We start from the raw sequence: 57671 nt of genomic DNA on the forward strand, positions 1-57671 counted from the left end.
AACAATAATGCGCAATAAAGGTATTGCTGATAAAACCATTATGAGCATCAGTGGTCATAAAGATTTTAAAAGTTTTAACATGTATCATCAGGTCAATAATAATGCTAAAATATTGGCCATTAATTCAGTTTTTGGTGATATTTAATTAAAGAATAACTCGAAGTTGAAAAGTACAAAGTAAGAGTAAATAATTTAGCTTATAAACTTTTTTAGTATGAGGAAAATTTGAATTAATTGTAGTAGTCATTACTTAATCTTTCTAATTCTAGTACTATTCTTTTAATGGAAGAATATCTGACAGGAAAAGATTCGATAATTTGCTGAATTCTTAAAGAAGAATAACACTTATAACTTATTAAATTTTTGAAGCAGGATAAATGTTTATTAATTTATTGGAAGTTTTACGGATGATTTTATTGGGAGCTTTATAACTAGTCAAAAATAATTAATCATATAAAATTTAAAAATTAATTATTTTTAACTATCCATAAATCTTGCTGAGGCCTTCCATTAACAACTTTTCCAGGATCATGTTCAAGAATGGTAAAATTGTAGGTCGCTAATAATTCTTTAATAAACTCTGATGGATGATATGCGACAAAAAGTCTATTTCCTTCTTTTTTAAAATAATGAGTTATGAGTTCACCTTTTTCAAAAATTCTTTTCTCATTTTTCAATAATTTCTCTTGAAAAGCATCGCCATGTGTAGTAAATAAAAAAACTCCGTCTTTTTTTAAAACTCTACTTAATTCCTTCATCCATTCTGAGTGCATTTTTTTGGATAAGTGTGTGAAAATTGAAATTCCGTAAGCAATATCAAAGAAATTACTTTCGAAATCTAAAGGCGGGTTTAGCTCATTTTGTTTTACTTCTATCTTTTTTAAATTGTTATTACACCATAAGACATAATTTTTATTATAGTCTGTGCCAAACACTTCATTCGAATCTGATAAAATTTCTGGCAAATGCCTTAAAATTCTTCCCGGACCACAGCCCCAATCGAGAATTCTCTTATCATTTATGTCTACATATTTTATAAAGTGTTCATATAACCAATTAGCAGTTTTTTTCCCTCCAAAATGGAATTTATGATAGTTTATGTTAAAAGTTTCGTACAAAAAAAAATCTGGAGGAAGAATTATATGTGAATTGTTCTTTTTAAACTCATAATTTTTTTTCTTATTTTTACGACGTTGATGAATAAAATTCAAATGTTCGAAAAATGGAAGAATTCCAATTTTTGAAACAACTCTTTTTAGATTTTTTTTTATCATAAATAATAAATTGCATTTCTTAACAAACTTATAAAATCAATCATGAAAAAAGCTTTACTTTTTATTTTTTTGTTGTGTAACTACATTGCTTACTCTCAAAATTATTTTAGTGTAACAACCAATTCTTCTAATTCTAATAAAAATTTATCACATTTAGGTACCTTCACTTTAGGTTCTACATTTGAAAGCATCAATGACCCTTGGCGTTCAGGAGAAGGTAGGGCTTTGGAAATCTACAAACCTACTGGGAATAGTTCCATGAGAATCGGAACAAATTATGGTAAGTTTTCTATAGCTATCTCAGGCACAGATGGTGCCTTTCATCCATTGGCGAAAAGAGGTGATATTATAGTCAGAAAACAAGGTGCAAATAATGTATATTTCTCTCTAAATAATACCGATAATAATGGAGGAAGCGCATTTTACTTCGGTGATAATTTGAATCATCGTACTCTTAATATTTTTAACAATGGAAGAGTAGGAATCGGTAATACCAACCCACAAGAAACTTTACATATTAACGGTAATATTAGAGGTCATATTGGTAACGGTGCCTTGAGAATTAAATCTAGCTCTGGCCATATAGATGTTGGGGCTTTAAACTCTGGATTTGCCCATATATCAACCGATCGTCCAAAATTTTATTTCAACCGAGATATTTGGAGTGGCACAAATAAGTTTTCTTCATATTCTGGAGATTTAATTTTACAAGCGGCAGGAATTGAAAAGTTAAGAATCTTAAAAGACAATGGCAATGTGGGTATTGGCACATCAGCTCCAGATGAGAAACTAACTGTCAAAGGTAAAATACATACTCAAGAAATTATTGTTGACCTTCAAGGTGCTGTAGCTCCTGACTATGTTTTTGATGAAAATTATGATTTAAAATCTTTAGAGGAAATAGAAAAATTTATTAACAAGAATAAACACTTACCCGAAGTTCCTTCAGCAAAAAAAATGGAAAAAGAGGGGGTTTATTTAAAAAAAATGAACTTACTCTTACTAAAAAAAATTGAAGAACTTACATTATACACGTTAGACCAAGAAAAACGCTTAAAAGAACTGGAGTCAAAACTGGATAAATTAAAAAGTTAAATCTATGAGATTTATTGTAACTTTTGCATTGATATTGGTAATAAATATCTGTCATTCTCAGGTAATTAAAGAAAAGCAGAATTTTTTAAAGAGTAATATTTTAAAGACAAATTCTAAGTTAGATAACATTTTCAAAGATAATGTTAGTACATTATATTCCTATTTAGAAATTGAAAGTAATAATTATGAAACCAATAGTATAGATAGATCATTTTTCATAAGAAATGAGAATGGTAAAAGTATTCAATTAAAGAAAAATGAATACCCATTGGAATTAGTTAAGGAAAGACTGTTCACATTTATTGAAAATGTTGGCAGTCATACCCGAAATTATATATCTTACAATTTAAAAGACAATGAACTGATTCAGAAGTCGAATTTTAAAATGTCATTATCTTCATCCATTGAAATACTAAAATCAGGGGATATAATTCTAAGAGAAGGTGGACATAGTGGATCTGATTGGATAGGTATATATTCTAGTAATTTCGAAGAAATCCACAAGTTTAGGCCATTTAATACTGAGTCTTGGATTTCTTCTAGTTCAAATGATGATTATATTTTTTTCGCTGCTCAAATCGATAGGGATCCAAAAATTAGGGTGGCCTTATACAATGCCTTTGGAAGTAAAAATTTCTTAGGTTCTAAAGAAATTGATATTGAGCCAGAACATATTCTTTCAAATGTGAAAGTTTTCAGCAATAAAGTAGCCTTGCTATTTTCTAGCATGAATAATAGTTCGACTTATATACTAATTCTGGATTCCAACTTAAACATTAAAAATAAAATTTCTCTCAAAGAAAGGGTGGCATATAATAAGATATTAAATATTGATGACGATATTTTTATAAATACTACATCGGCAATTCATGCCTTCAATGGAAATGACGGAACTAAACATTGGCAAATTAATAAGGAAAAAGGTCAGTTAACTAAAGTTGATAATGGTTATCGATTCAAAGGAACTAATTTATACGTATTGGATAACAAAAACCTACTATTGACTGAAGGAATATATGAAGATGGTAAAAATGAAATCAATGACCTTATTATAAAGGTTATTGACATTAAAACTAAAGACATTGTACAAACAGTTGACACCAAATCTTCGTTTAAGGGTAATATAGCTTACAAAGAATTCGAGAACTACCTTGTTTTTTATTCCAATAACAACATTTTGAGCTATGAAAAACTATAAGTTATTTTTATTATTGTTTTTCTTGGGCTTCTTCCTTGTAAAAGCTCAAGTACAATGGCCTTTGCAAAATCCTAATAATCAAGCAAGGGTAATTGGTAAAGTTGGTGAAGTAAGGAACTCGATTAGATTGCATCGAGGAACCGACATAAATAATGGGACTAATTGTGCAAATGGTAATTGCGATATATATGCCGTTAATAATGGTGTTGTAGGCTGGAGAAACGGAGGAGGTAATTGGTCTCAAGGTTCTAGTCGAATTGAAGTTGGAGGAGTTTTTTATTACCATTGTCGACCTAGTGCCTCTATAGTGTCGGCGGGTACTGGTAATACTCAAGTTGAAATAGGAGATAAAATTGGGGGTATGATTCAAAGTGGAGCTATTCATGTGCATCTTCAGGCTGCCTCAGTTAATTATATAAACCAAAATTTAAACCCTTACGTAGATAATCAAGCTCCTACTATAACGAGAAATAGTGGAAGGTTTCCTAATGGTTATAAAATTTACAAAAATGGTATTAGAAGAACTTCAACCAATACAGCTCAAAATAATTTAGAGTTATCAAATGAAGTAAACTACCTAAACACCGATTATAAAGTTATATATTCTAAAATAGATATTGCTGTCGAAGCTGAAGATCGAGGCGTTTCTCAAAACGGTGGTGTAACTGGAGGTAATTCAGCAGTTTTCGCTTATGAATATCAAATTCAGAATTATAAAAATCCAAATGTAAATAATGCTTTATACGAATATACTTTAGCTTTCGATGCCGCTCCTACTACTGCAGCAAATAATATTGTTTTGCACCCTAATGCTTATGGTTATGGTGTTAGGGATGTACATATAATTACATCTCATGCAAATGCAACTCCACATGACCGTTTTTTAAATACTGCGATAAGAGAAAATACTTCTGAAAATTGGGCAAATAATAATAATTTAAATGCGAATTATACAGGAAATGCCAAATTTCCAGATAATAGATACAGACTATACATTGATGCTTATGATGTAGATTATAATGACAACCCTAACAATAGGCTTGCTAACCGAATAGATGTCCCTATAGTCATAGATAATTTTTTACCTTTTATCGAAAATGTTGAAATTTATAACAAGTTTAATCCAAGCACCAATCTGTATAAAAGAGAATGGAAATTCTTAGACGATAGGTTGATTTTAGGAGATAATACAAATTCTAATAACATAACCACTTCTCAGAGTAGAGATTTAAGAATTAACATTTATCCAAGTGAACCACTTTCTGAGCTTAAACTTAAGCTTGGTAATATTGAGATAAATTTACAAGAAGATCATAATAACGAAAAGTTATGGTATGGAACAATAACTAATGGAAGTGCTTTAACCTCTGGCACACATATCTTAGAGTTTGAGGGTAAAGATTTAGCCGGTAATGATATTTTGTCAAATCCTTCCTCTTTACCGATTAAGCTAGCCAATGGGAATTGGCCAACAGGTACAATTACAGGCACTGACACTTATCATAGAATAAATGTTCAAACTGAATCCAATCCATTTGGAGCTGATTTTTTTACTGGGGGTTCGTGCAGTAGTAATAAGCAATCTGCTTCAAATTGTTTAGAAGTTTGTTTTAGTGATTCTTCGGAACCAAGTAATGCAATAGTTTCTTGGTTTTGGGAATTTGGAGACTTAAACTCTTCTACTTCCACAAGTAGAAATCCAACTTTCACTTATAATTCACCTGGCACATACGAAGTTACTTTAACAGTTACAAATACTGGAGGAGAATCGAGTACTTTAACTAAAACTATAACGGTTGATGATTGCGATACCAATAATGAAGTAGCAATAACTTCAAATATAACTGAAGGAGAATCTCCTCAAGCAATTGAATTTGAAGATATCTCCTTTTTAGATGTATATTCAAGACAGTGGAGAATACTAGACTCTTCTGGAAATGACGTTACCTCTTCAATTCATTTTTTAGTAGGTACTGAAAATGACTCTCATATAGAGGTAATATTTGAAAATTCAGGAGTTTATAGAGTTAATATGGATATTGAGGATTATTACGGTAACATTTCTACTTCAAATACTATTACTATCAATATTTCTGATCCACCTAATACAGATATTTTTGTTGACTTTAATTGGGATACACCTTATTACACAGGAATATTAACTCAATTTAATAGTCAAGTAACAGGAGGATGTGGTAATTTATCTTATAGATGGACTTTCAATGATTACAATGGTCCAACACTGTCTTTTTTTGAAAATCCTCAACATCTTTTCTCTGTTCCTGGTAGTTACACAGTAGATTTATGTGTTACCGATAATTGTGGCACTGAAGTTTGTGTTACAAAAGAAATCTATGTATCAAATTCAGATTCGGGAATTGTGGCTAAAATGTTTTCTCCAATTCAAAATCTTGACTGGATTGTATATAAAGGTGAAGAAGTATCTTTCTATGACTATTCAGAACCTACATCAAATATAAGATCTCAATCTTGGTATTTCGATTTCAAATATGGTGAATCTAGTGACCCTGATGTTTACAGAGACTATCCAATTGATATAAATACCCCAGTAAAACACACTTTCGATGAAGTTGGCACATATAAAGTCAGACTTTATGTAGGAGATGATAATTATCAATGGCAAAGTTTTGATGAAAGAACTATTACAGTGGTTGACGAGACTGATTATTTAGAGATTCAAAATATAAATCATTCTCACGCCCAGTTAATTACAGATCGCGGATTCCGTAATATACAAACTAGAAATTTCGATGGAAATTTAATTACACAGACAGTATCTAGTCGCAATAACTACAATATTGAGGTTTATAATAAGGGTAGTGATGGAAATTATAATAGAACAGCCATTTTACATTCTTGGCAGCAATATAATAATGTTTACAATGATCAATCTGCAAGTTATTCTGCATATAAAGATAAAGTAGTTTTAGTTCATAGAGAACCAAATCAAGAAAAAATATTTGTAAAGGTGTTAAAGAAGAACACTTCTGATTGGTCTTCCTATGAAGTAATTCAAAATATGGAATATGATTACGAGCTTGATTCCCATTATAACAGACCTGATTTAAATATTAGTGCCAGTTTATTTGAAAATAATTTAGTTCTATCATTTGTTAGATACAATGCCCTGCTTTATAAGTATTTTAGAGAAATTAAAGTCTTTGAGTTAAACCCTAGTAACAATTTATTTGAATCTAAAGCAAATTTGTTAAATAGTGACCATTTAGATGGCGAAGTGTCTGTAAATCATCAACAAAGCATACGAATGAATGTTTCAAATAATAATGTATTTATTACGTCGCATACGCATGGAGGGGCAAATACACCAGGCCTAATTAATAAGAGTGATTTTTCTGTATACAGTAAATCGGAAAATGGTTGGCAAAGTTCTATTGAATCTGCAAGATTACATGATGATACTTACGATGCTGCTGGAATAGGGTTAATTTTTAATGCAAACGACAACGTTGTAAACTCTCTTTCAGCTTATGGCCCTAATTGGTCAAGAGCAATAAGTATATGGGAGAAACCAACAACTGGTTGGACTGATAATATACAAACTGCTCATTTAAAAACTTATATTGATAATTACGATGATTTAGCAGCAAATTATTCGAATAAGTCAGTTGAAGAAGTTGTTGATGAAATGGAACTTGATAGTTTGAATTCAGCGCTTTTGAAACAGGAGTTGAAATCGGATAATAGATTTATCTTACTACCAAAAGATATTAGCAAGCTGAGCAGCGACGGCAAATTTATATTTACTTATGGTGGAAGAGTAAGAGATTTTCCAGATAATAATGTATTATGTTTGTTCTTTAGAAATGGAAATTTTTGGAAGAGTAAAGATAAAGAAGACGCAAGGTTATTCCCAAGTGTTAATACAAGTAATCAAACAAATTTTTTAAGAGATGTTGACGAAGAAAATGGTATTATTACCCAAGTATTTCATGAGGTATATTACGGCTATACTTACTTATATACTTATGATTTAAATAATATTAATATTGGAGAAGCTGGTGTTTGTTATCAAAGCATTGTTATTGATAGTCAAAATATAGCTACAGAAGCTCAAGGTGTTGAGGGAAAAGATATTACAATAAGTAATACAAATTTTTCTAATAATGCCAATACAGTTTATAAGGCAACTAATAGAATAGTTATAAAACCTAACACTAATATCAAAGGCACTAGTATAAAGGCAAAGATTGTAGACTGCAATACAATAGATCAATAATATGAGAAATTTAATTCTATATTTATCATTTTTTTTGTTTTTCGGCTATTTAAACGCTCAGAACTCATTTATTCAATTAGGAGCAAGTGGTCATGACGGTATAAATGATTTAGCAATTGATGAAAATGAAAATATTTATATAACAGGGTATTTCCAAGGAACTTTTAACAAAGAGGAAGCTAAAGGGGATTCTGACGCTTTTATTGCCAAACTTAATCGTTCTAAAGAAATTGTATGGCTTAAAACTATTGGTAGTAAATACAAAAACAGACAGGAAATTACTGAGTTTGGCAAATATATTAAAGTAGATAGTTATGGAAACAGCTATACAACGGGGCTTTTTTATGCTAATTTAATTGGAAACAAATCTTACATTACTTCCCAAGGAAAGCAGGACATATTTCTAATTAAGCATGATGTTAATGGTAATGAAGTTTGGATTAAGTCTTTTGGAACCATAAACAATGAAAATCTAAAGGGTATGTTCTTAGTTAAAGATCATATCTACCTAGTTGCTGAATATGGAAAGGATGAAAAATCTCAAGCCAATAGAAGTATAATTATTAAACTTGATTATAATGGAAATTTAGTATGGGAAAAATTTATTAGTTTTCCATCTCAAAGGATTTTAGAAACTAGACAAAGTTCCAATTATATATACTTTTTAGGCTCTTTTAATAAAAATAAAACCATTCATCGTTTTGGAATTGAAGAATCTAAATTCGATAGAGACTTTCAAATATCGGACAATAGAATTATTTCATTTGACATTGACCAAGAGGGAGTCATAGTACTACAGAAAAAGAGTAAAGAAAATTATGAAGTATTCAAAGAAAGTTTTGAAAATAATTTAATTTGGTCAAGAAGTTTCGATAGTGATAAAGAATTAAGACAAGTAATATCACAACCTAAAAAAACTGTGTTAATTGGTAATTATCAAAATTATAAAGGCGTTAATTCTATCGCTTATGAATTAAATGAAATGGGTGTTATTTCTGATTCTCGAGAATTTCTTAGTCCTTACCAAAACAAATTAATAAAGTATCTTTTTCATAATGATAATCTTTACTTAGTTGGTCAATTCTACAATACAGTTAGTTTTGGAGATATAGAACTGTTGTCAAGTGGAAGGACAGATAGTTATATTGATATTAAAAAATCTATTTTTACTGAAGAGCAGGAAAGAAATGATAAATTAATCATTTATCCCAATCCAAACAATGGAGAGTTTTTTATAACAAATAATGCTAATAATTTAGAGAGTTTTAAAATTTATGATTTAAGTGGAAAATTAGTCCTTAATCGTAAGATTTTAGAAAAATCACTTAAGAGACTAAAAATAAATAATCTCAATTCTGGTATATATTTAATAGAAATTTTTACTTCAGATGGGATAAAAAAGATTGAGAAAGTTATCGTAAATAGGTGATTTAGCTATATATAAATAAATTTTAAGTCCCATTTAAGCTTTTTTCCAAGTATCTATCATCCATTTCTTTTTCTTAAAATCATCTGCAATTTTTACTGATCATCCAAAAAAAATCAGGACGGTCAGTTAAGTTCAAAAAATGGCACTTCCAATATACCAATATTCATTGGATTTATAGGTCTATCAGGCATTTTATTAGTAAAGTTAATTAAGAGAATTCAATAATCTAATAGAGCTCCTTTTGCGATAATACTCTGGAAATTCATAACATATTCTACCCCAAACTATTGCAGGATGTATTTTGTTATTATGAGCAAATTCTAGGATAACATCGTCATGGTACTCATCATTAAGTAAGATAAAGTCATCAAATATCTCAGGGTCTATTAAATTATTGGTCGCGTAATTATTTGCCTCAAACTCAACAATTTCTGTATTTTTATTATTATTAATAAAAAATTCTTCTTCTCTAAATTCTGGACGTTTAGGATTGGTAAGGTGTTCAAACACGTGTCCTATTTCATGAAACAGAGTGAACGCAAAGTTGTCTAGTCTTTTATACTTAAGAGATAAAACAATTGTTGGGTTTTTTCCAGACATAAAGGACTTACCATCTACTGGAGTTTGTGAAGGTCTATCTAAAGGAAAAAATTTAATTCCAAATTTCTTAAGAATGTCCTTAGTTCGTAATATAACATCATCTCCATCGTAAAAACATTTCTTCAACTCAACTAAAAGGTGCTTTTCATTTGATCTATGAAAATGTTCAGCCTCCTCATGCAAAGCCTTATATTTAGCTAATAAAGACCAAGCAACAATATTGTTCTTATTTTCAGCAAACTTAGAGGATTTTCTAAAGTAGGTAGGGTTAAAATCTTTAATCCTATTTTTTAAACTTTCGTAATCTTTAACACCATAGATTGTATAAACCTTATCAATGTCTTCGGAAGAGTTAATCCCAACATCTTGTTTTTGAAAGTAATTTAAAGGAACTAATTCTTTAATTTCAGACCAAGCCTTTATTGCATCTTTTTTCTTCTTTAGCTCTTCATTCTTAAGCGCATCTTTTAATGAATATTCCATTTGTTTTGTAAGCCAAAAACTTGCCGTTTCAAAGCCAGCTGCTTCCAAAGAAATTGCAAAATTAACATTAATGTTCCTACTACCTTTTAAGATATTATTCACTATAGGGTATGCGACATCTACCATTGAGGCAAAATCTCGTTGAGTTATACCCCGTTCATTTAATAAACTAGATAGAATTACACCTGGATGCACCCCTTTTTTTAACATAAAATAGCTGTTGATGTGCACAAATATAGTTCTCCTTGAATTAATTAACAAAATTTGTGGAAAACTTTTAGTAATTGTTTTATTTAAAATTCACTTCTTAACTTATATTTGAATCGAAATTAAAAACTGATGTAATTTAATTTTTTAAATTATCATTTTTGATAACTAAAAAATTAGCATATTAGTTTTTTAACTATATTTGTTTCTATGAATAACATAAAATATTACGCCGATAATTAAATAAAAAAATCCAATCTACTGCGGCAACAATAAATTGGATTATAGTTTTAGGAATTTAAAGTTTTGGACAACTCTTCGATTAAGGCTTATCACCTTAACCATTCCTTTGTTTTGTTATACAAATGTAATGATTTTTTTGATCAAGACAAGTGTTTTAACATAATACTTTGCCTGAATAGCACTTGACTTAGGCTGTTTTAAAGAATGATAAGTCAAGGTGAACTCCAACCAAGAATGGAGTATTAAATTAAAAAATTTTACAAATGTATTTTTTTAAAATTAATAACAGAAGATTCGAGTCTAGCGAATCAAAAATATCTGGGCGTGAACTATTAACTATTGCAAACTTAACTCCTCCAGAAGATTATGAGTTGCTCTACAAAATCAATGAGAAAGGCTTTGAGCCCATACAACTTGATGAAGTAGTAGATTTAAAGACAGCCGGTATTGAAGGATTTAAGGCAAGGCCCTATAAGAAACTGAAAATAAAGGTCGATAATAATCAATTCGAAACCGAAGAGTGTTTTATGACTCCCATAGAAATTATGGAGGTGGCAGGTATTAATCCTGATCGATTCTATTTGAAGGAGATTCGTAACGGAAATGTTGAGGTTTCTTATAAAGATGATGTAGAGCATAAGATAGCTATAACTAAAACATCACGTTTTGTAAGCTGTCAACGAGAAGAGATTAAGTGTGTTATTGTAAACGCAAGAGAAAAGGCATGGAGCAGCGAGAAAATCTCTTATGAAGATGTTGTTAAATTGGCTTATGGGAATGTTCCTAACGATACTAAGGTTATTTATACAATAGTTTACAAAAATGGGGTGCCTAGCAAACCCGAAGGCAGTCTTGCGAAAGGAGCTGTGATTTATGTTAAAAACAAGATGATATTCAATGTCGTTCCAAGTAATAAATCATAGTCCAGACATCAAAAACCTTCGTGACGATGGTTATGAAGTAGAAGTAATTGGAAATTATTTGTTGATGCATAGTGTTCCTTATTTGAACGCTAAAAAAGAATTAGTAAAAGGCACGTTGGTGAGCAACGTGTCTATTGCTAACAATCAAGTTACAAAACCAAATACACATGTAATTCATTTTGAAGGTGAATTTCCTTGTAACATTGATGGAACTATAATTCGTCAGTTACAGCACTCAAGCCGAACTGCGAACTTGACTGATAGGATTGTTGTAAATCATTCTTTTTCAAATAAACCTGCAAATGGCTATCAGAATTACTATGATAAAATGGTGCGATACGCTGAAATAATTTCAGCTCCTGCCAGACATATAGATCCAAGTGTTACTGCTCAAACTTATAAAGTTATTGAGTCTTTAAACGAGAAATCTGTGTTAAATTATAGTGATACAAATTCTTCAAAAGCAGAAATTGATGCCGTAAATCAGAAATTATCAGGGCTTAAAATAGGCATTATAGGTCTAGGAGGGACGGGTTCATACATATTAGATTTTATTGCAAAAACTTATGTAGGCGGAATACACTTGTATGATGGTGATAAGTTTTTACAGCATAATGCTTTTAGAGCGCCCGGTGCACCTTCATTGGAACAACTCAATGAATCCATTTTAAAGGTCGATTATCTTCATGGTATTTATTCTAGAATGCATAAGCATATAGTAACTCATGGTTTGTTTATAAATGAATCTAATGTTGGTTTGCTTAAAGATTTGGATTTTGTATTTGTTTGTATTGACAAAAGTGAAATCAAAGAGTTAATATTTAAAAAACTTGAAGATGAAGGGGTTGAATTTATTGATACAGGAATTGGAGTGGAACGAGTTGATGATTCCTTAATTGGAGTAATTAGGACTACTACAAGTACTAAAAATAAAAGAGACCACATCTGGAGTGGTTGTGTTTCATTTGCCGATGAAGAAAATGAAGAGTATCCTTCCAATATCCAAATCGCTCCCTTGAACTGCTTGAATGCAACATTTGCTGTAATTAAGTTTTACAAGCGTTTTGGTGTTTTAAATGACCTTGAGAATGAGCATCACAGTACTTATTCTATTAATGTTAATCAATTAGTCAGTGATTAGGTTTCAGCATAAATTCGTTGGCTTTATACCAGACAAAATCGAAGAGGGTATTCTGTACATTTCTTTAGATTATGGAGCTGTGATTCATAAATGTGTCTGTGGTTGTGGAAATGAAGTAAATACTCCTTTGACTCCTACAGGATGGAAAATGATTTATAATGGAGAGGCAATTAGTTTAAAACCGTCAATTGGTAATTGGAGTTTTGACTGTAAATCCCATTATTGGATTGTTAACAACGAGGTTGAATGGTCTATGAAATGGTCTGACAAAAAAATACGTGAGATCAGGGCAGTTGAAGATTCTGAAAGAGAAGAATACTATATGAGAAAAAACTCAGAAAATTTAGAAGAAGGTTTAAGTGATTCTGTTGAATTGCCTAAACCTAAACCTAAAAAGAAGAGTTGGTTTCAGAAGCTCATCTTTTGGAAGGATTGATTTTAGAACCCTAATTGCACTAATTAGGGTTCTACTTTTTACTATCATTTTTCCATTTATTATAGGTTTTTTCAAACTTTGGGTTGCTATCGAAAAAAGAATTAATGTGAGCCTCATAATCCAATAAACCTTGATTGTAAGCACTCCTTTCAATTTCTTTAACATTTTTATATCTGTTGTAAGAATAGAAAATTGAACCAAAAGCTAAAATTAAAGAGCAAACAAAAACTATTACTGCCCAATTAGGATAGACTTTTGCTCTCTTAATTGTACTTTCGAATCTGTTATTAAACCTTTCTTGTATTTGTTTATTTGAATTTAACTCATTGCTAATTTCATTCTTCAAACCCTGAAATTCTTTTAGATTTAAGTTTACAGTTAAATTGCTTAAATTCTTATCTAACTCTTCTAATTTAGCAACTCCTTTTTCAAAACTGTTTATTTCGTTAACTAATAGTTTTGTTATTTCTTCTAATCTTGCCATAATATTTTATTTTAAAATCCTATGCTTTGTTCTATGGTTTTCTTAATAATTTTCTTCGTAAGTTTTAAAGCAATGTTTTGGGAAAGTTCTAATACCTTCCCCAATAAGTTTACTTGATTAGTTTTGGACTTCAATAGTAAAGAATGAGGGTTCTTATTGATCTGTTTCCCAATATTGATGATGGACATATTACGGTGTACTTCACTACCTTTTAAGTTATATCTGTCAAATTCAAATCGAAAACCTCGCAGTTGATTTGATTTGTTAATGCTGGGTATTACCTTAACCCCATTAGTTTGCATTGCTTTTAAGTACTCATCAAATGATTTTGGTTTAAATTGTTGCATGCTTAAATCATGTCTTCGCTTTATTTCAGTTCTAATTGCTTTTAAGTCTTGTTGCTTTTCAAACTGTACTTGTTTAACTGTTGTTAGTTTTAATTGCTCAGCAACTTTTTCAGCCATATATTGACTCTTTTTGCTTATAAAATTGTCCTTATATGCAACCCCATTAAAGTCTATACGATTTACATATAAATGGATATGCTTATGCCTCTTATCTTGATGTATAAAAGCAATGGCTTGTCTATCTTTAAGATTTAGTTCTTTTATGAACTGTTTACATATTTTTCTAAAATCATTTTGCCTTAATCGTTCACCGTCTTTAACAGTTGGGCTTATGATAAATGATAACGTATTACGTTTGCACCTATAGTTTAAGTCTTGAATCATTTTAAACTCATTACTGACTTCAGTCGGTGTTTCTCCTATTACATGTTGCTTAAAAACTATTTCGGCTTCCTTGTCTTGATTCCATCCATAAGCAATAGCCATTTTAGTATGTGATATCGATTTACCTTTTGCAATCATTTTTTGAATTTGGCTAAATGTGATTTTATTTCATCTGCTAATTCATAAACCATAGCTGTAAGTTTTGGGTTCTTTTTACTATACATATTGCCTATAGATTTAAAATTATTACTGTATTTAATTAGCATTTTGTAGATGTCAATTTCTTCATCAGATAATCGTTCTACTATTTCTTTATCAAAGACAACACGTCTACAATATTCACTAATGGTCAATCCGCTTCTTTTAGATTTTGCTTGTAAAACTTTTCGTTCAAAAAGTGTACATCTAAATTTTAATATTTCTGTTTTTGCCTTAAAAGACTTTTTTTTACCCCTGCGACCAACCGGAGAAGGCAAGATTTGTTTTTGTGCGTGGCACAAAGACACCTCTTGCACCTCATCCGAAACATCATTTTTTTCCTCACCTAGCATTTCGATAAAATCTAACTCTATGGAATCATCTTTTAAATCCAAATCAAGCTTTAAAATGATTTTGGATTCATTCTCATTTTTGCCTTCAAACTTCATACGAACTATTTATTAGGGATTTAGTTTTTAAATAATGAAATAGATATACCGTCAATAAAGCCTATTGTAATGGTCTGTTTATAATTCACGCTTATACTTAAATTCTTTTATAGAGTTATCTTCATTGAAAATTTGATAATGATGGATTAGCTGTTTTCTAGGGCCTACGTCCTCCTTTTTGATCCATCCCTTTTCTATGTAGCTCTTTATGGTTTGTGTAGTAGTGCGAAGCAATAACGCAGCTTCCTTTCTAGTGTAGTATTTAAGAGAAAAATCTTCTTTAGGTTTATTCTTTATCTCTATAAGAAGTTTCTTAAGTTCTGAAACTTCATTTAGTAAAAATTCATAGGGATTATGTATAGCTCTCATAATGAAACATTTTAGTGTTTAATGCTCCAAAACTATATCAAGATCAACTCAAGAATAGTCAATATTCTATCATTGAGTGAAAAATTTATGGCCTATTTTAATTCATCTAGGTAAGAAAAGCTCGCAAAAACTTCTTCTTGTATTTGGGTAAAACTATGATCTTTAAAATCGTTCAAAGCTCTACTTAGATTTGATTCCGAAAACTTAGGAATATTAAAAAAACTACTCAATGCTAAGCATAGTTTATTTTGTTTTCTATGAATATTTTTTAAAATCCCTAAATCATTAAGCTTACAAACCAAAATCATCAATTCTTTTACTTCTGGAGTTTTGCTTTTTGAAAAAAAGTTGTGTTCTTCAAGTAGTTCAATTGTTTCATTGTATTTTGATTTGTGTATAAAGAAATCTTTGAATTGATAGGCTTTATTGTTAGGTTTTTCAAGTTGATTTGACCAAATTATTTTTTGACTAAAATAAATGAATAAAACGTTGATTGTTGTTATAAGAGCTAAAGCTATATAGGTAATTACATCAGATTCTATTTCTAGTTGACGTAGACCTCTGAATAATAAAATGGGGACAATAAATATTGCAGCAACCGCTAATAGTCTTAATCTGTCATAAGATGTATTCCATATAGATTTTCCATTGATATAACTAGATATATATGGAATGTACTTTTTACAAATAAATGCAAAATGAATTGCTACTGAAATATAAAATAGTATAATTAAGACATAATAAATTGTCATGCTTTTTCAACTTTTTACCATGATTAAACATAAAAATACTAAATTAGTAGTCGATAATCAACTTGTACTGATATCTAAAGAATTATCAACGTAATTATCAACGCAAAAAAGAAACCCTTATAAATAAAGGGTTTGCGAGTTGTAAAAGTGGAGACGGAGGGACTCGAACCCTCGTCCAAACAAGCAACCAAAGTGCTTTCTACATGCTTATTTTTTGTTTGATTTTCGACTAAAAGCTGACCAAAAACAGCCCACTTTTAGCTTAGCTTCTTAAATTTCGAATCGCTATCAAAGCATTAACAATTCTAGGTTTACTTTTACGATGCCTCTAAAAAGAACGCCATAAACCAAGGCTTTCAAGAGACATTTAGCTTGCACACCTTGTGTGCCGAGGCTTTTATCTTACTATAATTCAGATAATTAAGCAGCTAAAGCGTAGTTATTCTCGCCGTTTAAAGTTTGAAATAGATTTTTACGAGTGCTTTTTCATTGCTCGACATGCTTACAGTTCAATTGATCTTGCAGTCAAAACCAGTCGTCCCCAAATTTTCAAAGAGCAGGATGGCAAATGTATATATTTTTTCTAAAATAGCTACTTGCGAAATTCTTTAATTCATAATACCTTGCGGCAAATTTTATACCAAAGGTTTTTCTCTGCCATTAGGTGTTGAGTTTTACCTTAAAAAAAGAATATTTAAATGAAGTTTGCTCTTGTAAAAGAACGTAAAAATCCGCCAGATCGTCGGGTTGTTTTTTCTCCTGAAGGTTTAGCAAAAGTACGTGAAAAATTTCCGAATGCCGAATTTGCTGTAGAAAGTTCAGACATACGAATTTTTCCAGACAATGCTTATAAAGAATTAGATTTTCCTGTTATTAATGATCTTAGTAATTGCGATGTTCTCTTGGGCGTTAAAGAAGTTCCTATTGATGCGTTAATCCCAGATAAAAAGTATTTCTTCTTTAGCCATACTATTAAAAAACAACCGTATAACCGCAAATTATTGCGAGCGGTTTTAGATAAAAATATTGAGCTATATGATCACGAAACCATTATCAAAGAAAATGGTGCTAGACTTATAGGTTTTGGTCGTTATGCTGGTTTGGTTGGCACTTATAACGGTTTTAGGGCTTTAGGATTAAGAGATAAACTATTTAAGCTTCCAAAGGTTGAAACACTTGCTGATCTTGACGTAGTAAAAGCAGAATTAGATAAAATAACCTTACCAAATATTAAAATTTTACTCTCTGGCACTGGTAAAGTGGCTTATGGCGCTAAAGAAATATTAGACCATTTAAATATAAAAGAAGTAAGTGACGCACTGTATCTAACTTCAAAATTCACAGAGCCTGTTTATTGTATGGTAGATGTGATGGAATATGCAAAGCGTAGCGATGGTAAAGTAGGCAATACTTCAGAGTTTTATAAAGATCCTTCTGGGTATGAAAGCAATTTTATGCCGTATGCGAAAGAAACCGACATGTTTATTGCAGGTCATTTTTATGGTGATGGCGCTCCATATTTATTTACCAGAGAAGATGCGAAACATCCTGATTTTAATATCAATCTAGTAGCAGATATTAGTTGTGATATTGATGGACCCGTTGCCAGCACGTTACGATCGTCTACTATTGCTGATCCTTTTTATGGATATAATCCTGTTTCTGAAAAAGAAGTTGCATTTGATGATAAGGATGCCATCACAGTTATGGCTGTAGATAATTTACCCTGTGAACTTCCTAAGGATGCTAGTGAAGGTTTTGGAGATATGTTTTTAAAACATGTAATTCCTGCTTTTTTTAATGGAGACAAAGATGGAATTTTAGAACGCGCTTGTATGACCAGAAATGGTAAATTAACCAAACGCTATAGTTATCTACAAGATTACGTTAACGGTAAAGAATAATGGAGCAAGACAAACAATTTCTGCTCGATCTTGCAAATACCAAAATGCCCTACGGAAAATATAAAGGTCACTACCTCATCGATCTTCCTGAACATTATATTGTATGGTATCATCGAAAAGGATTCCCAAAAGGAAAAATTGGTACCATGCTAGGTTTAGTGTATGAGTTAAAATTGAATGGTCTTGAGGATTTGGTTCGGAAACTTCGTACTAAAGATTGAATTTAATTTTTTGTTAAATCAATTTTCGAAGTAAGAATATATCGTCCTATTTTTTTAACTTAGAAGGATTAATTCTAAACCTTAAAAAATGAATACACAACAAGTAGCTAACAAATTAGTAGAAATGTGCCGCCAAGGAAATTTTGCTGGCGCCATGGAAGAATTATATGCCGATACTATCGTAAGTAGAGAAATGCCCGGTATGCCAAATGAGGTGACTACAGGTATTAAAGAGGTATTTGCCAAAAGTGAGGCATGGATGGATAATGTACAAGAATTTCATAAAGCTGAGGTTTCTGACCCGCAGGTAGCAGAAAATCATTTCACGTGTACTATGGATATGGATGTTACTTTTAAAGACAGAGGACGTCAAAAAATGAGTGAGGTTTGTGTTTACGGTGTTGAAAACGGAAAAATTACCAGTGAGCAATTTTTCTATTCGATGTAAATAAGTCTCATAAAAAATGAAGCAGTGACTCATCACTGCTTTTTCTATTTTTTTGATATGAACCCTGCTGAGGAATATATTTTAAATCAACAAGAGCCTTATAAATCGATTCTATTACACGTGCAGGTACTTATTGAAGCTACCGTAAAAGACGTTGAGTTGTTGTATAAATATAGAATTCCGTTTTATTATTTAGCAGGAAAGCCTTTCTGCTATTTAAATGTACCCAAGAAAAAGAATTTTGTAGAAGTAGGCTTTTGGGCATCTGCACATCTTAAAAAATATGATGCATATTTGGTACGTGACGGTAGAAAAGTAATAAAATCCTTTCGTTTTAAAACTCTAGATACTATAAACGATGAAATTGTTATGAATGTTTTGCAAGAGGCTGCTGCTATTAATCATAAAGGCTTCTGGAGATAAGCGTTACTCGAGAATCAATTTATACTGCAAAGCTGTTTCACGATTTACAATAATAAACAAATCAGTATTACCAGAGACTGTTACCAGAACTTCAAATGTACACCCATCATCGGCGCATACGGGTGTTAGCGGTTTTGGCTTCATATCGGCACGTGTTGCGTAATGCAATTTCACCTCTTTCTTGGGTTTTTCTATCGTAAAAGTGATCGTTTCTCCACTTTTTGCTTTTATTTCTCCTCCCAAAGGTGAATTAATAGAAAGTTTATTTTTAAAATATCCTAAAGCATAGGTAGGTGCATCAAAAAATTGCTTTTTAGTAGGTTCTTTAGTCGAAAAAGACAAACCTTTTACACTCGGTAAATGACTTTTTACAAATTCATCAGGATCTGTGAAGAAAAAATAATCACTAAATTTTTTGCTCCATGTCTTCCCAGAAGCTCTTCCTGCTCCCCAGGTTACATCTAAAACATACCACTTATTATCAATCTTCACGGCATTCCAGGCATGATCACCACGAGGTGGATCTTTACCAATATCATGCACGCTGGTTTTCGAATACCCATCAATAAACAAACACGGAATATTCATCAGATCACACACTTTTTTAAAGGTCTGCGCATAGCCTTCACAAATAGCATTGTTTGTCTTTAACGTTGATTCAACAGAATATTCTCTAAGAGCTTTTTGTTTTTCCATGAGATCTTGTTGATTTGCATAGCTAAATTTCACAAACCGATCTCCATTTAAAAATTCATTCATATCGTAGTTAACATTTAATGCTAACCAGGTATAAATCGCACGCACTCTTTCTTTATCACTCTTAAAATCTTGTTGTATTTGCGTTGCCAATCCTTCAGCAGAAGCAATGCGTTTAGGGTATTGTTTTACACGTGCATCTACAGCCGCATAATCTTGCGCTTGTAGTATCGAAAAAGATAAAAAAAGAAAAATAAGGATATATTTCATGTACAATTTACAACATAAATAATACCATATTATTGCAAGTCGTTTACAACTTTTCGAATCGCTACTAAATTTGATAGTAAGCCTTCCAAATGATCTAAGTGTAGCATATTGGCTCCGTCAGATTTTGCATTTGCTGGATCAAAATGTGTTTCTATAAACAAACCATCGACACCCGTAGCAATACCCGCTCTTGCAATGGTTTCGATCATATCGGGTCTGCCACCTGTTACTCCAGAAGTTTGATTGGGTTGTTGCAGTGAATGTGTTACATCAATCACCGTTGTTCCATATTGTTTCATGGTAGGTATTCCTCTAAAATCAACAATCATATCTTGATAGCCAAACATCGTACCTCTGTCTGTGATCATTACATTTTCATTGCCAGAATCTGTCACTTTTTTCACTGCGTGCTGCATACTTTCAGCACTCATAAATTGTCCCTTTTTAAGATTCACTACTTTTCCTGTTTTAGCCGCGGCAACTACAAGATCGGTCTGACGCACCAAAAATGCTGGAATTTGTAAAACATCGACATAGTTAGCCGCTTTGTAAGCATCAGAAACCTCGTGAATATCAGTAACGGTTGGTACCTTGAATCGCTCACCCACTTTTTGAAGAATTTCAAGTGCTTTTTCATCACCTATACCCGTAAAGGAATCGACACGTGAGCGATTTGCTTTTCTAAAACTACCTTTAAACACATAGGGTATTTTCAATTCATCAGTTATACCTATTACTTTTTCGGCAATTCGCATTGCCATATCTTCGCCTTCAATAGCGCAGGGACCCGCCAATAAAAAGAAATTACCACTAGCGCTATGTTTTATATTCGGAATGGAAGCAATATTCATTTACGTTAAAATTTGTGGCAAAAGTACAACTTTTTGAATTCAGCATTCTCTAAATTTGTGTGCACAATAGTAAGGTTAATTGTTTCTTAAAGTTTTCTTGAGAATAAAAAGATACTTTTACTTTGTGTTAAATTTTGTTATTGAATATGAAGCGAATTTTTAAAATAGTAGCCATCACAACTGGTACACTCCTAATTCTTTTACTAAGCCTACCTCTTTTATTTGAAGGTAAAATAATCGATTTAGTAAAAAAGACAGCGAATAACAATATAAATGCAACCTTAGATTTTGAAAAGGCTGATGTAAGTTTGCTAAGTAGTTTCCCTAATGTATCATTGCATGTACAAGATTTGCATATTCTAAACCAAGGTTTTTTTCAAGGTGATACGTTGGTTTCAATCAAAGATGTCTCTGTTACCTTGCCATTTAAAAGTTTATTTAATGACGCTTCTGAAGCGATCGCTGTAAAAAGCTTTTCTATAGATGGTGCTCAACTCTCTATTAAGGTAGATTCATTAGGAAAAACGAATTATGATATTCTAAAAAAAGATACCAATTCAAAAAATCTAGACTCTACTGCTTCAGAACCTTTTACTTTTAATTTGCAGGATTATAGCATTACCAATAGTAGTATTACTTACACCGATCAAAAAAGTGAGTTAGATTTTAGCTTTTCTAATCTAAATCATACAGGTCGTGGAAATCTTTCATCAGATAAATCGATTTTAAAAACCACTTCTGAGGCACTTGTCTCTCTAGGCATCGATGGTATTGAATATCTAAAAAATAATGCATTGAATTTAACCGCAGATTTTGACCTAAATTTTAAAGAGAATACCTACTCCTTTTTAGAGAACAAAGCAAAAATCAATGCGCTCGATTTAGTGTTTGATGGTTTTGTAAAAGTTAATGAAGAGAATCAAGAAGTCTCACTTAGCTTCGAAACGCCTTCCTCAGATTTCAAGAATTTTCTCGCTTTAATTCCGAAAGTATATTCTAAAAATATTGAAGGGGTGACCACGACAGGAAATTTTGATGTAAAAGGTGTTGTTACCGGGATTGTTGACGAAACCCATATTCCAACTTTTGACATTACAATTACCTCAGATAATGCCTCGTTTAAGTATCCTGAACTACCCAAATCACTTAAAAATATTCAAATAGATACGAAAATTGCGAATACCACAGGACTTACAAAAGACACTTATGTAGCTATTGATAAATTCAATTTTCAAATTGATGATGAAACATTTACCGCGAATGCACTGTTAAAAGACCTTACCGATAATATGAAGGTAACCGCAGGTCTAAAAGGCATGTTAGATGTATCAAAGCTTGAGCAAATTTATCCAGCAGAACAGGTAAAAGACTTGCAAGGTTTGCTAAATGCTAACCTCAATATGGCTTTTGATATGTATTCTATTGAAAAGAAAAAATATGAGAATACAAAAGTATCTGGTACGGCTAGTATTGCCGACTTCAAATATGCGTCGAATGAGTTAAAAAACCCTTTAATTATTAAAAATACAGTATTATTGTTTAATCCAAAAACAGTAAAAGTTAACGAGTTTGATGCGACGATCGGTGAAACAGATATGAACATTAGTGGGAGTCTCAATAATTTTTTGGGATTCATCTTTAACAACGAAAATATTGAGGGTGATTTTATTATGCAATCAGACAAATTTGTAGTGAATGATTTTATGACTTCTAATGAAGCAGCCGAGGAAAACACAGATGACACCGCAACAAATGCTAAAGAGCAGCTTAGCATACCTTCATTTTTAGATGCTGATCTTAAAGCAACTGCCAAAACAGTGGTGTATGATAATATTACGCTTTCAAACGTATCGGGTGATTTACGAGTGAAAGATCAAACAGCTTCCCTAAAAAATATGCGATCAGACGTGTTTGGCGGAAAATTAGGTTTCGACGGATTGGTTTCTACAAAAACTAAAACCCCAACCTTTACTATGAAATTAGATGTTGCAAATTTTGATATTGGTCAATCGTTTACTTCTTTAGAATTGTTTAAAGCTTTGGCACCTATTGCCAACACAATTAGAGGAAAACTCAATACAACTATAAGTCTTTCTGGCGATTTAAACACTGACTTTACACCGAATCTAACAACATTAAGTGGTGACGTATTAGGGCAGTTAACATCTTCTGTGCTAAATAACGAAGCATCGCCATTATTACAAAAACTAATGAGTAAGCTCAACTTTTTTGATGCTAAAAAACTAAATCTAGATGGCCTTAAGGCTTCACTACGCTTTAAAGATGGTAAAGTAACTGTAAAGCCATTTTCTGTAAACTATGATGATATAGAGATCGCCGTAGGTGGTGGTCATGGCTTTGATAGAACTATGGATTATGATGCGGTGTTTAATATACCCGCTAAGTATTTAGGTAAAGAAGCTGAAAAGTTACTCGCACAATTAACACCTGAAGAACAAAATATGATTAAAGTACCTGTAACAGCATTTATAGACGGTAGTTTTACAGATCCAACTATCTCAACCGATCTAAAAGGTGCGATTACCAGTTTAACAAAGCAAGTAGCTTCGAACCAAAAAGATAAGTTGGTAGATAAAGGTAAAGAACAATTAAATACTGCTTTAGATAAATTGTTGCATAAAAATAAAGACACCGCAAAAGTAGATTCTACTTCGGTTAAAAAACCTGATGCTGTCAAAGAAACCGCAAAAGACTTGCTAAAAGGTATTTTTGGTAGCAAAAAGAAGAAAAAAGATAGTACAACGGTTAAGAAGGATACGGTAGATTGATTTGCCATCTCCCTGTCTTTCTTATAGTTAACAACACTTTCTTCTAAATTTATTAAAACTAGTTTCTTTTTATTTTTTACTACCATGCGATACAATTGTGTCAAAAAGAGGATCTTTATATCTTCTAGACAAAACAATTCACAACTCAAAAAATTAAACTTTTAGTATAAAGTCTCTAAAATTTATGTTAATTTTATATTAAAACCTATATTATGAGGTTAAAGCTACGTTTAATTTATCTGTTTACTATACTTTTATTTATTAATTGTACTAATGATGATAATGCTTCAGATGAAGAAGTATTTCAGGGTACTGATGCTCAAATTTCCGAATTATTCAGCCCTGGAGTATTGGAAGCTATGAAAGAATTAGGTCTGACTGTATATCTTGGTGCCAATCCCCCAAATATAGAAGGTTCTTATCTTTTTAATGAGCGTACCCTAACAGCTACTAACGTGCCTCAAGATGATGGTCAACTAGGAACTGAAATTATTGACTTATTACAAACTTTCTCAAATCAAAACTCAGAAGATAATACCATTGATGTTTTAGGAAAAGAATTCTTTTCTATGATTGTCGTTACTGAGCTAAAGGGTCCTGGATTTTTCATATCAGGAGAAGGAAATAATTTTAGTGTATACTTTAAAGTAACTATTGATAATCTAGCCAACGGAACATCTGCTGAGTTGGCATATGTAGTATCAGGCACTATTAATGAACAGGGCATTATCAATGCTGAAGAAGCCGCGATTATGTTAGATAACTTTGGTAATCCTAGCGGCACATGGATTCCTAACAATACGGGAAGAGTATTTTTAGAAGCTGATAACTTGGCGGAAAAGGTAACCGAAGATTTTCTTGGCCAAAATAAGCAAGGCGCGGTTAATTCAGATGCTAAAAATTTTATGTCAATATGGTGATTAAAAACAATATTTTAGTATTGTACTGATTATAAAATTTTTAGATAGTAGCTTCCAACACTTCTATTAAAACTGATAAAAAAATACTTTAAACGTTAGTTCAGAATCTAACACTACCAAAAACCAAATGCCCTTGAAGAAACTGCTAAAAGGTATTTTTGGAAAGAAAAAAAGAAAGAAGAAACTAAAAAGGATACGATGGATTAGTGCGTTAATATACCCTTATAGACCCCTCAAAGATACGATAAATTCCCTTCTTGAGAAGGGGGTTTACTTTGGAACAGGAGGTGTTTATTAGAGATTAATCTTAACCATTTAAATCTAACGTCATTACGAGGAGCTGTGATATAGCGACGTGGTAATCTCAACAATTAGAACTCCAATTGAACAGATTGCTTCGCAATGCTCGCAATGACGAGATAATAAAAGCATTACAATCGCTTTCTTAAAATATGTAATAAACCAAAGACCCAAATAATTAACGGATTAATCGAGCGCTAATGAGAGTTAATAACCACGCATTACAATCGCGCGGCAGCGGGGAATTAACTGTATGCTTCAAGCCTAAAGCTTTTTAGCTTATTAGATTTCTTATCCAGAGATTTTGTCATTTCGAAATGAGTCTACCAAAGGTGGACGATTGAGAAATCTCAACAATTAGAACTCCAATTGAACAGATTACTTCGCAATGCTCGCAATGACGAGATAATAAAAGCATTACAAACACTTTCTTAAAATAGGTAATAAACCAAACCCAAATAATTAACGGATTAGTCGAGCGCTAATGAGAGTTAATAACCACGCGTTACAATCGCGCGGCAGCGGGGAATTAACTGTATGCTTCAAGCCTAAAGCTTTTTAGCTTATTAGATTTCTTATCCAGAGATTTTGTCATTTCGAAATGAGTCTACCAAAGGTGGACGATTGAGAAATCTCAACAATTAGAACTCCTATTTAAAAGATTGCTTCGCAATGCTCGCAATGACGAGATAATAAAGGCATTACAATCGCGCGGCAGCGGGGGAACAGGAGGTGTTTATTAGAGATTAATCTTAACACATTTAAATCTAACGTCATTACGAGGAGCTGTGATATAGCGACGTGGTAATCTCAACAATTAGAACTCCTATTTAAAAGATTGCTTCGCAATGCTCGCAATGACGAGATAATAAAAGCATTACAAATGCTTTCATGATTTATTTTTCGTCTTCACTGGCATTCTTAATATCATATCTAATGTCAAAATCATACTTGTGAATCACCTCTTTATTATTCTCACGGAGAATAGGCAATTTTAACATTAATACAACAAATGTTATTGCCAATATAACTTTCAGTACCATTCTTAGTCAATTTCATTACTTCGTCAAACTTCTAAATAAGCTTTCTAAATCTTGGTTTTTTACTTGCGACTGTAAAAGTTTGAGTCCGTTTTCTTGCACAAAGTCAAAAATTGCTGGCCGCATATCTTCCTTCGTATCAAAACTTAATTGCCAAGTCGTATCGTTTAGGTTTATCGCTTTTACCAATTTGGGTAATTTGTTGATAAGTTCTTTTTCGATTTTTACATCAAATTCTACCTCGACAAGTTGTTGCGTTCCACTTTTAAGATCCGCTATCTTTTTATCGGTAACAATTTCTCCTTTATTAATAATGATAACCCGATCGCAAACAGCTTCTACCTCTTGCATAATATGTGTAGATAGTAATACAGTTTTGGTTTTTCCTATTTCGCGAATTAAACCACGAATTTCTACCAATTGATTGGGGTCTAAACCCGTAGTAGGTTCGTCTAAAATTAATACTTCAGGGTCATGTAGTAATGCTACTGCGAGTCCACAACGTTGACGATAACCTTTAGAGAGTTGGCTGATCTTTTTATGACTTTCTGGCGACAATCCAACTTGCTCAATTACTTCATTAACATGTGCTTTTGAAATACCATGAACATCGGCATAAAAGCGGATATATTCTTTAACGTACATCTCTAAATACAATGGATTATGCTCAGGAAGATAGCCTACTGATTTTTTTACTTCCATAGGATTTTTAGAGACATCAAATCCGTTTACCAACACCACACCTTGGGTCTGTGAAATATAGGAAGTAATAATCTTCATCATGGTAGATTTACCAGCACCATTAGGGCCTAAAAAACCCACAATTTCACCCGACCCAATAGTAAAACTTACCGTATCTAGTGCTTTCTGTGAACCGTATATTTTTGTTACTTCTTGTACCTCTATAGACATGTTAAAAATTTATAAGTCAAATTTACATATTCTATTTAAAATAAAAGAGGCCGCCTATCGGCAGCCTCTTAAAATTCATTAAAAATATCTTATTAGTACACCTCTAATAGTGCTGTAATATCACCAGCAGTAAACGGTCTATCAGTACCATTACTACATGCTAGCATCCAAGAACCGTTTTCAGCTCCAGTTGGAGTACCAGGAATATAGATAGCACCTACACCTGCATCACCTTCGTCACCACCTCTTCCACAACTAAAAGCGCGGTTAAAATAATCTGTATGACGGAAACCTATAGCATGGCCAATTTCATGAGCTATTACTGTTGCTGCGTCTGCAGGTACACCACCTCTACGAGGGTTATAAACATCTGAATTTAATACGATCGGCGTAGCAGGGTCTCCATTTGCATCAGGGAAACCAGCACTACGTCCTAAAATAGTACTTCCACGAGATTTTCTTAATTTTTGAGATAAAATATCAATGTCTGCTCCTTCACTATTTGCTCTTTGGAATGTAATATCTAATCCTAACGAATTATAACGATTTAATGCATCATCAAAAGCAGCTTGCATAGTAGCGTTAAAATCAACATCCATATACACAGAAATTACTCTTCCATCTGGGCCTACAATATTGTTAGTTCTGTAATGTTTTTTGTTATCAAGACTTGGCTGTAATTCATTTATTTGAGCTTCCGTTAAAAAGATATCACCTTCAACAACATACCCCTGCTTACCATTAAAAGTATCGGCAAACACATCTTCAGTGCTAAAACCAGCTTTCTCTATTTTAGCTAATACACTAGCTTTTACATTTCCTTCTTCTACGGTATCAGAAGTACAAGCGACAAATACAGAAGCAACAAATGCTGCAACTGCAAAAAATTTAATTGTTTTCATAAAAAATATTTAATTTATTGATTAATCTGCGCGAATATAATAAAACAATCTATATTATTTCTAAATTTTTGGTTAAAAAAATATTTTAATGTTATTTTTTTAACAATTGAGTTTATACTTATTAGACTTCTTATTGTCAGTACTTTAATAAAATTTCAAAAAACAAAAGAGGAGCATTTTTTACTCCTCTTTAACTGCGTTCGTTAAACTAAACCCTAATTAGTTACTTAAGAACTACACATTATATTTATAAGCTGTTTTACTATCCTTCGCAGCTTGTACATTCTTTTTTCTGCTTGAATTTTTGCGCAGCATTCATACTATGTTGATAGTACAATGACTTTAGACCCATTTTCCAAGCAGTAACATAAATTTTATTAATATCTTTTACGGGCATATCTGGGTGTACCATTAAATTAACCGATTGCCCTTGATCAATATGATTTTGACGTGTTGATGCCTGATATACTATGGTTAACTGATCAATTTCTGAATAGGTTCTAAACACATCTTTTTCGTGCTCTGAAAGAAAATCTAAATGCTGTACAGAACCATCACGATCACGAATACTTCGCCATACATCACTCGTATTTCTGCCTTTTTCTTCTAAAAGTTCTTCTAAGAAAGGATTTTTAATCGTTGTTTTAATTTTCGCAATGTCTTTTACATAACAATTTGACCAAATAGGCTCAATACCCTGCGATACTTGTCCCAAAATAAACGCTGAAGAGGTTGTTGGTGCTACAGCATTTAACGTTGTATTACGTCTTCCATATCCCTTTAACACCTCAGGCTCACCAAATAGTTCTGCTAATTCTTCTGAAGCTTTATACGACTTCTGTTTTATGGTTTTAAAAATTTCATTGTTCAAATTATACGCCTCTTGGCTATCAAACGCTAACATTTTAGATTGTAAGAACGAATGCCATCCTAAAGCACCAAGACCTAGTGCTCTATTATTCTTAGCGAAATTATACGCCTTTTCCATAAACATAAATGTCTGCTGGTCATCGCGTTTTGGAGAATCTTTATATACCTCTAACTTAGTAATAAATTCTTCCATCACAGCATCTAAGAAATAGGTAAGTGTTTCTACAGCATCGGTGTTTTTCCATTTATCATAATGCAACACATTAATCGACGATAAGCAGCATACAAACGACCAATTATCATTAGAAGGCAACATGATTTCAGTACATAGATTACTCGCATAAATTTCTAGATTCTTATCTTTATATGTATCTACACTTCCATTGTTTGCATTATCTCTAAAGAAAATATACGGATAGCCTATTTCACCTCTACGCTGTAATACTTTGGCCCAAATAGCTCGTTTATCGATATCACCATCGATCATTTCTTGCATCCATTGGTCACCAACAGAAACCCCATGTGTTAGTTCTTGAATCGGATTTCCTTCGGTACCTATTTCTAAAAACTCATGAATATCTTTATGATCTATGGGTAAGTATGGTGAAAATCGACCTCTTCTCACTGAACCTTGACTTACCACATCTACCATTTTTTCAAACAATTGCATGATATGTACCGACCCTGATGATGATCCGTTATTTTTTACCTCAGCACCTCTTGGGCGTATTTTACCAAAATATCCTGAAGTACCTCCACCTAACTTAGACATCATACCTACTTCAGATTGTGTATATAAAATATCACCCATATCATCTGAAATATGAGAACCAAAACAACTAATTGGTAAGCCTCTTTTTTTACCAAAATTCGACCAAACAGGTGATGCTAACGAGAAAAATCCTTCAGCCATGTAGCCATAGAATTTGTTAGCAAATCCTTTAATCTTTAAAATTTCTTCGGCTCTATTCGCGATCTCTCGTATGCGCTCTTCGGGAGTCGTATCGTCTGTTAAATAGCCAGATTCTAAAAATTTACGGCTGTTTTCTGTAAGCCATTTAATTTCTGGCTCTTGCGCATTTTTTAGAGCTTCCTTTCTTGCACGTAATAGTTGCTCTTGATCTGAAAGTTGTTGCTGTTCTTGGGTTAAGGGTGTGTTTAGCTTCATAATTAAAATAGGTCGTCACTGGTTATACTTTTTGTTCTTTTGCTGTAGTTGATTGAACGTTTCACAAAGAAATCTCCGTGCTTGGTTCCGATAATTTCATCATCAAACCATTCTGTATATTGTAAAAGGTTTTCATCTATATCGAATACTTTTTCTATACCGATACTCTCTAATGAGTTGTTAAACCTGTTCTTTATGAATTCGTTGATGACAACTTTAGGTAAAAATTCTAATTCTCCTTTCTCAAAAATCCAGTCAATAATGCGACTTTCAGCGTCAAAGGCTTCTCTACATAAATCTTGTACAATTAAATTATATTCTTCACCAAACCAAGTTGGGTTTTCTTCTTTAATAATCTTAATTACATCGATACCAAAATCGCCGTGAATCTGTTCTTCTTTAGAAGTAGCTTCTACAACATTAGACACTCCTTTCAACACGTTTTTGTGTTTATTAAATGCCATAATGATCAAAAACTGAGAAAAAAGTGATACATGCTCGATAAAAAGAGAAAAAAGTAAAATAGACTCAGAGTACTCTTTTATGTCTTCACTTTTCGCATTTTTTAGTGCGGTATCTAAATAATGAACCCTACGCATAATTACGGGGTTCTTTTTTAATTTTTTAAATTCATTATTAAGCCCAAGAATCTCTAATAAATGTGAATAGGCATCGTGATGTCTTACTTCACTTTCTGCAAACGTAGCACCTACCGAACCTATTTCTGGTTTTGGCATTTTTTGATACATATCACCCCAAAAAGATTTTACGGCTACTTCTATTTGAGAGATGGCTAACATGGTATTTTTAATAGCACTTTTTTCTACCTCGTTTAAGCCTGTTTTAAAATCTTGAACATCGCTAGTATAATTGTATTCTGTATGAATCCAATATGAATGTCTAATGGCATTTACATACTCATACAACTGAGGGTAATCGTAGGGCTTTAGATTAATTCGCTTTTCAAAAATATTAGGCTTTCTTTTGCGTGCTTGCTCATCTCTATATAATATATATGCCTTCGCAACATCATGAAACGTGCTGCTCATTAAGGTATCTTCAACAATGTCTTGTACTTCTTCAACCGTAGGTATATAATTAGCATCTCTTACCTTACGTTCAATTAACACATCAAGAACCATATTAGAAATTTCTTCTGCATCTTCTTTCGTACCATTTTCTACAGAAATCATTGCCTTTTCTATGGCGTTGGTGATTTTACTTAGTGTGAAACTGGTGGTTTCGTAATCTCTTTTTATAATTTCTGTAATTTCCATAATTCTTGCGTTAGTTGGTAAAAGCTCTCTTTTTGAGTAAAAAATTCTTAACCTATCAAAGTAATTCTATGAAGAATCGCTTTTAAGTTTTGTTTGTTGAATAAAACTGTTTCGGGTAATTCTTTCTCAAAAGATCTTGAGATAAAATTGACATTGACAAATATGGATTTTTTACTTGAAAAAAAAAACTCATAATTATCCACAAACAAGGGCGAGTTTTTAACAAAAACCTAAAAGATCAATATTTATGTTAACACAAACTTAACATATAAAGTATTGACTTTCAATTTTTTATAATTTTAACATTTTAGCTCGTAAGCGGAGTTTACTGGGTTTTCTACGATTCTGCGTAAAACGAAAAAAGAGTCAATGAAAGTTGACTAGAAAAATTATATAATTAGAAAAATTGGATCATTATTTTTTAATCACTTCTTAATCTTTTGAGCCACCTTTTCTAATTCGGCATACCAATCTTCACCAAATTTTCTAATGAGTGCTTCTTTTACAAATTTGTAGATGGGCACCTGAAGTGCTGCGCCTAACGTACAGGCATCATCGCAGATCTGCCATTTATGATAATTCACAGCTGCAAATTCTGAGTAATCTTGTACGCGAACTGGATACAAATGGCAAGAGATAGGTTTTTTCCAATCAATTTTTCCATCATTATAAGCCTGTTCTATACCACATTGTGCAATACCTTTCTTATCATAATTTATATAAACACAGCTATCATCACTCGGAATGAGCGCAGTCTCGTATTCGCCATTTATCGTAACAAATAATCCTTGATCTTCGATAGCTTCAATACCTTCTTTCGTTAAATACGGTTTTACTTTGGGGTAAATATCCATCAAAACCTTAAGTTCTTCTTCTTTAAGCGGGGCACCAGCTTCGCCATCTACACAACAAGTGCCTTTACATGCTGAAAGGTTGCAAACAAACTCATTTTCTATGATCTCTTCTGAAACTATGGTTTTACCAAGCTGAAACATCTTCTAAAGATTATAACATAATAAGGCAAAAATACTTATTTTTTTCTCTGTAACTTTACAATTATTTAATGTTGTAATCAGATCTTGTTTAGCTACTTTTGCCAAAAAAATAAACCATATATGAACTTCGATTTTAAAGAAATTTTTACTGCTTTTATGGTGTTATTTGCAGTGATTGATATTATAGGAAACATTCCTATAATAATTGATTTAAGAAATAAAGTAGGGCATATTCAATCTGAAAAAGCCTCGATGATTGCAGGTGTCATTATGATCATTTTCTTGTTTTTAGGACAAAGTTTACTAGGTCTTATCGGAATCGATGTGAATTCTTTTGCCGTTGCAGGTGCGTTTATCTTATTCTTTATAGCGCTTGAGATGATCTTAGGTATTACTTTATATAAAGATGATGATGATGGTACTATAACGGCTTCTGTTTTTCCGTTAGCTTTTCCCTTAATTGCCGGACCAGGAAGTTTAACAACATTACTTTCGCTACGTGCTGAATTTCATATTGAAAATATTATTGTAGCTGTATTAATAAATGTATTATTAATTTATATTGTACTTAAAACTTCTGCTAGAATTGAACGGTTTATTGGCCCGAATGGAATCAAAATTATCAGAAAAATATTTGGTGTTGTACTATTAGCTATTGCTGTGAAATTATTTGCTGCTAATATTAAAGTTTTATTTTAATGTATGATGCATTGGTCATTGGAGGAGGTGCGGCTGGAATGTCTTGTGCTTTGGTCTTAGGATCTGCTAAAGACAAGCCTTTTACTGAAGGTAAAAAAATAGGCATTATCATGCATCAAAAAACATCACATTTGCAATCCGCTCTATTTAACAACGTATTAGGATTGCCTCCTAAAACTACTGGGCGAAAAGTTCTCGAAAATGGCAAACAACATTTGTCTGATGTGTATTCACACATTGAACAAATCCAAAATGAAAAAGTAATTGAGGTTACGCGAGAACCAAACGCTTTAAAAGTTATCACTAATAAAAATACTTATCAAAGTAAGATTATAGTAATTGCTATTGGCTATACTAATAATTTTGATATCAAAGGATTAGAAACCTATACCATACCACATCAAAAATCTAAACCCGTAAAAGAGCGTATTGAGCTAAAAAATAACGATCATTTAGTAACTGAGGGTATTTATGTAGCTGGCACCTTGGCAGGATGGCGCAGTCAGTTTGCTATTGCCTGCGGTAGTGGAGCTTCGGTCGCTACCGATATTCTTACCCTTTGGAACAATGGTGAACACGTAAAAGTACATGATAAAGTACACTCATAGAAATTTCTAAAAAAGATTCCCTTTTTCATGGCAATTTAATGCTTAACGTAATCTACTTGTCTATCGAGCAATTTTACGCGTTGTAACATTTTATCATTTTGATTTAAAATCGAGTAAAACAAATTATCATCATATAACATTTGTGCAAACAATGATTTTAAATAGAATTTTACATACTTTACATTTTTGATTTTTCGATTGATCTGCGCATCTTCTTTTAGATATTTCTGATATGCATCTAAAATGGTAGTATTGTCATCAAAATCACTTAAAAAATCTTCTTTTTTATAGGCTTCTAACGCTGTTCTATGTTCATCAACATATTTAAACACAAAATCACGCATCGCACCAAAATGGTAATTTGGTAGGTACGCTGTCGTATCTATCGCAACAAAAACATCGGGTATAATACCGCCACCTCCATATACTACTTTTCCTTTAGGTGTAGTATATTTAAGTGAATCTACTTTTTTAATACTATCAGCGTTTTGCAATTCTCCGTTAAGATAACGCTCATGAAAATTATCGTTATAATATTGGTCTGGATTATCACCTTTATAGGGTTTTTGAATCGATCTACCCGTAGGGGTATAATATCTTGAAACTGTTAAGCGAACCGCAGAACCATCACCCAATTCCATTTCTTGTTGTACCAAACCTTTACCGAAAGAACGTCGCCCTACAATAAGACCTTTATCGTTGTCTTGTAAAGCACCAGCGACAATTTCACTAGCAGATGCAGAATTTTCGTCAATAAGCACATATACTTTACCCTTTTCGAAATCTCCTTTTGCCGTGGCAAATGCTTTGTCTATTTTTCCCCCTTTGTTTTTTGTAAAAACAATTAATTTATCATCTTCCAAAAATTCGTCAACCATTTGCGTCGCAACATTCATAAAACCACCTTGATTTCCTCTTAAATCAAGTATGAGACTCGTCATATTTTGATCGACAAGCGCATCTAATCCTTTTTTAAACTCTTTATATGTAGTAGCTGCAAAACGATTTACTTTTATATATCCTAAGCTATCATTAACCATATAGTAAGCGTCAACACTTTTAATGGGTACCTTTCCTCTTTTTATGGTAAAATCTAATAGTTCAGCCGCTGATTTTCTATAAACCTTTATGTTTACCTTGGTATTAGGCTTTCCTTTTAATCTACTGATAATAAATTCATTATCTAAATTTTTACCATAGAGTGTATCCTTTTCGGCAATAAGAATACGATCTCCATTTTTTAATCCAGCTTTCGCACTAGGGCCACCGTCAATAACATCTACAACGGTAATAGAATCATTATGCATTCTAAACTGTACGCCAATACCTACAAACTCACCATTCATACGTTCGGTAATACCGTCATGATCTGAAGCAGGAATATATACTGAATGCGGATCTAGTTTCCCTAAAATCTGTTTGATGGTTCCATCAAGTAAACTATCAGTATTTACTTTATCTACATAATCATATTGTATATAATCAATAAGCCTTTTAATCTTTGCTTCTTGCGGATTGTTATTAAATAACGCAACCGTACTTTTCTTTGGAAAGTTTAAGGTGCTTCCTATAAATATCCCCAAGATTACGGCAAATGAAAGCAGTAAGGGTATGTAAATTTTATTTTTAGAATTCATTTTCTTTAATATGTACTAACTCAACGCCAGCTTTTGCTAAAAATTTTAATCCGGCATCATCTTTATAAGCATCTGCGTACACCAACCGTTTAATGCCTGATTGATGGATGAGTTTACTACACTCTTTACAAGGTGACATCGTAATGTATAATGTGGCTCCTTGGCAACTCTGTGTAGATGATGCAACTTTTAATATCGCATTCGCTTCGGCATGCAAGACGTACCATTTTGTGTAATTGTCTTCGTCTTCACAAATATTTTCAAAACCAGTAGGGGTACCATTATATCCGTCTGATATAATCATTTTATCTTTTACAATTAATGCGCCTACTTGTTTTCGCTTACAGTATGATAACTTCGCCCATTCTTTTGCCATTTTTAAATAGGCCATATCATACTTTTTTTGCTTTTCTTCAGTCATGTAATTTACGATACTGATTTTCAATTAAAAGCCCGAAATTACTAGTTATATTTTATAGTAACTAAAGTACAGCTAAAAATTGTTTGATGCCTGTTAAACTTTTACCAAATTTTTCTTTCAAAAAGCATTGGTAATACAATGCCAATAACGATTGACGAAAGAATGAGAATCCAATCTCTCTTTTTTATTTTTAAGATATCTTGAGCAATAAACCCTGCTAATAAAATTAGAATAACGACTACTATCTGTGCAAATTCTACACCCAATGCAAAATAAAGTAGGGGCAGCAACTTAGTATCACTATCCTCTATGGTAATTTTTAACAAACTTGATAAACCCAAGCCATGAATCAACCCGAAAAACAAGGCAAAAAATTGATTAATGTTAGATTGATGAAATTTTTGCTTACTCGCCATTACCAAATTCACAAAAGCTGTAATAAAAATGGTAAGTGGAATTAAAAATTCTACCAACTCAGCTTTCACTTTTACAATTTCAAATACCGACAATGCTAGCGTAATGGTATGCCCTATGGTAAAGAATGTAATTAACAACAATGCTTTTTTCCAGTCTTTAAAGCTATACACTACCGCCAATACAATAAAAAATAAGATGTGGTCGTAGGCATTCCAATCTAATACATGGCGAAATGCTAATTCAATAAACAGTTTAAAATCATCCATTTTTAAAAAATAAAGCCAAATTAAACTAAAGATTCTGTGTTTTTACTAAAGTTTTAGTTTTTTAACTAAATCCCAAAGCACAATACCACAACTTACTGAAATATTTAAAGAGTGTTTTGTGCCAAATTGTGGTATTTCAATACAGTGATCTGATGCCGACACAACCTCTTGTTGCACACCCTTTACTTCATTACCAAAAACAACGGCTAATTTCTTATTCTTTTCTGGCTCAAATTGTTGTAATAGCATCGCATTATCTGCCTGCTCAATCGAAACAATAACAATACCTTTATTTTGTAATTCTGTGACCAACTTTACAGTATCTTCAGCATATTCCCAATCTACAGCTTCAGTAGCACCAAGAGCCGTCTTATGAATGTCTTTATGTGGCGGTGTAGCAGTGATGCCACAGAGATATATCTTTTCGATAAGAAACGCATCACTCGTTCTAAACACCGAACCAATATTATTTAAGCTTCTAATATTATCAAGAATAACGATCAACGGAGTCTTTTCAGCTTTTTTATAGTCTTGATTCGTCAGTCTATCTAATTCGTTATTCTTTAACTTTCTCATTTTTACGGATTCTTAATAAAAAGATGCTCAAGCATCATGACCTAGCGCACACTTTTTTTATCTTCGCAAAACTAATCTAAAATAGGCGATACTTGGCAAAAACCGCGGCAAAAAAAGTCACTCCTTTAATGAAACAATACAATAGCATTAAGGCCAAATATCCTGATGCGATGTTGTTATTTCGAGTAGGTGATTTTTATGAGACTTTTGGTAAAGACGCTATAAAAGCTGCCCAAGTTTTAAATATTACCTTAACAAAACGAGGTAATGGTAGTGAAAGTGAAACTGCTTTAGCCGGATTTCCGCATCATTCGTTAAACACCTATTTGCCAAAACTTGTTAAGTCTGGATTGCGTGTTGCCATTTGTGATCAATTAGAAGATCCTAAACTCACCAAAAAGATTGTAAAACGAGGTGTGACAGAATTAGTAACTCCAGGAGTTGCTTTAAATGATGAAGTATTACAGTCAAAAACAAACAATTTTTTGGCTGCTATTCATTTTGGTAAAAAACAAATTGGGATATCGTTTTTAGATGTTTCTACCGGTGAATTTTTAATTGCCGAAGGCAATGAAGAATACATTGATAAATTGCTGCAGAATTTTAGTCCAAGTGAAGTACTCGTTCAAAAACAGCATAAAATTCGTTTCAACGAAGCGTTTAACCAACCGCTCAATCTATTTTATTTAGACGATTGGGTATTTCAAGAAGATTATGCGCATGAAAGTTTAACTAATCATTTTAAAATAAAAACCTTAAAAGGATTTGGTGTTGATGATCTACCTCAAGGCATTATTGCTGGAGGCGCTATTTTATTTTATTTATCGGAAACGCAGCACAATCAATTAGATCATATTGCTTCTGTTAAAAGAATTGAAGAAGATCATTATGTTTGGATGGATCGTTTTACAATTCGTAATCTAGAATTGTATAATTCAACCTCTCCTGAAGCTGTTACGTTATTAAATGTTATTGATAGAACCATTTCACCAATGGGTGGGCGCTTGTTAAAACGATGGTTAGCGTTACCTTTAAAGAATCTAAAACAAATTCAAAAGCGTCATGAGATTGTAAAATATTTAATCAATCATGATGATTTTTACCAGACCGCTGCCTATCAGATCAAGCAGATTAGTGATATTGAGCGTCTTATTTCAAAAGTAGCAACAGGTAAAATCAACCCGCGTGAAGTAGTCTTGTTAAAAGATTCTTTAAAAGCCATTCTTCCTATTAAAAAAGCTGCTGAGAAAAGCAAAAACGAAATCCTTAAAAAAGTAGGTAGAAATCTTCACACTTGTCAAGAACTCATTGAAAAAATTACCGATACCCTTAACGATGATAGCCCAGTACATATTAACAAAGGCAATGCTATTGCGAAGGGAGTTTCAAACGAACTAGATGAACTACGAAACATCGCAACTTCTGGTAAGGATTACCTCGATGCTATGTTAGCTCGTGAAACTGAGCGTACGGGAATACCCAGTTTAAAAATAGCGTTTAATAATGTTTTTGGATATTATATTGAAGTACGTAATACCCATAAAGATAAAGTTCCTGAAGAATGGATACGTAAACAAACACTGGTCAATGCCGAGCGCTATATCACGGAAGAACTCAAAGAGTACGAAACGAAAATTTTAGGTGCCGAAGAAAAAATAGCATTATTAGAGCAGCAACTATTTCATAACCTTTTACATTTTATGTTGCATCATATTCAACAGGTACAACAGAATGCTCAACAAATTGCCTTTTTAGACTGTTTATGTTCTTTTGCGCTCCTAGCAAAAGATAATAATTATGTCTGCCCTACCATGGATAAAAGTACCGATATCGAAATTAAGAATGGACGACATCCAGTTATTGAAAAACAATTGCCTATCGGTGAAGAGTATATCGCTAATGATGTTGTGTTAAATCGTTCGCAACAGCAGATTATTATGATCACGGGTCCCAATATGAGTGGTAAATCTGCCATCTTAAGACAAACGGCTTTGATTGTTTTGTTAGCGCAAATGGGAAGTTATGTGCCAGCACAACAAGCTCGAATTGGTGTTGTTGATAAAATCTTTACGCGTGTAGGAGCAAGTGATAATATCTCGATGGGAGAATCTACTTTTATGGTAGAAATGAATGAAACCGCTAGTATCTTAAATAATATCTCTGAACGTAGTTTGGTACTTCTTGATGAGATTGGTCGTGGTACCTCAACCTATGATGGTATTTCTATTGCCTGGGCCATTGCAGAATACTTGCATGAACATCCTACAAAAGCAAAAACCCTATTCGCCACACATTATCATGAATTGAATGATATGACCGAAACCTTTGAGCGCATTAAAAACTTTAATGTTTCGATTAAAGAATTAAAAGACACTGTAATTTTTTTACGAAAGCTAGTGCCTGGTGGAAGCGAACATAGTTTTGGTATTCATGTCGCAAAATTAGCTGGGATGCCTACTTCTGTAATTCATCGTGCCGATAAAATGCTAAAGAAATTAGAACAGAGTCATCGTTCTGATGAAATCAAAAACAAACTACAACAAGCAGTTGATGAAGATGTACAGTTGAGTTTTTTTAAGCTTGATGATCCTTTATTAGAAGATATTAAAGAAGAAATTCTTTCTACAAACATTGATGCTTTAACACCCATTGAAGCCTTAATGAAGCTAAATGAAATTAAACGAATGTTGATGGGGAAGTGATTTTACTTTAAAAAAGTAAAAGAAGTTATTTTGTTATTGGGGTAAACAGTTGTTTTATTGGTATCTGGTTCATAAAAAAATGTGTGACTTGTTGTTTTTCCTATAAAATACTTTTTGGAAGTACTAGTAATATCATCTCCCTCATATGTTATAATTACTTTTTTGAATCTCTTACCCTCAATTATTAAACTACTTTCTATTTTTGCCTTAAAAAAAATTAAAATGATCGGAATTACCCAAAGAAAAATGAATATAAATAAAAGATTCTTATTAACTCGTTTAGTATTAGATTACCTTTGAGATTCCTCAGGAATAATATCTTCTAAAATGTTCCAAAAAAGAGGTGCAATAATCACTAATATGTATACAAAAACATCATCTAAAAATGATAATGTGAAATCAGATAAAGTCATAAAATCAACAATACTTACACCAAATTCACTATAGAAAGTCATCAACCTAATTGAAGTACAAACAATAACTATAACTGCACCTATAGGTAAAAATTTGTTGATATTTTCAATCTTAATCATTCAATATTCTTTAACATATATCAGTAAATATATTCAAAATTAAATCCTTAGATTATAGTATCTTTACACTCTATAAAAATCGTCATTCCGAACAAAGTGAAGGAATCTCTTAGTAAGCAGATTGTCACGCTATCGCTCGTAATGACGTAAGAAATAAGTTTTATGCATTTTCTCTTTATCAGCGGCGCCGAAATATTTGTGATACTCGTGATCGTATTAATGCTATTTGGTGCTGATAAAATACCTACGATGGCTCGTGGCTTGGGTAAAGGTATGCGTCAGTTAAAAGATGCTACCAACGAAATCAAAAGAGAGATTACCGAAACTGCCGAAAAACAAGGTATCGATACCGATATTGCCAAAGATATTAATAAAGGCATTAATTCTGTAAAAGATGATATCGATGAAATTACAGGACCCATAAAACGAAACTTCTAAACCATTGGATTTCATTGATAACATTGTTGTTAAAGACAAAGAGCTTTTTGTATATCTCAATAATTTAGGTACCGAGTCCTGGGATCAGTTTTGGGTGATTTTGACGAATCAATTTAGCTGGATTCCATTATTTTTATTACTTTTTTTTCTAATCTTCAGCGCCTATGGCTGGAAAAAGGGATTGATGATTTTATTCGTAACTGCCTTACTCGTTACTTTTTCTGACCAATTCGTAAATTTTATTAAAGATTATTTTGGGAGATTACGACCCAATAATGATCCTACCATCAACGAAATGATTCGTATTTTAAAACGACCTAAAAGTTTCAGTTTTGTATCAGGTCATTCAACGACCTCGTTTGCCGTAACTACTTTTATGATTCTAACACTTAAAAAGTGGTATAAGTACCCTTATTTTTTACTTATTTGGCCCATTCTTTTTGCCTATAGTCGTATTTATGTAGGTGTTCATTTTCCTGTTGATATTTTTGTAGGAATGTTATTAGGAACGTTAATAGGTTATGCATTTCATAAAATTAATGTTAGTTTTTTGAGAAAAATTCATTAAATTTGATTCCGTCAAAATTTTTAGAATTGAAAATTCAAATATCCCCTTCAGAATTTCAATCTTAAAAAGGGAAAACAACTAATGTCTAACTCAAATTAATGTAACTAAATGAAAAAATTAAGCTTATTATCGCTATTGGCGATAGTACTTATTAGTACGTCTTGTTCTAAAGACGAGTCAGAAATTCAAGAACAATCAATTATTGAAATTAGCCAAGAAAAAGCACTTACACCAGAGCAAATTAATAATCAAATACAAACATTTATAGAAACTACTGGTAGTTTTGACTGGAAAAACGCTAGTGATCATTTGCTATGGAGTGCGACTGTACATGGTGATAAAATTTTAACCGTTGGCTATGGAAACGAAGGTTTTACTCAAACAAAAAGTCAAGAGTTAAATGATATAAAATCAGAAATACTCAATACCGTAAAAGAAAACACCTTTACGAAAAGTAATGAAGAGCCTTTAATATATGAGGATGCTATTTTAAATGTTATCGACGTGAGAGTAGAAACCTTAAAAGCAGTTACAGCATTACGAAAGAATCAAAATATTCGATTTTTAGAACCCGAGGGTTATGTATATAAGACTTCATTCGAGAAATCTTCATCGGGTTGCAGCCAATCAGGGCAAAGTATAAGTACATTAGATTATGGAACCCTTTCTTCTGGAGCGAAAGTACCTTGGAACTATTACGATCATAATGTAGATGATGCATGGGCCTACAGTAAAGGTCGCGGTATAGGCGTTGGCGTTATTGATACAGGTTTGTCACCAAATCAGCCTAATCTATCTTACAAATTTGATGATTATTACAGTGGTCGTTATGTACAAAAATATGGTACCTACGTAGATTCATGGTGGCCATGGTCTTCTAGAACTGATGGTCCTAATGATAAATGTGGACATGGTACTAGCGCGAGTGCTACAGTAGCAGCTCCAGATAATAATTCAGGGCAATTTATTGGTGTTGCCTACGAATGTAACCTGATCTCGTATCGAGGAACCAGTGATGTTGTACTTAACGGATATCATGAGCGTCGAGGCGTAGCGAATGCTTTAACTGCTTTAGGAAATCGAAGTGATGTAAAAATTATTTCAATGTCTATTGGATATCCTTGGTCGATTGGTAGAATTGCTGATGCTGTTCGCTATGCGAATTCTCGAGGAAAATTAATTTTTGCTGCTGGCGGAACCTCAACTAACTTTACCAATTTCTACGGTATTATTTTCCCAGCTAGTATGAGTGAAACCGTTGCTGTTACTGGAGTTGAAGAGCGCTCTGGCTATGAAGAATGTGATGCTTGCCATAAAGGTGATATGGACTTTACCATTATTATGGAACGTGGCAATAACAATCATCAACCTGTATTAGGTTTTAATAACGGACAATCACAATATTTTGGTGGATCGTCTGTAGCTACTGCTTTTACAGCCGGGGTAGCCGCATTAGTTTGGTCTAAATATCCATCATGGAATAAAGATCAAGTATTACAACGTTTAAGAGAATCAGGTGATTTTTATCCTAATAGAAATGGTGACTTCGGTTACGGAAATATAGACGCCCTTAAAGCTGTAAGAGGGTATTAATTATTGAATTAGTTTACAGTGAAAAGCGGCAAATTTGCCGCTTTTATTTTACTCTACTTATGGTCAATCCGTCTCGAATGGGTAATAAAACAGTTTCTATTCGATGATCTTCTTTTAACAACCTATTATATTCAACAATAACCTGTGTGTCTATATCTTTTGGATCTAATTTTTCAACTACTTTACCACTCCATAATACATTGTCAGATAGAATAACACCACCAGAATTCATCTTATCAATAATTGCCTTAAAATAGTTTACATAATTACCTTTATCTGCATCGATAAAAACAAGATCAAAAGTGGTATCGATCGTCGCAATAACATTTAAGGCTTCTCCTACATGTTGTATTATCTGACTTTTATATTGCGATTTCTCAAAATATTTTTTCTGAAAATCGAACAATTCTTCGTTTTTATCAATAGTATGAATTGTTCCATCCGATATTAATCCTTCAGCTAAACACAATGCAGAATAGCCAGTATAGGTACCTATTTCTAAGATTGTTTTCGGCTGCACTAATTTAGAAATCATGGCCAATACACGCCCTTGAAAATGCCCACTCAACATACGAGGTACTAACACTTTTTGCCACGTTTCTCTAGCGAGTTCTTTTAATAATTCTGGTTCATCTTCTGAGTGGTTTACCGCATAAGTGTCTATATTTTCTGGTAAAAAGTGCATGCATTTTATTTTTGTAAAGATAAAAAAAGCGCCACTTGTAAGCGGCGCTTTTTAAATAACAAGCTGTTTTTATTTCGCATTCGTAATTTTTTCTTTCATTAATGCTTTTTCTTCATCATTTAAATTTTGCTCACAATGTGTACGCTCTAAATGCGCATCACAAACTTTAGTAAGCTTACTATTTTGTTTTGAAAAAGCACCACATATTTTACATCTTAGTAGATGTAAATTTAACTTAACCTTTTCTAAAAAGGTAGCTTCATTATACTGATTTTTTGTGCAAATGATAGTCGCCTCTTCACAGCTAATAAATAATCCCATACTTTTACTCTAAATTACTTAACAAACCAATTGGTTTCTAAACATTTTCTTAATTGATGTCTAGCTCGGTGAATTATCACCCACAAATTAGACGCTGTAATGCCCAATTCATTACAGATCTCCTCGGTTTCGTATTGTTTTACATTTTTTAATAGAAATACTGTTCGGTATTTTTCTGGTAAATTATCAACGCAAGAATCGAGTACATTTTTTAACTCTACATTTTCAATATCACGCTCTGCTTCATTATCCCACGTCTGCGGTATTCGTTCTTCTATCCAACTTCCTTTTTTCTCTCCTTCATCATAAAAATTCATCTTTACTTCAGCTTTTCCCTTGGCGGAATTCATTTTTCTATAATGATCTATAATTTTACGTTTCAAAATTGAGATCAACCATGTACGCTCCGCAGCTTGTCCTCTAAAATTTTTCATAGCTTTTAAAGCTGAAAGAAAAGTTTCTTGAACAATATCTTTCGCCACTTCTAGATCGTCTATTCTTGAATTCGTATAGTTAAATAGATAATCTGAATGTAAATCTACCCATTTATCTGGGTTCAATATGTGATGTTCTTTGATTTCTGGCATTAAAAATTTTGCTTATTAGACGTTAAAAATACAAACCTTTACACACTTTTACCAATATGAAGTAAAGCATCTCCTCTATTTACTATCGGAAAATGATTTACAGCGAAAATAAAACCATCAAAAGGTGCTTTTACACTTGTTGCAGTTTCTCCATAAGTATCTGTAATATATCCCAATATTTGTCCTTTCTCTACAGCATCACCATTTTTTATTCTTGCATTAAACAAACCTGCTATTTTAGCACGAAGCCATTTTCTAGAAGTAAGCTCCACACTGCTATGTTTTTTTGATTTTTCTTCTCTTTTCAGAATAACATCAAAATGTTCTAGAATATTCAAAACACCGTCTATACCGTACTTAACGGCTGTTTTATCTAACCGCAGTGATTCTCCTGCTTCATAAACGATAATAGGCACATTATGTTTACTTGCTTCTTTTCTGAACGATTTCGGAATCAAATTAGAAGCAAATTGATAGGGTGCATTAAAAATTTCGGCGAGCATTTTACTCTTTTCACACTTTGGCGTATATCGAATCTGAGGATAATTATTTCGTTGCGCCCCACCCGTATGAATATCAATACCAAAATCTACATTGTTAGCAATCTCACGAATATGAAAATAGGCAATTCTACTTGCTAAAGATCCTGTTCTGCTACCCGGAAAACTTCGATTTAAATCTTTACCGTGTAAATCTCTCGATAAATTTAAAAACCCAAATACATTTAGTAGAGGCACCACAATAACACATCCTTTTTGAACATTAAAGTATTTTCTTGAAAGCATTCTTCGCACCAATTCAATACCATTCACTTCATCACCATGTAACCCTGCTTGTACTAATACTGTAGGTCCAGGATCTTTTCCGTTAAAAACATAAATAGGAATCTCTATTCGAGTTCCTGTAGGTAAACGATCAATTTCAACTTTAATCATTTTTTCTTCCCCTAATGCAATAACATGCCCTCTTATTTCAACGGGTTCATTTCGAAAATTTATATCGAACATTTTTCTCTAAAAATTTGATAACGTGTGCTGCAACGTTTACTTTAGTATAAGCCTCTACTCCTTGAAATCCAGGAGATGCATTTACTTCGATTAACAAGGGTCCTTTTTTTGAGCGTATCATATCTACACCAGCTACTGGTAATCCTAAATATTTTGCTGCACGCAATGCAATTCGTATTTCTTGTTCTGTAATATCGGCAATTTCACCTGTTCCACCACGATGAATATTAGATCTAAATTCTCCTACTTCGCCTTTACGTTTCATCGCTGCCACTACTTTAGTGCCAACAACAATAGCGCGAATATCTTCACCATTAGACTCTTCAATAAACTCTTGCATCATAAAGCTAGCATTCATGTTATAGAAAGTATCCATAATAGATTTTGCTGATTTTGTTGTTTCTGCTAAAATTACACCAAGACCTTGAGTTCCTTCCTGTAATTTGATAATTATGGGTGTACCACCTAAAAGGTTTATTTGTTCTTTTATACTTTTTGCATCGGTAGAAAAAACAGTATGTGGAATTGGTAAATTCTTTCTATTTAAAATTTGAAGCGTACGAACCTTGTTATTAGCTCTCAAGATTCCTAAAGAGCGAGCTGTGCTAAGTACACCATTCATTTCAAACTCTTTAACAACTGCAGCACCATGACGTGTGACAGATGCCCCTATTCTAGGAATAATTGTATCTGCTTGGTTAAGAATATTTTCTCCTTCGAAAATAAGTTGTGGTCTCCCGTCACCTAACTTAACTGAACACTTCGTATGATTTATAACACGAACATCATGACCTCGCTCTTCTGCTTCGTCAATTAGGCGCTTCGTAGAATAAATATTCTCGCCGACAGAAAGTATAAATATCTTCATGAAGTAAGGCTAGCGTAAAACAGTATCAATCTCAATCTTATTTTCTAAGGTTCTATGAACAGGGCATCTATTCGCAATTTCTAACAGCCGCTTTCGCTCTTCATAGGTTAAATTACCTACCAGTTCAATCGTTCGTACAAACTTATCAATTTTTGACGTTCTATCATCACTGCACGAATTACAATCTTCGGCATGCTGTTTAAAATGTTCTAGATGAACGAGTACTTCATCTAAATCCCATTTTTTTCTATCGGCATACATACGTAGCGTGATCGCTGTACAAGACCCAAGAGCAGATAGTAACAATTCATAAGGTGTTAATCCTGAGTCTTGGCCTCCATATTTTTTAGGCTCATCAGCAATAATAGCATGTGAACGTGCTGCCACTTCGGTTCTATACTTAGATTTCCCTATTCTTACAACCGTCTGTTTATCAGTTTCTAACTCTTTTCGCTCTTTAAATGTAACGTAGCGTGCTGCCCAGCTAGAAACCATCTCACCTACATAAAAAGAGTCATCTTTATTTGTGAGTAAATGATTCGCTCCGTCAAGAGAAATAAAACTCTTAGGGTGAAATGCTGCATTATAAATTTGTTTTGCATTTTCTATTCCAACCGTGGTGTCTTGAGGAGAATGTAACACTAATATAGGCTTTCGAAGTTTCCGTAAAAGTTTTGTCATATTTTTAGATCCGATATCATCTAAAAATTGCTTCTTTATCGTAAACTGTCTTCCTGCGATTTCGAAAGTCGCCTCTCCATCACTAGTAATGTCTTCAATATGGTCTTCAAACAAATGTTCAACATGTGAAGGATTAGAAGGTGAGCCAATCGTCACTACTGCTTCAATAGAAGCAACAGCAGCAGCAGCATAAATTCCTGCCGCTCCTCCTAAAGAATGACCTATGATGATTTTAGGTGATTGATGATTTTTCTCTAAATATTCAGCAGCCGAAATTAAATCTTCAATATTTGTAGAAAAGTTCGAATCAGAAAAATCGCCTTCACTATTTCCTAAGCCCATAAAATCAAATCGCATCACAGCAATTCTGTTTTTTGTAAGTGCTCTAGAAATATTTCTTACGGCAGTAAAATTTTTATTGCCTGTAAAAAAATGAGCAAATAATGCAAAACCTATAGGTTTTTGATCAATAGGAAAATCAATACTTCCGTCGAGCACTAAGTCTCTTTTATTTTTAAATTGAACTTTGCGACTATACATGGTTTTGTTTGTTTTATTAATCGGACTATAATTTAAAGCTTTTTTATGTTTAAAACGTTTCTAAATAGTGAAAAAAATGATATTCATCTTTTCGAAGCAAAAACTAAATAGTATTTTTGTGTGAAATTAAACTAATCATAATGAGCGGAATTCTAAATTCTACTATCGGAAGAAAGTTTGCCATGGCACTTTCGGCACTCTTCCTAATGATATTCTTACTACAACATTTTGTAATTAATATAACTTCTATTTTTAGTGCCGATGTCTTTAATGAATTATCCCATTTTATGGGTACCAACCCACTGGTACAATTTGCTTTACAACCAGTATTAATTTTTGGAGTTGTTTTTCATTTTGTAATGGGGTTTGTTCTCGAAATTAAAAACAACAAAGCTAGACAGGTAAAATACGCCATGAATAAAGGTGGTGCAAACTCAACTTGGATGAGTAGAAATATGATTTGGAGTGGCCTTGCAATTTTAGCCTTCATCGTATTACACTTTATCGATTTTTGGATTCCTGAATTGAACGTAAAATACATTCAAGGAGATATGTCTGGTTTGCACAATGGTGAGTTTCGATATTTTCATGAATTACAAGAAAAATTTGTAAATCCAATTAGAGTTGGTGCTTATATTGTAGCTTTTGTTTTCTTAGCATTACACTTATTACACGGATTTAACTCGGCATTTCAATCTGTTGGAGCAAATAATAAATACACAAAAGGATTAAAAGGATTTGCTAAAGTTTATGCTATTGGAGTACCACTAGGTTTTATCATTATAGCGTTGTATCATCATTTTAATCACATTCACTAATATTATATGGCAACTTTAAATTCAAAAGTACCAAAAGGTCCTATAGCTGAAAAATGGACCCATTATAAAAATAAAATTAACTTAGTAAACCCTGCGAATAAGCGATTAATAGATGTGATTGTTGTAGGTACGGGTCTAGCTGGTGGTTCCGCTGCTGCAACGTTGGCTGAATTAGGGTATAATGTAAAGGCTTTCTGTTTTCAAGATTCACCTCGTCGCGCACACTCTATTGCTGCTCAAGGAGGAATTAATGCCGCAAAAAATTATCAAGGAGATGGTGATTCTACCTACCGTTTATTCTATGACACTGTAAAAGGTGGTGATTACCGTTCTCGTGAAGCCAATGTGTATCGTCTGGCCGAAGTATCTGCTAATATTATTGATCAATGTGTGGCGCAGGGCGTTCCTTTTGCACGTGATTATGGTGGATTGTTAGATAATCGTTCTTTTGGAGGCGTTTTAGTATCTAGAACATTTTATGCAAAGGGACAAACGGGACAGCAATTATTATTAGGTGCTTACTCTGCCATGAATCGTCAGATTGGTCGTGGTAAGATAAAAATGTACAACCGTCATGAAATGCTAGATGTAGTAATTGTTGATGGTAAGGCAAGAGGAATTATTGCACGTAATTTAGTGACTGGTGAAATTGAAAGACATTCGGCTCATGCTGTTGTTCTAGGAACGGGTGGTTATGGTAATGTATTCTTTCTTTCTACCAATGCCATGGGAAGTAATGTAACAGCAGCTTGGAAAGCGCATAAACGCGGTGCTTATTTTGCGAATCCTTGCTATACACAAATTCATCCAACGTGTATTCCTGTTTCAGGTGATCATCAATCAAAATTAACATTGATGTCAGAATCATTACGTAATGATGGACGTATTTGGGTGCCAAAAAATATGGACGATGTAGAGGCAATTCGTGAAGGGCGTAAAAAACCTACCGAGCTTGCTGAAGAAGAAAGAGATTATTACTTAGAGCGTCGTTATCCTGCATTTGGTAACTTAGTGCCTCGTGATGTTGCATCGCGTGCAGCGAAAGAGCGTTGTGATGCTGGTTACGGTGTTAACGCAACGGGTGAAGCAGTGTATTTAGATTTTGCATCGGCTATTCAACGTTACGGAAAAGAACAAGCGCACATTAAAGGCTTAAATGAAAATGATGCAAGCCTAGTTAAAGAATTAGGTAAAGAAGTTGTAAAGGCTAAGTACGGAAACCTTTTTCAGATGTATGAAAAGATTGTAGATGAAAACCCATACGAAACACCTATGATGATCTATCCAGCGGTGCACTACACTATGGGTGGTGTTTGGGTTGATTATAATTTAATGACAACTGTTCCTGGTCTATATTGTATTGGTGAAGCTAATTTCTCTGACCACGGTGCGAATCGCTTAGGAGCTTCCGCGTTAATGCAAGGCTTAGCAGATGGGTATTTTGTATTACCTTATACTATTGGTGATTATTTATCTGATGATATTCGTACAGGCCCTATCTCAACCGATTCTGCTGAATTTGAAGAAGCAGAAAACAATGTACGTGCTGACATTGATAAGCTCATTAATAATAACGGAACAAAACCTGTTGATTATTTTCACAAACGCTTAGGTAAGATTATGTGGAATAAAGTTGGAATGTCTCGTAATGAAACAGGTTTAAAAGAAGCTATAGATGAGATTTCTGCCTTACGTAAAGAGTTTTGGGAAAATGTGCGTGTTCCTGGTAAAGCTAATGAGTACAATGAAGAATTAGCAAAAGCAGGTCGCGTAGCCGATTTCTTAGAATTAGGTGAATTGTTTGCGAAAGACGCTCTTAACCGTACCGAATCGTGTGGTGGGCATTTTAGAGAAGAATCTGTTGAAGAAGATGGCCCTCAAAAAGGGGAAGCAAAACGTGACGATAAGAATTTTGCGTATGTAGCAGCTTGGGAATATAAAGGTGAACCTAAAGATGCTCTTTTACATAAGGAGCAGTTGGAGTTTAATGATATCGAATTAAAACAACGTAGTTATAAATAGATGTTAGTATTGAGAAATGAGATATTAGATTTTTAAATTTAGTTTCTCTCAATACTCAATACTCAATACTTAAAATCTAGACAAATGAATTTAAAGTTAAAAATATGGCGTCAGAAGAACGCTAACGATAAAGGAAAAATGGTTGATTACAACATCAGTGATGTATCGCCAGACATGTCTTTCCTTGAAATGTTAGATGTTTTAAACAACGAATTGATAGAAAAAGGTGATGAGCCTGTAGCATTTGACCATGATTGTCGTGAAGGTATTTGTGGTATGTGTTCATTATATATTAACGGAGAAGCTCATGGGCCTGATCGTGGTGTAACTACTTGTCAGTTACATATGCGTAAATTTAAAGATGGAGACACCATTTATATTGAACCTTTTAGAGCTACTGCTTTTCCTGTAATTAAAGATCTTGTTGTTGATAGAACGGCTTTTGATCGTATTCAGCATGCAGGCGGATTTATTTCAGTAAATACTTCGGGAAATACACAAGATGCAAATGCATTACCAATTGCTAAGCACGCTGCTGATGAAGCCATGGATGCTGCAACTTGTATTGGTTGTGGAGCTTGTGTAGCTACGTGTAAAAACTCATCTGCAATGTTATTTGTTGGTGCTAAAGTATCGCAATATGCTCTATTACCTCAAGGTCAAGTAGAAGCAACAGATAGAGTGCTTAATATGGTAAAACAGATGGATGAAGAAGGTTTTGGTAACTGCACCAATACTGGAGCCTGTGAAGTAGAATGTCCTAAAGGGATTTCCCTAGAGAATATTGCTCGTATGAACAGAGAATATTTAGCGGCTAGTTTAAAAGGGTAATTTTAAAATCTCAATATTCCAATTCGAAATCCTAAGCATAAACTTAGGATTTTTTGTTAGCTTTATCATATGATCAAGCATACTTCAAAATTACCTAATGTAGGTACTACCATTTTTACTGTAATGAGTGCCTTGGCTACTAAGGAAAAAGCTCTTAATCTCTCACAAGGATTTCCAAATTTTAAAAGTGACAATAAGCTATTGAAATTAGTGAGTAATGCTATGCAAAATGGTTATAACCAATATGCTCCCATGGCTGGTGATCTAGGTTTACGAGAACAAATTGCTAAAAAATTTGATCTTTTGTATGACTCAACTTATCACCCCGACAATGAAATAACCATCACAGCTGGAGCTACCCAAGCTATTTTTACGGCAATTTCAGCATTTATTAAAAAAGATGATGAGGTTATTATATTTCGTCCTGCATACGATTGCTACGAACCGACTATAGATCTCTTTAGAGGTAAAACGATATCGATTCAACTTAAGGCTCCAAATTATAAAGTTGATTGGAAAGAGGTCTCTGAGAAAATATCTTCAAGAACTAAAATGATGATTATTAATACACCTCAAAACCCGAGTGGTACTATTTTTTCTAAAGAGGATATGTTGGCACTAGAAAAGATTATTGAAAACACCAACATAATTGTATTAAGTGATGAAGTTTATGAGCATATTATTTTCGATAACGAACAACATCAATCTGTCTGTCGTTTTAAAGCGTTAAAAAAGCGCTCTATAATCGTAGCGTCTTTTGGAAAAACATTTCATAATACAGGATGGAAATTAGGGTATTGTTCTGCTCCAAAAGCATTAATGGAAGAATTTCGAAAAGTGCATCAGTTTAACGTATTTTGTGTAAATCACCCTATGCAAAAAGCACTTGCTGAATATTTAAATAACCCAGAACATTATCAAAATTTAGGGCTGTTTTATCAAGAAAAAAGGGATTTGTTTTTAAACCTGATTAAAGATTCGCGTTTTGATTTTATCCCTGCCAAGGGTACTTATTTTCAATTGTTAAATTTTTCTAATATCACCAATGAAAACGACGTGGAATTTGCCAAAAAACTAACGAAGGATTATAAAATAGCTTCCATCCCACTTTCTGTATTTAATGAAGATTTTTTAGATAAAAAAATGTTACGTTTCTGCTTTGCAAAAACAGATGATACACTAAAAAGAGCTGCTGATATTTTAAATAAAATCTAATTTTAGTAACCAATCGTATTGCTCATCTTCACCAATTAAATAAGGATGTTGACCAAACTTAGCGAATCCTAACTTTTTGTAAAACGCTATGGCCTTTGTGTTTTGCTCCCAAACACCTAACCATAGATAAGAATGCTTTTTTTGTTTAGCATACCTAATGATATGCTGTAACGTTTTAGTTCCTAATTGATGACCTTGAAATTCTTTTTTAATATAAATACGCTCTAATTCTAACGCGTTAAGATCAAAATTTTCTTTTTGTGCTTCTTTCTGATTCAATTTATAGTACCCAACAATTTGGTCATCATTACAAATAAAATTAAATGAAGAATTCGGGTTTGACAATTCACTTGTAATTTGAACTTTACTAAATGCTCTAGTAATATATTTTTTAAAATCTGTAGGATTATTATGTTTCTCGAAAGCATCAATAAAAGTGCTTTTTGCTACTTCAATCAAACTCGTAAGATCATTAAGTGTACATGTTTCAAAATACATTTTACTTTTATTACATCAATTATAGGGTAAATTACAAATTATATTTATGTAATTTTAAAACATGCAAAATGAATTAAATGTAGCTCTAGTACAAAGTGATTTGGTTTGGGAAAATCCAGAGAAAAATAGGCAACATTTTGAAAAAAAATTATCAGCAATTCCCAAAAATGTAGATCTTGTAATTCTTCCTGAAATGTTCACTTCGGGTTTTACTATGAATCCAGCACAGGTTTTCGAAATGATGGATGGCGTTACCGTGACATGGATGCAGCATATGGCTTCAAAATATAATAGTGCGATTACTGGCAGTATCGTTATTAAGGAAAATAATAACTTCTACAATCGTCTGCTCTTTATACGACCTGATGGAAGTATAGAATATTATGATAAACGACATACATTTACATTGGCAGGTGAACACAAAGTATATACAGCAGGCACTAATAAGCTTATTATCGACTATAAAGGATGGAAAATTTGTCCGTTAATATGTTATGACCTACGTTTTCCTGTTTGGTCTAGAAATGCAGAAGATTATGATCTCTTAATTTATGTTGCTAATTGGCCAAGAAAACGAATCGCTGCCTGGGACACGCTATTAAAGGCACGTGCTATTGAAAATATGAGTTATTGTATTGGTGTTAATCGTGTTGGATTTGATGCAAATAATTATGAATATATTGGCCATACTGCATGTTACGATGCGCTAGGAGAAAAGGTCGCTTCAACACCTCCTGGCGATGAAAAAGTAGCATACAGTACCCTCCATAAAGAAAGTAGTACCGCTTTAAGAGAGAAACTTCAGTTTTTAAAGGATCGAGATTCTTTTAGCATCCATTAAGAAAACCAAGCAGACCACGGAATTCTTAGCAGTATAAGGAACAATCCGAGACCATAAAAGATTGCAATGGTTTTAAATTTACCTTCATTCGTTTCTTGCCTTTTGTGACGTGACCAACCTATGGTTATTAAAGCAATCGCTAAAATCATAGTTAGAGGGTGTTCTATAACTTGAAAACGTAAAGGCGCATTGCCCATGGCTTCACCCATACCCACTTCACGTAGTTCTTGAAACCATGGACTCATAAAATACCAGACTACTCCTAAGAGAAACTGTATATGAGTAACGATTAGAGCAAAGAGGGATAAACGGAGGTCTTTATCCATGAAGGATTTTTTAGCAGCAATGCCCACTATAGCATTGGCAATAGCGGCTACTAACATTAGTAGGACAATAAAACCCCAATAGGAGTGCAACATTTTTAGCATGGTAAAAGTTATTTGAGTTTAACAAATATAATTAAATTTTGAGCATAAAAAACCCCGCAGGTGCGGGGTTAAATTATATTTCAAAAAGAAATTTAGAAAGTAAGTCTAGCTGATAGATTAAAAGTTCTTCCAAAACCAAAGAATACTTTGTTGTCAACATTTACTCCTTTATAAGTCTCTTCCTGACCAAATCTACCTGGAAAATAGTTTGTTGCTGATTCAGCAATATATTCAGTATTTGCCAAATTATTAACATTAAATCTAAAGTTAAGTGCGCTTTCACCAAAATTAACTCTATATGATATACCTCCATCAATTAATGCATAGCTTGGAAGCTGTAAAGAACCTTGATTATCTTCACTATCAAAGTCATCAGCACTAATTCGAGCATACAACTTATCAACATAACGTTGACTAAGATCTATTCTAAAGTTTTTGAAAGCCTTCCATTGAAATCCAAGACGAGCTGTAAATTGAGCTGCATCACCAACTTTTACACCATCCAAATATAATGTCTCTACCTGAGGAGTGCCCCCAACTGTAATTGGGTTTTGACTATCGTCAAAGTAAGCAGCTGAAACTGTAGAACCATATTCCCAATTATTTACAGACATCATACCTAAAACCCTTAATGCGTCGGTAGCTTTCCAATCTAAATCGAATTCAATACCTGTATGAACTTGTTCAACCCCAGACACATTTGCCGTCCCTTGAGTATCATCATCTCTATTATCTGGTGTATTATTAACATCAAAACTATTAGTTATGTTTATAAATCTATCTTTCCAAGAAGTTCTATAAATATTTACATTTGCTCTTACCTTTGGAGTTCTTAGGCCATAACCTACTTCTAAGCCTAGAATTTTTTCATTACGATAGTCTGGATTCAATTCATTAACGAAATTAATATAAACAGCATCAAAATTAGGTTGTTTAGAATAATATCCTGCATTACCATATACGTTATGTTTTTCATCGATATTCCAATTAATACCTCCTTTAATGTTTCCTCCAAAAATATTTTCCCAATCAGTTTCTTGGTTAGGATCAGAATCCAAATAATTGAAATAATCTATTCTTTTAAATCCTTGGTTAGATGCAGCTGCTTGAACAAATGCTGAGACAACACCATCAGTATATTCTAATTGGCCAAATACTCCTGCCCACCTTACTAAACCATCATTGTAGTAGTCTATTTTTTCTTCATCATCAGTATCTCGAAAAACATTCCATAAAGAACTTAAGTCTGAGCTATATTCTGTGGTTAATACATTAAATGGCTGATTTACATTATCATTATCACGATAACCATCAGCTCCTAATAAATTATCTATTCTTCTATAGTGAATACCTTTATATGATCTTAAATCAATACCTGTATCTAATGTTAAATTATCGTTTAACTTAGTATTTAAGTTAGCTAAAACACCGTACCAGTTGTGAGAATTAATCGAAGCTCTACGAATAGCTCCATTTCTTCTAAACACTCCGTCTAATCTATCAGCAGGATCTTCATCTTCATCAAAACCACTATATAGATCAGAGTCATTAACTATAAAAGTTCCTGTTTGAAAATCTAAGGCATTATTAAAAGTAAATCCTCTATTGAATTCTCCTCCCTGACCTGAGTTTGAATCAACTATTTCATTCCATAAAACTTCGCCAGTCGCTGGGTCTCTAAATCTACTTGAACTAGCAAACTGACCTCCTAAACGACCAATGTCTCCTGTTCCACCACCTCTACCAAAAGAAACATATGCAGAAGTTGATAAACTCATATTATCACTGATATCCCAATCCCAATTTACAAAAGCAATTGGTTTATGATAAAAATTCTTTCTCCATCCAAATTCTTCTCCATCAAGAAAACCATGGTTGTAGTTATATTTATCTCCATACTCTCTGTAATCTTCTAAAGTCGCCATGTTAAAGAAACTTGTAGTTCTTTGATTATGCGTTTGCGGTGCACCAGTAATTGTAAATTGAAGATTGTGATCTCCTCCTTTATCCCATCCAAAACTTAAGAAGTAATTGTAACCTTCAAATTCAGTACCTCTAATATAACCATCACCTGCCGTTCTGCTCAATAATACCGAGGTAGCAAAGCCATTTTCCATTAAACCTGTTGAGTATGACGCTAAAGTTTTTAAATAACCTTCATTACCAACCGTTGCTGCAACTACTCCACCTTGTTCTTTTTCAGTAGTTTTTGTAATAATGTTTACTGTCCCTCCTACTGAAGATATTGCAAGTTTAGAAGAACCTAAACCTCTTTGTACCTGCATAGCAGTTGTAACGTCTGATAACCCAGCCCAGTTAGACCAGAACACACGACCATTTTCCATATCATTTACAGGAACCCCGTTAATCATGACAGCAATATTCTCCTGACTAAAACCACGTATGTTCATACGTGCGTCACCAAACCCACCACCTGATTTAGTAGCATATACTGAAGGTGTATTATTTAAAATTTCAGGAAATTCTTGAGAGCCAAGCTCATTTATAATTTCTTGAGCTCTAATTGTAGATACTGCAACAGGAGTTTGTCTATCTTTAGCAATATCAATTAATGAAGTTGTGATTACCACTTCATCTAGAGCATTATCAGCTGCTAAAGTAATTGTTCCTAAATCTTTTGTTTCTCCTGAAGTTAAAGTGTATGAAATCTCCTTGCTTCCATAACCCACAAAAGAAATAACAATTGTTCCTGAACCTTCAGAAACATTTAACGTGAACTTACCGTCGAAATCTGTTTCGGTACCATTTGTAGTACCTTTAACGAGTACGCTAGCTCCAGGTAATGGACCTGTCTCGTCATTTACCGTACCAGTAATAGTTTGTGCATAGATAGCAGATACAGATAAAAGCATCGCTACCAATAAAAAAGTAATTTTTTTCATGTGTAAATAAAATTAGTTTGCGTTTTGCGCGGCAAATGTAAGTATTTAAAACTATTTACAACTTTAAGAAAACATTAACTTTTGCAAAACGAACAAATATAAATTTTTTGAAGGTTTTATATCCTTAAATTAAAAACAAGTTATTAAAAATCAGTTGCTTATTGTTAATAAGTTCTAGGGAAGCTTAGTTTAACAATTTATTTGCCATTTGCTTACCTAATTCAACACCAAATTGGTCAAAACTATAAATATTCCAGATGTATCCCTGCACAAAAGTTTTGTGCTCATAAATTGCTAGTAGTTTTCCTAATGAATTGGGTGTTAACTTATCGATAAGAAGTGTGTTTGAAGGCCTATTCCCTGCAAATACCTTATAGGGTAGTAGCGTATTTATTTTATCTAAATCATCAGAAAATTTAAGTTCTAAATGAACTTCTTCTTTTGTTTTACCTTTTAATAAAGCCTCAGATTGCGCAAAGAAATTAGCCATTAATTTTCTATGGTGATCTTCTTTACCATAAAGAGATTCAGAAAAACCAATAAAATCAACAGGAATTAATTTAGTGCCTTGGTGTACTAACTGCATGAAAGCATGCTGTACATTCGTACCTGTATTTCCCCAAATAATATTACCCGTTTGATACTCTATTTCATTACCAGCTCTATCTATTGACTTACCATTACTTTCCATTGATAGTTGCTGTAAATACGG

54 protein-coding genes and 1 other RNA gene (1 of these 55 running past the window's edge) are annotated in these 57671 nt (G+C 32.9%); 24 read left to right on the forward strand and 31 right to left on the reverse strand.

Annotated features, from left to right (window positions below):
- Nucleotides 1-467: 467 nt before the first annotated feature.
- Nucleotides 468-1274: a class I SAM-dependent methyltransferase gene (locus AC1EUY_RS03775; RefSeq protein WP_480194168.1), complete on the reverse strand. Its 807-nt coding sequence runs from the start codon at nucleotides 1272-1274 to the stop codon at nucleotides 468-470.
- Nucleotides 1275-1316: 42 nt separating this feature from the next.
- Here AC1EUY_RS03775 and AC1EUY_RS03780 point away from each other — a divergent pair, with 42 nt between their 5' ends.
- Genes AC1EUY_RS03780 through AC1EUY_RS03795 form a run of 4 tightly spaced genes read left to right on the forward strand, consistent with a single transcriptional unit; the run spans nucleotide 1317 to nucleotide 9254 of the window.
- A complete protein-coding gene (locus tag AC1EUY_RS03780) occupies nucleotides 1317-2369 on the forward strand; it encodes a DUF4097 family beta strand repeat-containing protein (protein ID WP_480194169.1) in 1053 nt (350 codons plus the stop codon).
- A 4-nt stretch (nucleotides 2370-2373) separates the two neighbouring features.
- Nucleotides 2374-3567 (forward strand): hypothetical protein, encoded by a 1194-nt coding sequence (locus AC1EUY_RS03785; RefSeq protein ID WP_480194170.1) that lies wholly within the window; start codon nucleotides 2374-2376, stop codon nucleotides 3565-3567.
- On the forward strand, nucleotides 3554-7825 hold the full coding sequence (locus tag AC1EUY_RS03790; protein WP_480194171.1) for a PKD domain-containing protein: 4272 nt from the start codon (nucleotides 3554-3556) through the stop codon (nucleotides 7823-7825). The genes AC1EUY_RS03785 and AC1EUY_RS03790 overlap by 14 nt, the downstream gene beginning before the upstream one ends.
- Before the next feature lies 1 nt (nucleotide 7826).
- Entirely contained in the window at nucleotides 7827-9254 is a 1428-nt protein-coding gene (locus AC1EUY_RS03795) for a T9SS type A sorting domain-containing protein (protein ID WP_480194172.1), read from the forward strand.
- Between the two features lie 204 nt (nucleotides 9255-9458).
- Here AC1EUY_RS03795 and AC1EUY_RS03800 read toward each other — a convergent pair whose 3' ends face one another.
- Nucleotides 9459-10547 carry a HigA family addiction module antitoxin gene (locus AC1EUY_RS03800; RefSeq protein WP_480194173.1) on the reverse strand — a complete coding sequence of 363 codons (1089 nt, stop codon included), beginning with the start codon at nucleotides 10545-10547 and terminating at the stop codon, nucleotides 9459-9461.
- A 503-nt stretch (nucleotides 10548-11050) separates the two neighbouring features.
- Between AC1EUY_RS03800 and AC1EUY_RS03805 the strand changes: the two genes are divergently transcribed.
- Genes AC1EUY_RS03805 through AC1EUY_RS03815 form a run of 3 tightly spaced genes read left to right on the forward strand, consistent with a single transcriptional unit; the run spans nucleotide 11051 to nucleotide 13287 of the window.
- Nucleotides 11051-11710: a multiubiquitin domain-containing protein gene (locus AC1EUY_RS03805; protein WP_480194174.1), complete on the forward strand. Its 660-nt coding sequence runs from the start codon at nucleotides 11051-11053 to the stop codon at nucleotides 11708-11710.
- Entirely contained in the window at nucleotides 11685-12851 is a 1167-nt protein-coding gene (locus AC1EUY_RS03810; RefSeq protein ID WP_480194175.1) for a ThiF family adenylyltransferase, read from the forward strand. The genes AC1EUY_RS03805 and AC1EUY_RS03810 overlap by 26 nt, the downstream gene beginning before the upstream one ends.
- Nucleotides 12844-13287 carry a ubiquitination-like system serine protease family protein gene (locus AC1EUY_RS03815; protein ID WP_480194176.1) on the forward strand — a complete coding sequence of 148 codons (444 nt, stop codon included), beginning with the start codon at nucleotides 12844-12846 and terminating at the stop codon, nucleotides 13285-13287. The genes AC1EUY_RS03810 and AC1EUY_RS03815 overlap by 8 nt, the downstream gene beginning before the upstream one ends.
- 31 nt (nucleotides 13288-13318) lie before the next feature.
- Here the strand turns inward: AC1EUY_RS03815 and AC1EUY_RS03820 are convergent, their stop codons facing one another.
- The 6 genes from AC1EUY_RS03820 to ssrA form a co-directional block, all read right to left on the reverse strand.
- Nucleotides 13319-13771, reverse strand: coding sequence for a DUF6730 family protein (locus AC1EUY_RS03820; RefSeq protein WP_480194177.1), 453 nt, complete (start codon nucleotides 13769-13771; stop codon nucleotides 13319-13321).
- A gap of 11 nt (nucleotides 13772-13782) precedes the next feature.
- Complete coding sequence (locus AC1EUY_RS03825; protein ID WP_480194178.1) at nucleotides 13783-14640, reverse strand: relaxase/mobilization nuclease domain-containing protein; 858 nt, start codon at nucleotides 14638-14640, stop codon at nucleotides 13783-13785.
- Nucleotides 14637-15149 (reverse strand): mobilization protein MbpA, encoded by a 513-nt coding sequence (mbpA, locus tag AC1EUY_RS03830; protein ID WP_480194179.1) that lies wholly within the window; start codon nucleotides 15147-15149, stop codon nucleotides 14637-14639. Before mbpA ends, AC1EUY_RS03825 begins: the two co-directional genes overlap by 4 nt.
- Before the next feature lie 78 nt (nucleotides 15150-15227).
- Nucleotides 15228-15518: a hypothetical protein gene (locus AC1EUY_RS03835; protein ID WP_480194180.1), complete on the reverse strand. Its 291-nt coding sequence runs from the start codon at nucleotides 15516-15518 to the stop codon at nucleotides 15228-15230.
- 92 nt (nucleotides 15519-15610) lie between these two features.
- On the reverse strand, nucleotides 15611-16270 hold the full coding sequence (locus AC1EUY_RS03840; protein ID WP_480194181.1) for a hypothetical protein: 660 nt from the start codon (nucleotides 16268-16270) through the stop codon (nucleotides 15611-15613).
- Between the two features lie 145 nt (nucleotides 16271-16415).
- Nucleotides 16416-16813, reverse strand: a transfer-messenger RNA (tmRNA) gene (gene ssrA / locus AC1EUY_RS03845).
- 155 nt (nucleotides 16814-16968) lie between these two features.
- Here ssrA and AC1EUY_RS03850 point away from each other — a divergent pair.
- The 4 genes from AC1EUY_RS03850 (at nucleotide 16969) to AC1EUY_RS03865 (ending at nucleotide 19266) form a co-directional block, all read left to right on the forward strand.
- Complete coding sequence (locus AC1EUY_RS03850; protein ID WP_480194182.1) at nucleotides 16969-18174, forward strand: NAD(P)-dependent oxidoreductase; 1206 nt, start codon at nucleotides 16969-16971, stop codon at nucleotides 18172-18174.
- Entirely contained in the window at nucleotides 18174-18395 is a 222-nt protein-coding gene (locus AC1EUY_RS03855; protein WP_480194183.1) for a DUF3820 family protein, read from the forward strand. Before AC1EUY_RS03850 ends, AC1EUY_RS03855 begins: the two co-directional genes overlap by 1 nt.
- 88 nt (nucleotides 18396-18483) lie before the next feature.
- Entirely contained in the window at nucleotides 18484-18843 is a 360-nt protein-coding gene (locus AC1EUY_RS03860; protein WP_480194184.1) for a SnoaL-like domain-containing protein, read from the forward strand.
- Between the two features lie 57 nt (nucleotides 18844-18900).
- Complete coding sequence (locus AC1EUY_RS03865; RefSeq protein WP_480194185.1) at nucleotides 18901-19266, forward strand: DUF1801 domain-containing protein; 366 nt, start codon at nucleotides 18901-18903, stop codon at nucleotides 19264-19266.
- Nucleotides 19267-19269: 3 nt separating this feature from the next.
- Here the strand turns inward: AC1EUY_RS03865 and AC1EUY_RS03870 are convergent, their stop codons facing one another.
- Nucleotides 19270-20232: a transglutaminase domain-containing protein gene (locus AC1EUY_RS03870; RefSeq protein ID WP_480194186.1), complete on the reverse strand. Its 963-nt coding sequence runs from the start codon at nucleotides 20230-20232 to the stop codon at nucleotides 19270-19272.
- A 29-nt stretch (nucleotides 20233-20261) separates the two neighbouring features.
- Nucleotides 20262-21083: a 3-deoxy-8-phosphooctulonate synthase gene (gene kdsA / locus AC1EUY_RS03875; protein ID WP_480194187.1), complete on the reverse strand. Its 822-nt coding sequence runs from the start codon at nucleotides 21081-21083 to the stop codon at nucleotides 20262-20264.
- A 146-nt stretch (nucleotides 21084-21229) separates the two neighbouring features.
- Between kdsA and AC1EUY_RS03880 the strand changes: the two genes are divergently transcribed.
- Complete coding sequence (locus AC1EUY_RS03880; protein WP_480194188.1) at nucleotides 21230-23872, forward strand: AsmA family protein; 2643 nt, start codon at nucleotides 21230-21232, stop codon at nucleotides 23870-23872.
- 212 nt (nucleotides 23873-24084) lie between these two features.
- Nucleotides 24085-24792, forward strand: coding sequence for a hypothetical protein (locus AC1EUY_RS03885; protein ID WP_480194189.1), 708 nt, complete (start codon nucleotides 24085-24087; stop codon nucleotides 24790-24792).
- 1196 nt (nucleotides 24793-25988) lie between these two features.
- Here the strand turns inward: AC1EUY_RS03885 and AC1EUY_RS03890 are convergent.
- The 6 genes from AC1EUY_RS03890 to AC1EUY_RS03915 form a co-directional block, all read right to left on the reverse strand.
- Nucleotides 25989-26135, reverse strand: coding sequence for a hypothetical protein (locus tag AC1EUY_RS03890; protein ID WP_480194190.1), 147 nt, complete (start codon nucleotides 26133-26135; stop codon nucleotides 25989-25991).
- 15 nt (nucleotides 26136-26150) lie between these two features.
- On the reverse strand, nucleotides 26151-27044 hold the full coding sequence (gene gldA / locus AC1EUY_RS03895; RefSeq protein WP_480194191.1) for a gliding motility-associated ABC transporter ATP-binding subunit GldA: 894 nt from the start codon (nucleotides 27042-27044) through the stop codon (nucleotides 26151-26153).
- 92 nt (nucleotides 27045-27136) lie between these two features.
- On the reverse strand, nucleotides 27137-27946 hold the full coding sequence (locus AC1EUY_RS03900; protein WP_480194192.1) for a M57 family metalloprotease: 810 nt from the start codon (nucleotides 27944-27946) through the stop codon (nucleotides 27137-27139).
- Nucleotides 27947-28208: 262 nt separating this feature from the next.
- Complete coding sequence (locus tag AC1EUY_RS03905; RefSeq protein ID WP_480194193.1) at nucleotides 28209-29984, reverse strand: ribonucleoside-diphosphate reductase subunit alpha; 1776 nt, start codon at nucleotides 29982-29984, stop codon at nucleotides 28209-28211.
- Nucleotides 29985-29986: 2 nt separating this feature from the next.
- A complete protein-coding gene (locus AC1EUY_RS03910; RefSeq protein WP_480194194.1) occupies nucleotides 29987-31261 on the reverse strand; it encodes a ribonucleotide-diphosphate reductase subunit beta in 1275 nt (424 codons plus the stop codon).
- Nucleotides 31262-31686: 425 nt separating this feature from the next.
- Entirely contained in the window at nucleotides 31687-32256 is a 570-nt protein-coding gene (locus AC1EUY_RS03915; protein ID WP_480194195.1) for a DUF3109 family protein, read from the reverse strand.
- 120 nt (nucleotides 32257-32376) lie between these two features.
- Here AC1EUY_RS03915 and AC1EUY_RS03920 point away from each other — a divergent pair, with 120 nt between their 5' ends.
- Both AC1EUY_RS03920 and AC1EUY_RS03925 read left to right on the forward strand, forming a co-directional pair.
- Nucleotides 32377-32955, forward strand: coding sequence for a MarC family protein (locus AC1EUY_RS03920; RefSeq protein WP_480194196.1), 579 nt, complete (start codon nucleotides 32377-32379; stop codon nucleotides 32953-32955).
- Nucleotides 32955-33563 (forward strand): FAD-dependent oxidoreductase, encoded by a 609-nt coding sequence (locus AC1EUY_RS03925; RefSeq protein ID WP_480194197.1) that lies wholly within the window; start codon nucleotides 32955-32957, stop codon nucleotides 33561-33563. The genes AC1EUY_RS03920 and AC1EUY_RS03925 overlap by 1 nt, the downstream gene beginning before the upstream one ends.
- Before the next feature lie 35 nt (nucleotides 33564-33598).
- On the opposite strand, the gene AC1EUY_RS03930 is transcribed toward AC1EUY_RS03925, so the two are convergent.
- From AC1EUY_RS03930 to AC1EUY_RS03945, 4 genes are all read right to left on the reverse strand, one after another.
- The gene (locus tag AC1EUY_RS03930; protein ID WP_480194198.1) at nucleotides 33599-35200 is read right to left on the reverse strand and encodes a S41 family peptidase; all 1602 of its coding nucleotides are present in this window, start codon (nucleotides 35198-35200) and stop codon (nucleotides 33599-33601) included.
- Nucleotides 35190-35621, reverse strand: coding sequence for a deoxycytidylate deaminase (locus AC1EUY_RS03935; RefSeq protein ID WP_480194199.1), 432 nt, complete (start codon nucleotides 35619-35621; stop codon nucleotides 35190-35192). The genes AC1EUY_RS03930 and AC1EUY_RS03935 overlap by 11 nt, the downstream gene beginning before the upstream one ends.
- A gap of 101 nt (nucleotides 35622-35722) precedes the next feature.
- On the reverse strand, nucleotides 35723-36304 hold the full coding sequence (locus tag AC1EUY_RS03940; RefSeq protein ID WP_480194200.1) for a HupE/UreJ family protein: 582 nt from the start codon (nucleotides 36302-36304) through the stop codon (nucleotides 35723-35725).
- A gap of 45 nt (nucleotides 36305-36349) precedes the next feature.
- Nucleotides 36350-36880 carry an RNA methyltransferase gene (locus AC1EUY_RS03945; RefSeq protein WP_480194201.1) on the reverse strand — a complete coding sequence of 177 codons (531 nt, stop codon included), beginning with the start codon at nucleotides 36878-36880 and terminating at the stop codon, nucleotides 36350-36352.
- Between the two features lie 92 nt (nucleotides 36881-36972).
- Between AC1EUY_RS03945 and mutS the strand changes: the two genes are divergently transcribed.
- Nucleotides 36973-39582 carry a DNA mismatch repair protein MutS gene (mutS, locus tag AC1EUY_RS03950; RefSeq protein ID WP_480194202.1) on the forward strand — a complete coding sequence of 870 codons (2610 nt, stop codon included), beginning with the start codon at nucleotides 36973-36975 and terminating at the stop codon, nucleotides 39580-39582.
- A 290-nt stretch (nucleotides 39583-39872) separates the two neighbouring features.
- Here the strand turns inward: mutS and AC1EUY_RS03955 are convergent, their stop codons facing one another.
- Complete coding sequence (locus tag AC1EUY_RS03955) at nucleotides 39873-40115, reverse strand: hypothetical protein (protein WP_480194203.1); 243 nt, start codon at nucleotides 40113-40115, stop codon at nucleotides 39873-39875.
- 162 nt (nucleotides 40116-40277) lie between these two features.
- Here AC1EUY_RS03955 and AC1EUY_RS03960 point away from each other — a divergent pair, with 162 nt between their 5' ends.
- From AC1EUY_RS03960 to AC1EUY_RS03970, 3 genes are all read left to right on the forward strand, one after another.
- Nucleotides 40278-40553, forward strand: coding sequence for a Sec-independent protein translocase subunit TatA/TatB (locus AC1EUY_RS03960; protein ID WP_480194204.1), 276 nt, complete (start codon nucleotides 40278-40280; stop codon nucleotides 40551-40553).
- Nucleotides 40554-40557: 4 nt separating this feature from the next.
- Nucleotides 40558-41121, forward strand: coding sequence for a phosphatase PAP2 family protein (locus tag AC1EUY_RS03965; protein WP_480194205.1), 564 nt, complete (start codon nucleotides 40558-40560; stop codon nucleotides 41119-41121).
- Between the two features lie 108 nt (nucleotides 41122-41229).
- Nucleotides 41230-42714, forward strand: coding sequence for a S8 family peptidase (locus AC1EUY_RS03970; protein ID WP_480194206.1), 1485 nt, complete (start codon nucleotides 41230-41232; stop codon nucleotides 42712-42714).
- Nucleotides 42715-42757: 43 nt separating this feature from the next.
- On the opposite strand, the gene AC1EUY_RS03975 is transcribed toward AC1EUY_RS03970, so the two are convergent.
- The 6 genes from AC1EUY_RS03975 to AC1EUY_RS04000 form a co-directional block, all read right to left on the reverse strand.
- Complete coding sequence (locus AC1EUY_RS03975) at nucleotides 42758-43399, reverse strand: O-methyltransferase (protein ID WP_480194207.1); 642 nt, start codon at nucleotides 43397-43399, stop codon at nucleotides 42758-42760.
- A gap of 69 nt (nucleotides 43400-43468) precedes the next feature.
- Nucleotides 43469-43720 (reverse strand): hypothetical protein, encoded by a 252-nt coding sequence (locus AC1EUY_RS03980; protein WP_480194208.1) that lies wholly within the window; start codon nucleotides 43718-43720, stop codon nucleotides 43469-43471.
- Nucleotides 43721-43734: 14 nt separating this feature from the next.
- Nucleotides 43735-44307, reverse strand: coding sequence for a sigma-70 family RNA polymerase sigma factor (locus AC1EUY_RS03985; protein ID WP_480194209.1), 573 nt, complete (start codon nucleotides 44305-44307; stop codon nucleotides 43735-43737).
- A gap of 38 nt (nucleotides 44308-44345) precedes the next feature.
- On the reverse strand, nucleotides 44346-45314 hold the full coding sequence (locus tag AC1EUY_RS03990; protein ID WP_480194210.1) for a succinylglutamate desuccinylase/aspartoacylase family protein: 969 nt from the start codon (nucleotides 45312-45314) through the stop codon (nucleotides 44346-44348).
- Nucleotides 45289-46182 (reverse strand): RimK family alpha-L-glutamate ligase, encoded by an 894-nt coding sequence (locus AC1EUY_RS03995; RefSeq protein ID WP_480194211.1) that lies wholly within the window; start codon nucleotides 46180-46182, stop codon nucleotides 45289-45291. Before AC1EUY_RS03995 ends, AC1EUY_RS03990 begins: the two co-directional genes overlap by 26 nt.
- 9 nt (nucleotides 46183-46191) lie before the next feature.
- Complete coding sequence (locus AC1EUY_RS04000; RefSeq protein ID WP_480194212.1) at nucleotides 46192-47403, reverse strand: bifunctional alpha/beta hydrolase/OsmC family protein; 1212 nt, start codon at nucleotides 47401-47403, stop codon at nucleotides 46192-46194.
- A 140-nt stretch (nucleotides 47404-47543) separates the two neighbouring features.
- On the opposite strand from AC1EUY_RS04000, the gene AC1EUY_RS04005 reads away from it, so the two are divergent.
- The 4 genes from AC1EUY_RS04005 to AC1EUY_RS04020 all read left to right on the forward strand — a co-directional run bounded on the left by AC1EUY_RS04005 (nucleotide 47544) and on the right by AC1EUY_RS04020 (nucleotide 52289).
- The gene (locus AC1EUY_RS04005) at nucleotides 47544-48221 is read left to right on the forward strand and encodes a succinate dehydrogenase cytochrome b subunit (protein WP_480194213.1); all 678 of its coding nucleotides are present in this window, start codon (nucleotides 47544-47546) and stop codon (nucleotides 48219-48221) included.
- Between the two features lie 6 nt (nucleotides 48222-48227).
- The gene (locus tag AC1EUY_RS04010; protein WP_480194214.1) at nucleotides 48228-50243 is read left to right on the forward strand and encodes a fumarate reductase/succinate dehydrogenase flavoprotein subunit; all 2016 of its coding nucleotides are present in this window, start codon (nucleotides 48228-48230) and stop codon (nucleotides 50241-50243) included.
- An 84-nt stretch (nucleotides 50244-50327) separates the two neighbouring features.
- Nucleotides 50328-51074, forward strand: coding sequence for a succinate dehydrogenase/fumarate reductase iron-sulfur subunit (locus tag AC1EUY_RS04015; protein ID WP_480194215.1), 747 nt, complete (start codon nucleotides 50328-50330; stop codon nucleotides 51072-51074).
- A 72-nt stretch (nucleotides 51075-51146) separates the two neighbouring features.
- Nucleotides 51147-52289, forward strand: a complete 1143-nt coding sequence (locus AC1EUY_RS04020; RefSeq protein WP_480194292.1) for a methionine aminotransferase — start codon at nucleotides 51147-51149, stop codon at nucleotides 52287-52289.
- Here the strand turns inward: AC1EUY_RS04020 and AC1EUY_RS04025 are convergent.
- Nucleotides 52275-52787: a GNAT family N-acetyltransferase gene (locus AC1EUY_RS04025; RefSeq protein WP_480194216.1), complete on the reverse strand. Its 513-nt coding sequence runs from the start codon at nucleotides 52785-52787 to the stop codon at nucleotides 52275-52277. The genes AC1EUY_RS04020 and AC1EUY_RS04025 overlap by 15 nt on opposite strands.
- A 61-nt stretch (nucleotides 52788-52848) precedes the next feature.
- Here AC1EUY_RS04025 and AC1EUY_RS04030 point away from each other — a divergent pair, with 61 nt between their 5' ends.
- Complete coding sequence (locus AC1EUY_RS04030; RefSeq protein ID WP_480194217.1) at nucleotides 52849-53628, forward strand: amidohydrolase; 780 nt, start codon at nucleotides 52849-52851, stop codon at nucleotides 53626-53628.
- Here AC1EUY_RS04030 and AC1EUY_RS04035 read toward each other — a convergent pair.
- The 3 genes from AC1EUY_RS04035 to pgi form a co-directional block, all read right to left on the reverse strand.
- A complete protein-coding gene (locus AC1EUY_RS04035; protein WP_480194218.1) occupies nucleotides 53625-54056 on the reverse strand; it encodes a hypothetical protein in 432 nt (143 codons plus the stop codon). The two genes, AC1EUY_RS04030 and AC1EUY_RS04035, sit on opposite strands and share 4 nt — an antisense overlap.
- 92 nt (nucleotides 54057-54148) lie before the next feature.
- On the reverse strand, nucleotides 54149-56959 hold the full coding sequence (locus AC1EUY_RS04040; RefSeq protein WP_480194219.1) for a TonB-dependent receptor: 2811 nt from the start codon (nucleotides 56957-56959) through the stop codon (nucleotides 54149-54151).
- A gap of 184 nt (nucleotides 56960-57143) precedes the next feature.
- A protein-coding gene (pgi, locus tag AC1EUY_RS04045) for a glucose-6-phosphate isomerase (protein WP_480194220.1) crosses the window boundary here: on the reverse strand, nucleotides 57144-57671 show its 3' portion. The gene runs 1038 nt beyond the window's last position; the window shows 528 of its 1566 coding nt (coding positions 1039-1566); the start codon falls outside the window, past its right edge; the stop codon is at nucleotides 57144-57146.

This window comes from Maritimimonas sp. 2210JD6-3, from assembly GCF_056591795.1.

Coding starts and splice junctions, on each gene's coding strand:
- AC1EUY_RS03775 (WP_480194168.1), bottom strand. CDS start 1,274: ATGATAAAAAAAAATCTAAAAAGAGTTGTTTCAAAAATTGGAATTCTT.
- AC1EUY_RS03780 (WP_480194169.1), top strand. CDS start 1,317: ATGAAAAAAGCTTTACTTTTTATTTTTTTGTTGTGTAACTACATTGCT.
- AC1EUY_RS03785 (WP_480194170.1), top strand. CDS start 2,374: ATGAGATTTATTGTAACTTTTGCATTGATATTGGTAATAAATATCTGT.
- AC1EUY_RS03790 (WP_480194171.1), top strand. CDS start 3,554: ATGAAAAACTATAAGTTATTTTTATTATTGTTTTTCTTGGGCTTCTTC.
- AC1EUY_RS03795 (WP_480194172.1), top strand. CDS start 7,827: ATGAGAAATTTAATTCTATATTTATCATTTTTTTTGTTTTTCGGCTAT.
- AC1EUY_RS03800 (WP_480194173.1), bottom strand. CDS start 10,547: ATGTTAAAAAAAGGGGTGCATCCAGGTGTAATTCTATCTAGTTTATTA.
- AC1EUY_RS03805 (WP_480194174.1), top strand. CDS start 11,051: ATGTATTTTTTTAAAATTAATAACAGAAGATTCGAGTCTAGCGAATCA.
- AC1EUY_RS03810 (WP_480194175.1), top strand. CDS start 11,685: ATGTCGTTCCAAGTAATAAATCATAGTCCAGACATCAAAAACCTTCGT.
- AC1EUY_RS03820 (WP_480194177.1), bottom strand. CDS start 13,771: ATGGCAAGATTAGAAGAAATAACAAAACTATTAGTTAACGAAATAAAC.
- AC1EUY_RS03825 (WP_480194178.1), bottom strand. CDS start 14,640: ATGATTGCAAAAGGTAAATCGATATCACATACTAAAATGGCTATTGCT.
- mbpA (WP_480194179.1), bottom strand. CDS start 15,149: ATGAAGTTTGAAGGCAAAAATGAGAATGAATCCAAAATCATTTTAAAG.
- AC1EUY_RS03835 (WP_480194180.1), bottom strand. CDS start 15,518: ATGAGAGCTATACATAATCCCTATGAATTTTTACTAAATGAAGTTTCA.
- AC1EUY_RS03840 (WP_480194181.1), bottom strand. CDS start 16,270: ATGACAATTTATTATGTCTTAATTATACTATTTTATATTTCAGTAGCA.
- AC1EUY_RS03850 (WP_480194182.1), top strand. CDS start 16,969: ATGAAGTTTGCTCTTGTAAAAGAACGTAAAAATCCGCCAGATCGTCGG.
- AC1EUY_RS03855 (WP_480194183.1), top strand. CDS start 18,174: ATGGAGCAAGACAAACAATTTCTGCTCGATCTTGCAAATACCAAAATG.
- AC1EUY_RS03860 (WP_480194184.1), top strand. CDS start 18,484: ATGAATACACAACAAGTAGCTAACAAATTAGTAGAAATGTGCCGCCAA.
- AC1EUY_RS03865 (WP_480194185.1), top strand. CDS start 18,901: ATGAACCCTGCTGAGGAATATATTTTAAATCAACAAGAGCCTTATAAA.
- AC1EUY_RS03870 (WP_480194186.1), bottom strand. CDS start 20,232: ATGAAATATATCCTTATTTTTCTTTTTTTATCTTTTTCGATACTACAA.
- kdsA (WP_480194187.1), bottom strand. CDS start 21,083: ATGAATATTGCTTCCATTCCGAATATAAAACATAGCGCTAGTGGTAAT.
- AC1EUY_RS03880 (WP_480194188.1), top strand. CDS start 21,230: ATGAAGCGAATTTTTAAAATAGTAGCCATCACAACTGGTACACTCCTA.
- AC1EUY_RS03885 (WP_480194189.1), top strand. CDS start 24,085: ATGAGGTTAAAGCTACGTTTAATTTATCTGTTTACTATACTTTTATTT.
- AC1EUY_RS03890 (WP_480194190.1), bottom strand. CDS start 26,135: ATGGTACTGAAAGTTATATTGGCAATAACATTTGTTGTATTAATGTTA.
- gldA (WP_480194191.1), bottom strand. CDS start 27,044: ATGTCTATAGAGGTACAAGAAGTAACAAAAATATACGGTTCACAGAAA.
- AC1EUY_RS03900 (WP_480194192.1), bottom strand. CDS start 27,946: ATGAAAACAATTAAATTTTTTGCAGTTGCAGCATTTGTTGCTTCTGTA.
- AC1EUY_RS03905 (WP_480194193.1), bottom strand. CDS start 29,984: ATGAAGCTAAACACACCCTTAACCCAAGAACAGCAACAACTTTCAGAT.
- AC1EUY_RS03910 (WP_480194194.1), bottom strand. CDS start 31,261: ATGGAAATTACAGAAATTATAAAAAGAGATTACGAAACCACCAGTTTC.
- AC1EUY_RS03915 (WP_480194195.1), bottom strand. CDS start 32,256: ATGTTTCAGCTTGGTAAAACCATAGTTTCAGAAGAGATCATAGAAAAT.
- AC1EUY_RS03920 (WP_480194196.1), top strand. CDS start 32,377: ATGAACTTCGATTTTAAAGAAATTTTTACTGCTTTTATGGTGTTATTT.
- AC1EUY_RS03925 (WP_480194197.1), top strand. CDS start 32,955: ATGTATGATGCATTGGTCATTGGAGGAGGTGCGGCTGGAATGTCTTGT.
- AC1EUY_RS03930 (WP_480194198.1), bottom strand. CDS start 35,200: ATGAATTCTAAAAATAAAATTTACATACCCTTACTGCTTTCATTTGCC.
- AC1EUY_RS03935 (WP_480194199.1), bottom strand. CDS start 35,621: ATGACTGAAGAAAAGCAAAAAAAGTATGATATGGCCTATTTAAAAATG.
- AC1EUY_RS03940 (WP_480194200.1), bottom strand. CDS start 36,304: ATGGATGATTTTAAACTGTTTATTGAATTAGCATTTCGCCATGTATTA.
- AC1EUY_RS03945 (WP_480194201.1), bottom strand. CDS start 36,880: ATGAGAAAGTTAAAGAATAACGAATTAGATAGACTGACGAATCAAGAC.
- AC1EUY_RS03955 (WP_480194203.1), bottom strand. CDS start 40,115: ATGATTAAGATTGAAAATATCAACAAATTTTTACCTATAGGTGCAGTT.
- AC1EUY_RS03960 (WP_480194204.1), top strand. CDS start 40,278: ATGCATTTTCTCTTTATCAGCGGCGCCGAAATATTTGTGATACTCGTG.
- AC1EUY_RS03970 (WP_480194206.1), top strand. CDS start 41,230: ATGAAAAAATTAAGCTTATTATCGCTATTGGCGATAGTACTTATTAGT.
- AC1EUY_RS03975 (WP_480194207.1), bottom strand. CDS start 43,399: ATGCACTTTTTACCAGAAAATATAGACACTTATGCGGTAAACCACTCA.
- AC1EUY_RS03980 (WP_480194208.1), bottom strand. CDS start 43,720: ATGGGATTATTTATTAGCTGTGAAGAGGCGACTATCATTTGCACAAAA.
- AC1EUY_RS03985 (WP_480194209.1), bottom strand. CDS start 44,307: ATGCCAGAAATCAAAGAACATCACATATTGAACCCAGATAAATGGGTA.
- AC1EUY_RS03990 (WP_480194210.1), bottom strand. CDS start 45,314: ATGTTCGATATAAATTTTCGAAATGAACCCGTTGAAATAAGAGGGCAT.
- AC1EUY_RS03995 (WP_480194211.1), bottom strand. CDS start 46,182: ATGAAGATATTTATACTTTCTGTCGGCGAGAATATTTATTCTACGAAG.
- AC1EUY_RS04000 (WP_480194212.1), bottom strand. CDS start 47,403: ATGTATAGTCGCAAAGTTCAATTTAAAAATAAAAGAGACTTAGTGCTC.
- AC1EUY_RS04005 (WP_480194213.1), top strand. CDS start 47,544: ATGAGCGGAATTCTAAATTCTACTATCGGAAGAAAGTTTGCCATGGCA.
- AC1EUY_RS04010 (WP_480194214.1), top strand. CDS start 48,228: ATGGCAACTTTAAATTCAAAAGTACCAAAAGGTCCTATAGCTGAAAAA.
- AC1EUY_RS04015 (WP_480194215.1), top strand. CDS start 50,328: ATGAATTTAAAGTTAAAAATATGGCGTCAGAAGAACGCTAACGATAAA.
- AC1EUY_RS04025 (WP_480194216.1), bottom strand. CDS start 52,787: ATGTATTTTGAAACATGTACACTTAATGATCTTACGAGTTTGATTGAA.
- AC1EUY_RS04030 (WP_480194217.1), top strand. CDS start 52,849: ATGCAAAATGAATTAAATGTAGCTCTAGTACAAAGTGATTTGGTTTGG.
- AC1EUY_RS04035 (WP_480194218.1), bottom strand. CDS start 54,056: ATGCTAAAAATGTTGCACTCCTATTGGGGTTTTATTGTCCTACTAATG.
- AC1EUY_RS04040 (WP_480194219.1), bottom strand. CDS start 56,959: ATGAAAAAAATTACTTTTTTATTGGTAGCGATGCTTTTATCTGTATCT.